The organism is Arcicella aquatica (assembly GCF_034928825.1).
Taxonomy (GTDB): domain Bacteria; phylum Bacteroidota; class Bacteroidia; order Cytophagales; family Spirosomataceae; genus Arcicella; species Arcicella aquatica.
Genome location: NZ_JAYFUL010000026.1, coordinates 1 through 57,671 on the forward strand (window position 1 = coordinate 1; position 57,671 = coordinate 57,671).

A 57,671-nucleotide genomic window follows, 5' to 3' on the forward strand; every position below is an offset into this window, starting at 1 on the left:
GAATAAATCTTTAATTTTGATACCGATGATATTTTTCATTAAAAGGCTGTATTTGTTGCTTAGGAACTACAAATTTCAGCCTTTTTTTATTAATTCTGATTTTTCATCGGGTAGAGTAAAAAGTGCTACTACTGTCTAAAAATTATATTTATAATCTTTATAAATCCTGTATCGGTTTTTCAGGACAAGACAATATCGAAAAACAATTTTCAAGGGAAGCCTAAATTATTAAAATCAGTAGATTACAAGATGTAGTTTAGATTCGATCCAAATGGCGATTACAGCCTCTTAATCCGAAAAATGATTAAAGATATTTTCTGTTGCAAGATATGTTGCAGACAATTTCTTAAAATGAAAAAGTAATTTTTTTGTCATTTTATCATTTGGATTACTTAAATCAAGACTAATATCTTCTTTAACTAATAATGCTGAGAAACTTAATGGCAAGGCCTTCTCGTCATCAATACCAGATAACACTCCTTCAAAAGACAAATTGTTTTTTATTTCATCTTCAAAAAAAACTTCATCATAACTAGGCACTGGAAAGGCAAAGTATACAACTTTTCTATCATTATCTCCATTACGATATATTTTTTTTACTAAATTATTTGGAGAATTTGTTTGCTCAAGTAAAAATTGAATAGTCCTGTTTTTTCTAAACCCTTTCCCTTTATAAATTTCTTTATTTTTATGAATAAAAGTTGCTCTCAATTCACATAGATCATCATCGTAATCAATTATAAGCTTATCCTTTCTGATTCCATCTAGATATTTCATGTCATTTGTAGGATAAGTTTTTTTGTGATAATAAAATAAATCAAAATTTCCAATAATGCCACCTAATATAGTATCATCAATAATTTTACCTTGCCTTAGTAAAAAATCATGGAGAGTTCCAGAATTATCTGTGGTCTTTTCCAAATGGCTAATTACAGAGCTTGGAATAGTTAAACGATTCATAGAACGATTTGCGAAAAATCTTCTTATTAAAATTGGAATATTCTTATAATCAGATTCAGATGAATTTATAATCCTTGGTGTAAATGGTAAAGCTTGCTCATCACTAAACTTTACAAATAAAGTTGTTTTTACTAAATATTTGTGCTTTATTAATGAGTAAAAAATATGGTATCCAATTATAATTTCCTGATTTTGTATATCAATTTTATTCATACGCAAAACATAAAGAGAGGTCAAATCTAAATTATTAATAGAGTCGTCGGTAATGTTTACATTGTTCATGTCAATAAACAAGTAATTTGAATTATGTTCAAATCTACATATACCTTTTAAGGTACTTTTTATTATAGTATTATTGATATCTAAGTTTATACAAGTTTCTATAGTAGGAAATTTTTTCTTGCCTCCAATAAATTCAATACATCCAATAGAAAACCCTCTTGTAGATTTAATACTATCAGGACCTAAATTAGCAAAATCCCTTCTTTCATATCTTAACCATTTAGTATTAAATAAGCTTTGAGGAAAATTATTAGTATTGGACCAAACTTTGTAGTGACTTTGTGCCCCACCAATATCCTGTTTAAATTCAAATAGCTGATTTTGAAATGATAACAATTTGCTTAACTCTTTCTGAAGAAAATCCATTTCAATCTCTAACTCTGACCCTTTCTTACCATAAAATATAGATATGACTTTTACATATTCGTAGAGCATTAATATTTTTTTAGGATTAAGCTCTTTTAATAGACTTTCATTAATAGTAATTTGATTACTATTTTGTTGCCAATTTGTTGCCCCGATATTAAAAACTGTTTGAGCAATTCCCCCTTTCGATAATTTTTCACTATTGTGTGTCGCTACTGAATGTTTAATCCTCCCCTTGAGAACCTTATTATTGATTATCGCACATATTTTTGCCTCATAACCATGTAGGATTTTTGCAAGAAAATCTATTCTTATGGAACCATTTTGATGCCAATTATTTTCAATGTCATCATTGAAAATAAGCTGACAATTAGAAATATCTAAAATTTCTATTCCAGATTTGAAAATTTCATCGTGATACGATATTCCTAACTCTTTGCAAGCTTCTTTATAAAAAGCAGGCTGTTCTTTTAAATGACGAAGAACAACAAACCAAGCTTTACGTATTAATCTTTCAGCAATTATAAGTTTTGTGGTCATATTTCTTTTGTAGAATTATAAGTAAAATAAAGATAAAAAAAGAAAAAGAAATTTAAAAATAATTTTGCGGAAAACTCAGTTTTAAAGCAATAATTGAGGGGAGGTTAATGCTTTTTTTAGAAAAAGGAAAAATGAGATTGTAAAGGAAAAATAATGTGTCCAATATTACATGCATTATTTTATGGACTAGTGCAATTTGAATTATCACATGGCAACTTAAATAGAAATTCTATGAAATGGTATATACTTTTTATATTTCTTTGGGTAAGTGTAGATTTATTAGCTCAAACAAAAAGAACACTAACTATCAGGGTTAAAAATGAATCTGGACAACCAGTAAAGAATTCTACTGTTGTTTCGGAGGAAGGAGAATCAAAAAATGCTGAAAAAGATGGGTCGGGAGAGGTCATTTTGTATAATCAACCACCTGTAATAAGAGAATATATCGTCAAAGCTTTTGACTATGAATCTAAAACTATTCAAGTAGATCTTAAAATAAGTAATAGGATTATAGATTTAGTGCTAAGGAAAGCAACATATAATTCTTTCGAAGGTGTGGATGTAGGAACACGGACAAAAGGAAAAGATAATTCTTCTCTACCAGTACCAGTTGATGTAATTACACAAGAGCAGTTACAGGCTTCATCATATACTGAGCTATCTCAAATTTTAAATTATCAACTGATGTATTTTAACTCAAATAGACAGGTTATTGCGGATGGTACAGATCACGTTGATCCTGTCTCGTTAAGGGGATTAGGACCTGATCAAGTATTGGTTTTAATCAATGGTAAAAGAAGACATACGTCTTCTTTGATAAATATCAATAATACTTTTGGTAGAGGAAGCGTATCCACAGATTTAAATGTTATACCGTTACATTCAATTAAAAGAATAGAAATATTACGTGACGGAGCTTCGTCACAATATGGTTCAGATGCAATTGCTGGTGTAATAAATATAGTTTTATATGATGAAAAAAATGATAATGATGGAAGTGATTGGATTTGGAAGGTTACTGGACAAGGAGGTACTTTTTTGACAAATGCCAATCTAAATTTTCAAAATAATGATAAGGAGAGTATCGTAGATGGCCAAGCAGGAGTTTTAAATTTAGGTATTAGTAAAGATTTTGGAAACAGAAACTTCCTCAATATAGCGTTAATGTTTTCTAGTAGAAATCCTACAAACCGTTCTGGAATGGATACAAGACCATTACTTTATTCAAGTGAGCCTACAAAATTGGCCAATGAAACAGATGCTAGTTTTCTCCAACGCTTTTCCTTGTTACAAAAAGAGGACTCAGCCCGTGCTATTGCCAACGGATTGGATCGCAAAAATACTCGAGTAGGTATTGCCGAAATGAGAATTGCCTCTATGATGGTGAATGGAAATATTGGTATTGGAGATATTCATAACATATATTATAGTATTCAATCCAGCCAGAAATGGGGGAATGCAACAGGCTTTTATCGTCTTCCTCGACAAACATCACAAAATAATTCAGCAGTTTTTGCCAATGGTTTTTTGCCAGAAATAAATTCCAGAATATTAGATGTATCCGCAAATGCTGGAATTAAAGGTAATTTATCCTCAACATTAACTTACGATATAAGTCAGACTTATGGTTATAATAAGTTCAATTTTTTAATAGAAAACAGCACTAACGCTTCTATAATAAATGATAATCAAAGAAGTTTCGATGCAGGGGGACTAAGTTTTAAACAATATACAACCAACTTAGATTTTTCATGGGATGTATTCAATAAAGATATGTCAGGCTTACAAATATCAGCGGGAAGCGAGTACAGATTTGAAGAGTATGGAATACAATCAGGAGAAGAAAAGTCTTGGTCTCGTCAGTTTCCTGATAACCCTTTATATCAAGGAAATAAAAATTCAGGGGTACAAGGCTTTCCAGGTTTTAAAAATACATTAAGTCGAAATAGAAACAACTGGGCTATTTATGTTGATGGTGAATTTGCATTTTCAAAAGATAAAAAAACGCTATTACAAGGTGCTTTTAGACGAGAAAATTATTCAGATTTTGGGACAAATAATTCATATAAGTTAGCACTCCGACACTTATTGATAAAACAAGATAATAAACTCTTAAATCTAAGAGGTAGTTTTTCAACAGGTTTTCGAGCACCTTCATTGCAACAAAACTGGTTTAATAACGAGAGTACTCAAAATATCGGGGGAGAACTTTCACGTGTACTAACTATCAATTATGATAAAAGTAGTATTTACAGCGGAATTATTAATGGTTTTGGATTGAACGATTTGAAACCTGAAATAGCTCAAAACTATACCTTCGGGATTGTTGGTTCTATTGACAATCTTACTTTTTCTGCTGATGGGTACTGGACTGTTGTTAATAATCGAATTATCTTCTCTGGTGTTTTCCCGACATCACAACCAGATGTAAAACGGATAGTTAATGACGCAACTATAAATAGTATCCAATTTTTTACAAATGCTGTCAATACAAATAATACTGGTTTAGATATGTCAGTAAGGTTCAATCCTAATTGGGGACAATTTATTAAAATAGGTTTTATGTCATTAGCCAACTTGAATAGAACAATAGTCGGAAACAACATTCAAGCTTCTGACGTGATTAACAAAAATTCAGATCTTAAAAGTTTATTATTTAGTAATCAAGAAAAGGTTAGGATTGAAAGTTTTGTACCAAGAAGTAAAATTATGGCAGGATTTGAATTAAAAGTGCTGGGTAGAGGAGAAGAAGAAAAGCTAAGATTTAACTGGCAAACTATAAGGTTTGGAGAGGTTGCATATGGAGAGATAGAAGCGAGTAGAGAAAGCAATCAGGTATTTACCCCCAAATTTATATCTGATGTCTCCATTTCGTACAGTTTTGATAAATATATAAAGCTTGTAGTTGGGGCAAATAACATTTTTGATATTTACCCTGACAAACAGTATATTAATTCAAAAAACAATGCGAAAAATTTTAGAGATTATACTGGTGCATTAGATAATACCAGTAATGGACGAATAATATATAGTAGATCTGCTACACAATTTGGAGCAAATGGGAGGTTTATATTCATCAAATTTAATTGTGTTTTTAACTAACTAATTTTAAAAAATGAAGACTTTTATTCAATATATTTTAATCATGTTGGCTTTGACTAATGTTGGCTTAGGTCAAAAACCCTGTGATATGAAAATTAAGTTGGTTAGGGATAACGCTCCACAATCGCCAATAGCAAATCAAGAGTTCACTTTGAAGTTTTATAAGCCCGGCACCCCTAATGTATTAGTGAAAACTATTGAGTGTGGTCCAACTGATGATTTTGGTGAAACGGTTGTTAAAATAGATATGGGTCTCTATTATCGTTGTATACTTTCTTTACCAGAAAAGAGTGGTTTTATTAATTCTGAATTTAACTACACAAAATGCGTTTCTGAGCAAAAATTTCTATTATCTCAAAGACCAACCCCACCTGTCGATCAAAAAGTATTGGCAAAACTAAGGGCAATTAAAATAGCATTAACAAATGCACGGCGTAAAATAAAACATATTGAAGGTGAAAATGAGCAAATGAAAGAAAAAATAGACTCTTTGATCAGAGTTATAGATGAAGATCTTGGGCGGGCTAAAGGAATAATATCAGACCTTGAAGAAGGAAAGAAAATTAGTGATGAAAAATTAAAAGACATACAAAAGCTTTTGGATAATGAAACTGAAAAAAATATAGTTTTGGAAAGTATATTAACTACGTATAGAAAAATGGGAATTAGGTTATTAGATTTTGCTTGTCTTAAATTTGAGGATAGGAATAGTTTTTCATTCAGCCTTCGACTTTCCAATTACGATTATACTATTGATACTGAAACAAAACCAACAGCACATACTTTTAAAGTTAACCTCTTTGCACTTACCAAAAAACCTGGTCCAGATGGTAGTAGAAGAAGACCTATCAAGTGTTCTAATAATTCTTTTGATATGCCATTGCCAATTCAATATCCAATGAAAGCATCTGATAAGGCAGCTACAGTAAATTTTGTAGTTCATAGAGACGACATAAACCTATTGAATCGTGATAATGATTTTGAAATTGAAATATTTGAATATGAAACAAATAGTTCTTTGGGAAAAGCATCTATTCCAAATACAGATTTATGTGTTTCTCCTGTCGACCCTGAGCAACCTAACATAATTGGAGTATTACAAACTGACTGTCAAAAAGTTACATTTAAAATTGAGGATGCTGGTAAGGTAGATGGAGATGTTATCAATTTAAATTGGGTGGGGAATCCTAACATCTTAGAAAACTTTACTTTAACAGATACACCTCATTACCAAGAGGTTATATTGAGTGAGGGGCCTAATCATTTTGAATTGGAAGGGGTATCTCCAGGTACTTTTCCAAGTGAAGTATCTGCAAAAGTTCAATGCTATTGTGGAAATAAAAATGGTAAATTATTATCTTTTCAAATCGGAAAAATGAAAAAGATGGAAAATTTTATTGCACTTTTTAATCAAATAGTTAGCTATCAAGGTAAGATTAAAAATACTTCAAAAAAAGGTTTTATAATAAACTATGTCCCAAGATGATGGTCAATAAAATGAAACTAATCATATTGATAGCCCTTGGGCTATGTATAATTGTACCTATAAAAGTACAAGCACAACAAACTAAGCATAGTGTTATTATTAGCCGTGAGACAAAGAAACCTATTTCTTCGGTTCGTATTAGAATCACTCAAAATGAAAAGGTAATTGCATTAGAAACAAATCAGGACGGTGTTTTTTGGTACCCTTTACTTGAAAATGGTAGATTTAGGGTTGATTTAGAAAAAAAATCTTACCAAATAAATTCTATTGAGTTAAGAGCGGGTTCTTTCATCCCAGATACTATTCGATTGAATAGTGCAATATCGTTTAACCCAAGATACGCAAGTCGCTATAAGCTTTTAGAAGACATTCACAAAACCGTAGAATTAAAGTTTGGAGGTAGTTCTTGTTACAAATCCATAATGACTCAATTAAATAGTTTAAAAAGTGATATTAAACAGTTCCAAAATTCTATCGAAAAAGAGGAAAGGGAGTGGAAAGAGCATGAGCAATTTATTCTAAATACTGATAATAAAATCAATGACATTGAAAATAACATCAAAAATTCGTTAGGCACAACATCATACAAGCAAAAAATTGAGAAAGCCGAGGCTAAATGGATAAGCAATTGCCAGATTCAAATTAGCATAAAAAAACAATTAGATACGGGATGTTATCCACTAAACAAAAATTGGGTATTAAGAACGCAAGTATTAGCTTTTGAGAGTCAACAGCTAACATACTTTTCAGATAGTATCACTAGGAAAACGGAAGTTTCATTCTCCGTTCAACGAGGAAAACAAGACACTACATATACTTTTCGTCCAATATTTAATAGAAGGCAAAATCTGGATAATTTAAGAGAATTTACGGTGTATTTGCTTGGTAATAGTCCCATTGATACTCTAAAAATATTACCAGTCCAAAATGATCGTATTAGAAATAATCAAAGCCCTAAGGAAAATAAACAAAGCAGAGTTTTAACAAAAAATATGAGCAGTTCCCAAATATCATATAGGTTAGTCGAGAACGAACCTATTGATAGAAAGCATATTTTGGGTAAGTATGTCCATATTGTTGGTACAAAAAACTGGACTTTTAAGGAGCTGCCAAGATATTATGAAATTCAGAAAGTAACTTATATTAAGCAATTGCCAAATAACTACAAGCCAGCGATTCAAATTCTTATTGACGACAATTTATATAAAAAAATATTAATTGATGAAGAAACGCTGAAAAGTCCGACACATCATTTGTTTGAACTACCACCATTAAACAGTTTTTTAATCTCATATAAACCAGATTCTTTAAATATAGTACAAAAGATTGATATTGTAATTTTGGATAAAAACAGAGAAAAACAAATATCACAAACCCTTGAGGGGAATAATATTAAAGGGCTTAATACTCCACCAGATAGTACAGTGGGAGGCTTTTTATTGAAAATAAAGACAAAGCATAAAAATAGAATTTATAATCCATAATCAATATCATTATGAGAAATTTAGAATATTACTTGAGTGGATTCAACTTCTACACTCGCAACTTTCCAAGTGGAATAGAAACTATCATCTGGGTATTCGGTAGCTTAGTACTTAGTTATTTCGTAGGGATTGTACTGAATAAGCAGTTGGTGAAAAGAAAAGATGGAGATACCGAAAGTCGTATCTTAAAAGAAGAATTTTATGTTCATCGATCCCACATATACGCTGGATATAGCACAATGTTATTATCAATTGGAATTATTGGTTATTATTGGTCAAGTGGTAAATACGGATATAAGCATCTCGAATCAACCCATCTCCTAATGTTAATTGCATGTGCTTGTTATAGTATATTTTGGTTTTTAAAGCTAAAGGAATACTATACAGCATCTTCATTGCGAAAGATTGTTGAACAACCAACCTCAGAAGAAGAGCATAATGATTTTTCAATAAAAGCTAAAAAAGCATTTGATAAATCAAAGCGTTGGGTACTTATCCTATTTTTAGGTGCCGTTGCCTTTTTGTATTCGTTCAGCCGTCCTTTGACGCTAATTTCTATTGTCATAGATGACTCTGGAAGTATGGGTAATGCACTAGCAATAGGTAAAGATGCAATAACCGAAACCATGAACAGGTTAAGTGGTAGATATACTGATATTTTTATTACAAGCTTTGGCATAGGGAATCCAACCCCCGAAGGTCCTCATACATCATTTTCTGAATTAGCACGTATAAAAAGGATTACCAATAGGAATATTGATGCAAAAACTCAATTCTGTGATGATCCGAATGAGGCAAGTGAATTTGTAGCATCTTTAATTCCCGATAAAGGTTTTGGATTGAATCAAGCGATATGGCATAATTATATAAAAACCAAAGAATATTTGACATCTGTTGACTCTTCCAATTACCAAGATAGAATTATGCTAATTATTACTGACGGAGAAGAATTTAGCAGAGCTTGGTACGATACTACTTTTTGCTCTCCACAATATGATTTCAATCGTATCTATGGTAAAAATGTCTATATGATTGATTTACACCAATCTCCAAATTCTGTTGATGTTAACGCCACTGGTGGATTTAGGACCGTTATGAGAGAATGCTATGGGAATGAACATATTTATAATGGTTTTGAACAATCAGATTATATTGATGCTCTGAATTATGTACTCAAACCTTATGAATTAGATGATAGATTAGTGTTTTGGGTAGTCATTATATGTGCGTTTCATATTTTTATAGTTTTCGTAGGAATTAGAGTGAATTTATCCAAACTCAAGGTTTCTGCTAACTAAAATTAAATTTATCTTATGAAAAATACTCTAAAAAAGCTAAAAATAATGTTGATATGGGCATTGTTTTCAGCACAATCAATAGCACAAACGAAACCAGATAACGTAATCATTTTAGTGAATGTCTCAAAATCTGTACTTTTAAAAGTCAAAAATCCACATGAAATAGCTCCTTCAGCTTTATATCCACTTATTTCAAGTGGGCAGCTTAGTTCTGCATTTTTTTTTATTAAAAAACCCAAGCAAAGCTTACTTAAAACAAACTGGATGGATGAAAAGAAAAAAATTATGTTAATCCCATTTGGAGATTTGAGTACTGATGTGGCTGTCAGAAGAGGAGTGTCAGCCGACGAATATTCTGATACAAATAAAGATTTTTTCAAAAATGCTCTTTTTAAGAAGTGGCCAGATTTAACAAAATATAAAGATAGTTCTAGCTATCGTAGGTTAGCAATTGCGAGAGCCGCTGACTTAGCACAAAAAAATGGTTTCAGTAGTTATTGGCTTTTAATTGTTGGGGATAATATTGACAGTGAAAAAAGAGGTATTATGTCATTTGAAACTGAGGTACAAAATGTATTAAATAAGTACAAGCCTTCTGAAGATATGTTAATTGGTACTATTAAACTTACTAGACTCAAAAATGATTTTGGGGCTGAGGTGCGGCATATTGTCTTGGATACTGTAAACATTAGCCCTTTTGGTAAAAAGCACTCTATTATTGTTGACACAGTACATTGTGTCAATACTGAAATAACTTTCATCAAGAAAAGTAGCAAAGACAATCGCATTGTATTCGATGAATCCAAAGCTAAACTAAGTTGGGAATGTACTTGTGATACTGTATCGGAATATACTGTTAGTGTAATAGGAACAGATGGAGCAGAAGTAAGTCCAAATCTTAGGACATTAAAAACAAATGATACTTTTGTATCACTTAAAAGCCTTAATTCAGGTAATTATAATGTTACAGTAGTTGCGGGCGGTATTTCCTCTACTTCCTACATAACTGTCAAAGGCTCGAATTTAGTTATTTGGCTTATTGTTATCGCATTAATTATATTAGTTGGCTATTTTGGGAAAAACAATATAAAGCATTTATTGGCTGTATTTGATAGGAAAAGAAAAAAGTCAAATAATCCATCTAACAATACTGGTGATTCAGACACCAACAGTAATCAAAACTACGACAGTAGTGGTTATTGAAACAAGAATATTTAAAAATAAAATCGTATAAAGTAAAAAAATAATACAAATGGCAAGACCTATCATTTTTATTGGAATTGGGACAAGTGGACTCAGGGCTGTAGAAGAAGCTCAACGCTTTTACTACTACAACACTATAGAAGGAGAACGTCCAAGTATTTCTGAGGTTAAAAACATATTTATTGAGACTAATCTTGGACAAAACTATGAATCTTTTGGAAATGAGAGCAATACATTGCCCATTAAAATTGGGCTGCCTTACCCTTCTAATACTGCAAAGGAATTCCTTGATCAAGGTATTGGAAAAAGCTGGATACCAAATGAGCTTACGAAAATGTCCCATCATGAAGTAGTTTCAGGAGCTGGTGGGAAACCTGCAATGGGTAGGCTTATTTTATGGGGAAATTTTAAAAGTGTCTATAACAATATTAAAAATACTATTAAAGATGCTGAAACAAATGCTCATGATATTAATAAAAGAATTGCAAATGAAGGAGGAAATATTGATGACATTCAAAATGGGATTGAACCGATTATCTATATCGTTGGGTCACTAACAGGTGGAACGGGTTCAGGGATGTTTATTGATATAGCAATGATGGTTCTTCAAATGGGTTATTCAAATATTTTTGGGCTACTATTGTTGCCACCCAAAATAGATGGACATACTATTTATAATATGTCGTATGGTAATGCTTATGGAGCACTGAAAGCATTAAGCAAGTTTGACCATAATGATAAAAAAGATATTATTTATAATGAAAAATGGCCCAATGGGTTAACCAGTCCTATTGCTACACAATCTCCTTTCAAATTTATTCAATTTATATCACAATCTTATAAGCAAAGAAACTATTCAATATCAACATTAGATGGTCTCTATAAAACTGCTGGTTTATACTTGTATTTAAAGAGAATAGGTTTTATGACAAAATGGATGGAAAAATATGTAGATGCAGAGAATGATGATTTGGGGTCTTATGGTACATTCAGTTTGGCAGGTGCCCATTTTCCAAAAGATGATATAGAGTCTTATACAGCTATTGAGTTAGGTATAAATCTTATTAATCGTTGGAGTCATCCCACTCATTTTTTTAGTAAGTCAAGTCAAAAGTTTGAACCAATTAATGAAGTCATTATCAATGATCTTGAAACAAAAAGAATTAAAAACATAGTTGCAAAAGCTCTGACAACTTTTGATGCGAATGCAACTCAAAACTTAATTGAAGATCTTGAAAAATACTTAAAAAAAATGGAGGAAGAAAAATTAGATAAAAAATTTCTTACTGATATTTTTGCTCCAAATATTGACAATAACTTCTACAAAAAAGCAATAATTGGGATTAACTACGCAGAAAACACGCTTAAACAAGAATTTTATGATGCCAATTCAAATATTTTTAGTGATACAGAAAGCATTAGCCTCGTGAAAATTGCTCTTGAAAAATCGGCTAAAGCGATTGAGAATATTCATAAATTTTGGAAAAATCAATATGGCGTTGGATCAGAAGTATCTGAGTGGGCAAAAGTGTTAAAAATAGAGATAGATAAATTTGATATTAATACTACTCATGATAGAAAATTTGAGCAGTTAAAAGATATTTTTGAATTAATGAAAAAGCATTTTTTAACTGCAAGTTTAGTAAAAATTGGAAATTACCTTAAGTCGGAAAAAGTAGAACAGATAATAAATGTTGAAGGAAAGGGGGGACTTCCATATATTGGACTTTATTCTCAAATTGAAGCGAAATTGGTCCTATTAGTAAGTGAATCATTTGAAAATAATCGAGAAGGTAATTTTGTATTTTCAAAGTTACAAATAGAGAATAGTGTTACTGATTCAACTATTCCTTATGAGAAAGTTTATAAAGATAAGGTACCATCAAATACATCTTTGAGTTTACAGGAGCAAAAAAGTTTTCCGTTTAAAAAAGCAGTTAAAGACGCAATTAATAATTATGAAAGCCAGCCAAATCAAAAATATTCATTTATTGATTTAGGGAATAAGGTATCTGAAGCTAATATATTAGCATATTTAAGCAGTGAAAATCAGGGATCTGTTACAATTTATAATCATATTATAGCAGCATACCGTTCTAAATTAAAAAATTCCAGAGCTATTAAGAATTATACGGTAACCGATGATCTGGCAGACAATAAAGGGACTTTATCAACAATTTTAACAAAAGTAGAGGGTCCAATATTACATATCAATGAATTAATTGATAATCAAAAATTAATCAATACGGGGCCTCTTGCAAAACTGGCTTTCGTATTAGGCATTAATAATTTAGAAACAGGTAAAGTTTTAAAAAGACTGCACGATATAGATAAAAATAATCCATTCCCAGACACTATTGAGCATAAATATGAAATAAATAGTCTGCAAAACTCTTTGTTTTTCTTTAGACAATTTGCAAATTTCGAACCTGTGAATGATTTAGCAAATATTGAATTATGGAAGAAAATTTATGAAGTAGGTGATAAAACAAAAATAGAAGAGCAAGAAAAATTCATGAAGGACAGAACAGCTTATTTTTGAGCTTGTTACTGTTATTCCTTCAATTTCAATTAGAAGTATCTGGAAAACTATTCTTTCCTGATGTCAAATAAGAAGATGTTTAAATTTTAGTTTTTAATCAAAAAGGGAATCGGTTTGTTATCTTTTAAACGACGAAATTTATCAGATATGCAAACTTGTTACCAAGTTTTAACCGATTCCCAATGGGAAATTATTAAAGAAATTGTCTCTGACCAAAGAAAGCGAAAATATAATTTACGGGACGTGCTAGATTCCCTATTTTATATCTTACGGACAGGCACACAATGGCGAAACATTCCTGATAATTACCCTCCTTGGGAGGCAGTTTATTACTATTTTAGAAAGTGGAAAAAGGATGGAACATTAGAACGTCTCAATTCCACCTTGAATAAATTTGAACGTAAAAGGCAAGGCAAGAAAGAAACGCCAAGTTTATTATGCATTGACAGTCAATCTGTTAAATTGTCTGCCTTTATCAGTGAAGATAAAGGCATTGATGGCAATAAACTCATTAATGGATTAGGCATCCCCGCCGTAAAAGACATATCATTGTTGATACACTTGGGTTAGTTTGGGGTGTCATTGTCCATGCCGCTGATATTCACGATGGAACAAAAGCTCATTTGTTGGTAGAACATTGTTTAGGTTACTTGGATAGAATGCAAAAAATACTCGTAGATGATGCTTATAAAAAAGTATTTTACGATTGGGTTTATGATAATATATTGGGATTAGAAATTGAATTTGCATCAAGACCACCATCGGACAAAGGTTTCATTCCAGTCAAATGGAGATGGGTCAATGAAAGGACTTTTGCATGGTTTGGATTCTTCAGAAGACATGCAAAAGACTATGCTGGGGTCGCACTCGACAAAGACAACAAATTCTGCTGAAGTATGGATTCTACTAACCAATTGCCAAATAATACTGAACAGAAATTAAAATTGACCAAATATAATTTTTAAACATCTTCTAAATCTTACTATCATGAACTTTACAATACGTTTTAGTATTTTTCTTTTCTTAATGATTCAGGTAAATGATGCGATAGCCCTGAATCAATTTGAATTCCTCTTTGATGGAAAGGGTTATATAAGTAGAGAGTCTTGGAAAGTAAACAAAGGAGATATTATAAATGTAAGGGCTTCAGGAGAAATCATAGTTGGTATGTTTGCAGGAAAAAGAACACCTGATGGGATAAATGAATATAGTAACAACCGTTATAATATTGTAAAAAACAAACCACATTGTGGTCTAATGGTAACTATTATAAATCTAAAGTCATCTCAAATCGAAAAAAAATACTGGAATTGGGAGTTTGTAGGCTCGTGTAGTAGTTTTACTGCAATTCAATCAGGTGTTTTAGCTTTTGATTTGAATGAGTCAGATTCTTGGCGTTGGGATAATGAGCCTGTAAATGGGGGTTGGAAAGTTGATTTTTCTATAATTCCTGCTAATTCATCCTCGCTAAATAACTCTACTGGAGTATTATTCGGAAAGTTAAAAGATTATCCTGTGATAAAAATTAGAGAAAATGAGGTATTATACCAGTGCCAAACTATCATAAAAGATCAAAAAAACACATGGGTACTTAAAAATACGAATGGTAAAGAAGTTGGTATTTGTACAGATAATCCCCCTTATGTTTACGAATTAGTTGGAGAAAATTCACATAGTAATACACAAGATAAAAGTATTTATTTAGATACAAAACAACGAAAAAACATCTTCTATAAAGGTAGAAATCATAAGCTTTCCCAAAATGATAAAATATGGTATTTATTGAATGATGATGGTATCTGCGAAGGTGTTGTACGGTATAGGGAAGATGAAGTTTTTATTAACAGAGAGCTGGATTTTTTCAATCAATTAGATCTAAATCAAAATAGTTCCATTACTTCAACTTCAATGGGGGACTTATTAAAGCACATAAACCGAAACTTTGAAAATAGAGAGGCAAAGGGAACGTTGACTTATTTGTGTTCTAAAACATACAAATTAGTATTTAACTATCGGTATTATTTTGATGAAATTGGTAATATATGGTTGTTAAATACAGAGTCAGAAAGTCATTACCATAAAAATCCAAATAATGAAAATCAGACTGCATTAAAATTTACGAGAAGAGACCCCAAAAATTTAGAATCGACTTTTGAGTCGATTAGAATTCCATTACCAACAGAAGATAGACTCTCTCAAACTATAATTGGAAAGCTAAATACATACAATGTTTCAGTTGATGGCAAGTCGTACCAATCTACAAATTTAATGAGTACTAAATATAGAGGCAGCTATAATTTTCAAAGTTCTACTTACAGTAATACAGGAATAATTGACCTTTCTTTTCATGCACTTGATGACATAGCTTTACATGATACTTACTCTGATTATATAATATTCAAGGAGAGATTTGGAAAACCATCTAAAGCTGAGACTGATAATTTCAATTCAGTATTTAAAATTTCAATAAAAAATAATGAAAGAACCTGTCCATGGGATGATCCATGGCATAAATAAGGCTTTATTATATGCTGTAACTACCTTTTTGGGCATCTTGCCAACGTTCAAAACGAGCACAAAATTGGCGTTAGCCCAGTCCAAGAGGATATGTATTATGGTACTCTGTCCAAAGCATAACACGACTTACCCCAACACGAGTAAGTTCCTTGACGTAGTTTGGAAATAGAGCATATAGTTCAGGATAAGGTGAGCTGATACTGACCGCAGGAGTATTAAGTAACTGGACCAATTGTGTTTCTGTCCACGAAGAAAAATAGGAAATATCTGAGTTATGAGCCAGCAACTGGTCAAGATAACCATCAAGGGTATTACAAGGGTATTACGAGAAATACCCAATATTATAGCAATCAAACGTTTACTTTTGTTTGAGAGCCAAGTTCGATAATGCGTTTAATTAGAAACATTTGGATTCGCTGATTAGCCATAAGTTTGCATGGCTACGACCTCTGTGTTTAAGTCGAACGTCAACAACAAACTTCGGTAATTAAAACGACCAAATTACACCCTTAAAAGTGGCTCAATTTACTCCACATTTCTCAGTCATATTCAAACCGCAGCGACGGTCGCCAAATATTTTCGCCTGACTTGATGTACTTTCCATAGATTGTCTTTTTAGTTTGAAAAGCAGCTATAATTCCTGCCATCTTCTGAGAGGGAATTTTACAAAAATCAAGAGGTATGTATTTCGGACAGACAATAAATCTTGATACTGAATGAAATCTTCGTTCAAAAATTCAGAAATTTTCATATCGTTTAAACGGTCGTATTGTAAGGTTTGATTATTCGATGTATATTGCTATAATTGCAGAATGAATACGTCCATTATAATACAATTTAATGCCTTTTTGTAGAATCACAAGATTATGACCAGAAATATTGCTTATTTAAGAGTTTCAACCATCGACCAAGACCTTGAAAAGAACAAAGCTCAGATTTTACATTTAGCCAATGATAAAAATTTGGGGAAAGTGGAATTTGTGGAAGAAAAAGTGTCGGGAAGGGTAAATTGGCGAGAAAGAAAAATCGGAGAAATTATTAACCAACTTTCGGCAGGGGATGTGGTCTTGTTGAGTGAGTTTTCTCGTTTGGGCAGAAGTATGCTCGAATGTATGGAAATTATTGCCATCGCTACTCAAAAGGGAATTAAAATGTACACCGTTAAAGGAGGCTGGCAATTAGACGATACAATTCAGAGCAAAGTGATGGCAATGGTTTTCTCGATGGTTGCAGAAATTGAAAGAGATTTAATTTCTAAAAGAACCAAGGAGGCTTTACAAACTAAAAAAGCCAGCGGGGTAAAACTTGGCAGACCCAAAGGTGCTGGAAAAAGTAAACTGGATAAGTATAAAGTTGAGATTGAAGCTTTGATGAAAAATGGTTCAACTAAAAAATTCATTGCCAATCGCTACGGTACATCAGAATCAAACTTGTTTAATTGGTTAAATAAAAATGATTTATGAGAATTCTAATTCCCCGTAAAAGAATGATTTAAAAAGTATATGTCATGTCAAAAATTGGGTACGCACTTACTTGGAGACTAGAGGAGAATATAGATTTGCAAATCGACACTCTTCGCTTGGAAGGCTGTGGACAAATCTTCACAGAGAAAGTTTCGGGCGTAAAATTTATTCAAATTGAGTTTGAGCAATTATTAAAAATAGCCAAAGAAGGAGATACCATTGTGGTATGCCGATTCTTGAATTTAGGAAAAGATGTGGTTTAGCTGATTCAGCTTGTTAAGCAATTAAAGTTGCGAGGAATCCACCTAAAATCTTTGAAAGAATCTTTTGATTCCACCACTCCAATGGGAGACTTATTTTATCAAATGATGTGTGTTTTGGCTGATACCCCAAAGTGTTTAAGAAGAGACAACACCTTGGAAGGGTTAAGGATTACCAAAGAGAAAAGCAGAATAGGAGGAAGAAAATTCAAGGAATTAAACTAGCAATACCAACTTATTGCTCCCGAAGTTAAGAAAGTACATGATTCAATGATGTACTCAAATAAAACTATCCAAGAAATATTTTCGATAAAAAACAAGGCAATATTTTACCAGATATTAGCTTTCGCTAATCAGAAATAAAGGGAGGAATGAATTGTAAAATTGCGTTGATGCGTGACAAAAGTACGCAAAATAGTACTAAAAATTTACGGCAAAATTGGAGTAAAAGGGACAATCTTAGTAGAAATAATCAGAAAAACATCATTTTGGGTACTTCCCCAAGAATTCCAGAAAAATTCAAGCCACATTATAAAATCAGACTTTGTGTGTATATCAAGGCATTTCATCAGTAAAAGCAATAATCTGAATTTGAAAATTTACCGTATAATAAAAATATTAAATGGCATTTGTATAATTGTATTATGATTCTTAAATTAATGTAAAAAATAGATTCATCAATCAATAGAAAAGTATATCCAATATCTCATAGCAAGAATAATACAATTAAAAACATCAAAAGTTAAAAAAATAAAGTAAAATAAACCTTTGTATCTTTAAAAATTAGGCTTGACCACACTCATCATCTTATATTTATAAGTACAAGCTATTGTGGATTCGTACGACCGAAATTGTACTTTACTAGACACGCAAGACTTACAAAATCTTGATACGAGAAAGTTTATACAAATAAAATATATATGGACTTAACAGATTGTTAAATAAATAACGAATTAAAGAGCTATAATTAAGAGTTAGTGAAAAGATTACACTCTGAATCGATACAATACTTAAACATAAATCATTTCTCATGGCGGCACCTTATGCACAATTTCCTAAAAGAAACGACGAACAAATTTTAAACTACTGTACAAAACACCTTGCTAGAGGAGTTAAGTTATTTCCTGACAGTGTTTCAAATGAGTCTTTCAATCTTTCAATTATTTCTGAAAATTGGCGTTTCCCTATAATAGAGCCTGCATTAGATATTAATGGTGTAACGGGTGCTGTTAATTATGTTACCTTAGTTTGGATAGTAAAACCTGGTGATGGTACAACCAGTGTAAAAGCTATTGGCAGTTTTCTCCCTTGGTATGAAACTGTTGAACTTACTTCAGTAAAATTTGAAAACCATGATACCAATTTCTTTGCCTGTCAATTGCTTCTTCCTATTGGCAAAAGCTATTACTATAAATTTATTGTTGACGAAACAACGGTTATAGATCCTATAAACCCTCAAACTAAAATACTTGCTAATGGCAAGCAATGGTCTTTTTTCTTCACGGATTTTTATAATTCATCTGAAGAATTTGAAGCATGGGAAATAAGCCTGTTATATCGCCTAGTAAATCAAATTGTGCCTTTCAGAACAAAAGATGCGCAAAATTTCATTAATCGATTTTATTTGTCTCTTGCTAAACCGGATAGGCACGATATGCCAATTTATAAACTTGATGAATCGCTTGGTGAAGTGAATTTTATAACCAATCTTTTAGTAAAGGAAGAAAGACATCATTTAAATGATTACAAAATATGCTTGAGCATTATTGATCAGATCTTAAGAAAAAGAAATCCAACCGTAGATTCTTGGACTGTATCGGAACAATTACTTAATGATTTGTATGATGAAATGGCTTCAGGCAATGTGCCAGGCTGGGACTATAATGCTTATAATAATCCCATTTATTTTCTTGGCTTAGTCAGAAGACATACTCTTACTGGAGCCTTTAGCCATCCAAGGTATGGAGGAAACATAGGAGGTGCTGGTTGGAATTATCTACGGGAGAAATATGATATAAAAAACAATTCCGCGCAGGTTACGGGCAACAACTTCAATTGGCAAATGGCTATAGAAAAGCAAATAGGAACTAATGCTGATTACAAGGGATAAATTAAGAAATCAGCATTCATTTAATTTACTTAAATCAACATAGTTATGTACGATGCAATCATCATAGGAAGTGGTGCTGGTGGAGCACCTATTGCTCATGTTTTGGTCAAGCAAAATAAAGTTGTTTTGGTCATAGAAAAAGGTCCCCTAATTAGGGCACAATCTGACACAGAATTAAGCCAATTTAAGAGAGATGAACTGATTTCCGATGGTGTAGAAAAGGTAGTCAATATTAACGTGTCAAACAGGGGGCAACCATTTTATAATAGCCATGTCGAACCAGATATAAATGATGAGCCACATATCTATAAAGATGGGAATGGACAGGATGTAGCTACTATTGAAGGCTATACAGCCCAATGTGTGGGAGGCGGAACAAATTTGTATGGTGGTGTTTCGTTAAGGTTTACACCAACGGACTTTGCGCTTCAATCATTCAACGCAGGAAGGTCATTAAAAAATGATCCGAATGGCGATGTTGAAAGAGAATGTAGGAACTGGCCATATGATTACAATACCTTACTTCCTTTCTATGAAAGAACAGAAGAAGTGATTGGAATAAATGGCACTTCAGCTAATCAATTAAAACCATGGAATGAAGATAAATATTTAAGGTCACTACAGCCTAACCCAATCAGTATTTATGCCTTTGATGGGATGACAAAATTAGGTAATCAATTAAATTCTTCAAACCCAGCCAAACCATACAGAACTCCGCTTGCCGTAATCACGGAAGACCATTTACCAAGTGGAAGGAAAGTGCCTACAGACGCTGAGAGTATAAAAACAAGTTACGTAAATAGGTATGGAGACCCCTTAGGGTTCAAATCAAGTACATGGGTATCATTGCTTTCCCCTATTGAAAAGCTACCCAACCTTACGATAAAACCAAATTGTGTAGTTACACATATTTCATCACAAAATGGCAAGGTCAATAAAGTTTTTTACCTCAATCCTGATGGCACACCGCAGGAGGCTGAAGGAAAAATTGTAGTGGTAGCCTGCAGTGCAATCGAATCTGTAAGGCTTTTAAAAGTATCTGCTTTATTAAATCAGGATTTTGACCAACGCATCAATCAAAATAATCTATTGGGTAAATATTTTCTAACACATGCCTTTGGAGGTGCTAGTGGTTTAATTCCCAACAGGGTTGACAAATCTGTTGCTCTTGATTCTGATTGGGCAACAGACTGCTGCAATAATGATAAGTTTTTAAAAGATGCAGGGTTATGGGCAGGGGCAACTATTTACAACAATACGTCTGATTCTGCTTTACCGCTTTCCTTGTTTCGTACAAAAGATGCGATGGACTTAGATATGCTTTGGAAAGGGTTACAGTATGATATGAACCTAAGAGGTGATAAAATCACTGATTTTTTAGATAAGAATTTTGGTAGGCGTTTATCTATTTCATACATGGCCAATCAGGTTCCTCAATTTAATAATCGCATTGATCTGCATTCATCAATAAAAGACAAATGGAACAGGCCAGTTGCATACATTAACAAGAGCTGGCATAGCCATGACATTGCATTAATGGATACCATTGCAAAAAACTGCGGCGAAGTACTCAGGCTTGCAGGCATGACGGAAATAGGGTTTGGCAGTAGCTATGGTGCTGTAAACGGTTTAATCAGGATTGCCAATCATGTATTAGGTGGTGCAAGATTTGGAACAGCAGAAAATGATTCAGTGCTGGATATGAACTGCAGAGCCTGGCATTTTGATAACCTGTATGTAACAGATGGTTCGTTTATGCCAACATCTGGAAGCGGCAATCCAACGCATACTATTGAGGCCAACTCTTTCAGGGTGGCAGACTATTTACTAACTATACTTTAAAATAGCTGAATATGGATCCACTATTTTCGGAGATATTCTCCAAACCAGATAATGAAATTTTTAAAGTTGTATTTTTTCCTGACAGGATTTATCATGCTGCATATCTTAATGCAACCGTGAGTGAACGGTACAGGTACAATGTAACAGAAGTAAGAAATAAAAGCGACATAACTTTTATAAAAGCTCAGGTATTTCAGGATGGAAGATTTTTGGCTAATGTTTTCCGTATAGAATACCATGCCATTCGTTTGGGAGAAGTTACAAGGGAAAACAACCGTTTTTTGCAAATGGGTATAAAATGCACTCTTAATATTGAACTGCCAGGTGGGTCAAAAGTGAATGCACAGGTTACATTAGGCTATTGTAGTTGGGTACGGGCATATCAATGCGAAATTTGGGACACCCTTGAACCAATTCCAGGTGCTGTACATCACTTTAAAGTGTTAAGTCAGATGGGAAAAAACGGAGCTATAACACATGTTCCAAAACTTGCAGATGCTTTCAAAAACATTAAAGATATTAAGAAAATTGAAATTACTTTCCGGGAAAATGAAACAGACGAACCATTTGGATATAAAATAAATAACCCGGTATGGGATAATGATTATACCCGTTCTTACCAGGTACCAAATACAAACGAGCCAAGCTCTCCACAAAATACGGTGGAAGTAAAAAATTACCTGATAGATTTCCAGCGGGGCTGGTTTATGGATTCGGCTAACGTAAAACCCGTAAGATATTCCAATGCTATGATGGAAAATCACAATCCTAATTTCAGACCAGATGGAACTAACATAGTTGAGATGAAATGGATCCTGCAAAGGGAATTAGGCGGCAATCTTGTTTATTTTCATGAAGTAAATGTCACTCCTGGGAGTTTTGAAGGTGTGCATCAGCATATTGGTTCGGAAGAACTCTATTATATAGTTTCTGGAGAAGGAATTGCATACATGGGGCATGATGATGACCCTGCATTTGATGATGCCACACAACCTATTGTAAAACAGGAAATTTATTGCATCGGGGAAAAACCTGTCAGGGAGTTACCTGTTAAGCCTGGAAAAATTATTTATACAAAAAGTGGCGGTATTCACGGAATAAAAAATACATCCCCTACCACGCCATTGATATTTGTAGCTTTTGGATACCATTGTTCATAAAAATATTTACCAATTAAACTCAACGATTTTTTATGGCTCAAATAGTAAAGAACGATAGCACAATTGATGTAACGTCGACAATAAATTACAATGTCCGTAATCCTGTAATTAAGTTGATGACCATCATGCAGGAATCAAGTTTTATGGCCGAAGATATGTCTGCATACACTACAGATTCATTGCAATATCTTTTCCCATTTTCACATCTTGAACTGTATGGCCCTGCTGGAAGCGACCATTCTATATTAAACCCCGAAATACAGGACCACAAAACCGATTTTCAAAAACAGAATATCAAAGATTTTTTGCTTACTGATGCTTATTTGGTAAGAGGATGGGTAAGTGTAGCCCAATGGACTGGTCCGTTTATAAAGTTTTCTTACAGGGGCGATACAGATTCAGTACTTAGTAAAGCGTCAGGCAATAATCTTAGTTCGTTTATTTTTTTGTGGGCATCTATTCAGGGAAAAGCAATGAGAGAGCCAATACAAGTTCCATATAACACTGATACTAACTGTTACGAAATTGAGCTATGGGGCTATCCAGGTGATGATTTATTTAACCAGCTTGGCGCCAAGGGTAAAAGCTCGATGACAAAAGGTTTATTAATAAACCGTCCAGATTTAATTAAAGGTTCTTTTACTGATTTTGCCAGAGAAGGTTTGGATGACAGGAATATGTATGAAGTATCACCAGAAAACATAATGCACCCTATACTGCCCTTAAATGTAGAATTGGCATGGTGCGACCATACTAAAACATTTTGGGATTCAAATAACAGCACAAACTATCACTATTCATTTAATATGATTCTAAGAGGATGGAATAATTATATGCAGGTTGGAGTTAGCGGTAGTCCGCATGGTGGTGTTGGTTTTTTGCATTACCGAAACTTATTGTCTAATTATAAACCCTACACAAAATTTACAGAGCTTGCTAGGGAAGTTGAGCCATGGATGTTTGATGCAAATCATGAAAAAGGCAATAAAAAAGAAGAGGGTTTTTTAGCCGTTGAATATGTTGACTTACATATATTAAAAGGTGAATGTGCCATAGGTATTCATCGCCATAGAGACAATCAGGAAATTTTCTTTTTATTAAATGGCAAAACTATAATGATAACCGGAGATTGGTACCAATTTCCAGGAAGAGAGAGAGCATTTGAGATAAGGACTTTATTGCCCGGTTCATTTACACTTTTAAAATCTGGTCAATTGCACGCCCTTGTAAATGCATTAGATATTGATGCTACATTGTTAATGTTTGGCGGATACGATTAAATATACATATTTTATAAATAAAATATGATTTTGAAAGATTTAAATTGACTAATCCACAAATGTTTAATCAGACTTGTAAATTATCATTTAAACGATTTCGGTAAGTTCCATTAACTATTCAAAAACATTTAATATGTTGGGGTAATTATTACAAATTAAGTCTGTTCATCAAAGTGTGCCTGTTTAAATTTAAATTTAAGTTTAATTTATTTACTTTTACCAGACACAATTTATTATTGAGACTCCTTACAATTCTTATTTTGAGGTCTGTAAGAAGAGTTTAGAGAACTCAAATGGCATAAATCTATTAATATAGATTTCACAGTTTTTTTTAAATATATAATATCAACCTTTCCTGAAAAGACTAATTATATACTGATGCCTCTGTTAGAAAGAAAGTGATGGTCTTGTTCATCCAATATTATTACGATCTTGCAGTAGTACAAAGGTGGTTTCATGAAATTCAAAATTCGTCCCAAACAAGAAAGGCATTTGAAGGTCTGATGTTTTCCTTATAATAAACAACCTGTTATTACCAAAAAAAATGTAAAATTCTTAACTAGAAAACAAGTCTAATAGCCAAAATATGAATCACTGGATACCAACAGAAGGATTGTCTTATCCACTCGGTGCAACCTGGAATAATGAATTGCAGGGTTTCAATTTTTCATTGTATTCTAAGGCTGCTACTACACTGGAATTATATTTCTTTAAAAAAGATAATCCATCCCAGCCAGTATACTCATTTTCGTTTGATCCAATAAAAAACAAAACATCTACTATCTGGCATTGCTTTATTCAAGAGTCTGCTCTAAATGCTGCTGACAGCTATGCTTATCGTGTGGATGGACCTTCTGAAATAGGCAATAATTTCAATTACCACAAACTACTCACCGACCCTTGGGCTAAAGCTATTTTTTTTCCAACAACATTTTCAAGAAGTGCAGCGACGCTTAATGATGATAATATAGGCAGAGCAGCACTTGGATTATTGATTAAAAGAGACTCAAATCTTGTAAATTTTGATTCAGATAAATCTAAGATACATTATCATGATTTAATCATTTATGAAATGCATATCCGGGGTTTTACAAAGCATGACAGTTCTGGTGTATCTAATAAATTCAAAGGAACATTTTCAGGAGTAGTGGAAAAAATACCTTATCTTCAGGAATTAGGTATTACTGCTGTTGAGCTAATGCCCATTTACCAATTTGACCCTCAGGAAGGGAATTATTGGGGTTATATGACTATGAATTTCTTTACCCCCCATCATATATATGGCTCTTCGAATGATTCATGGGAACTTGTAAAAGAATTTAAAAAAATGGTAATGGCACTGCACACTGCAGGTATAGAAGTAATCCTTGATGTAATTTATAATCATACAGTGGAAGGAGGTAAACAAGGTCCTGTTTATTCCTTTAAAGGAATCGACAATTCTTCCTACTACTTACTTACACCAGATATGAAACATTATGCGAATGATGCAGGTACCGGCAACGTGATGCGTACCTCACACAGGATAGTTCGTAAACTTATTTTAGACTCTCTTCGATATTGGGTAACCGAAATGCATATTGATGGTTTTCGGTTTGACCTTGCAACAATCTTTACACGTAATGATGATACAACTGTTAACTTAATCAATCCATCAATACTAGAAGAAATTTCAATGGACTCCATATTATCAAAAGTAAGATTGATAGCGGAGCCATGGGATATTTCATCTTATCAATTAGGAAGAACATTTCCTGGTTCAAGTTGGGCACAATGGAATGGAGTCTATAGAGATGATATACGTAAGTTAATAAAGAGCGAAGATAACATGGTTGCCACTGCTATGACAAGAATTTACGGTAGCCCCGACCTTTTCCCTGAAATGCCCCCCTTTAATTGTAAGCCGTGGCAGTCTATAAATTTTATTACAAGCCATGATGGATTTTCTTTGTATGACCTTGTTGCATATAATCAAAAACATAATTTACAAAACGGTCTTAATAATTCTGATGGCTCTTACGATAATCATAGCTGGAATTGCGGATGGGAAGGTGATGAAAATGTACCCCTAGATATAATTTTACTCAGAAAAAAACAAGCAAAAAATTTGATGACAGTCATGATGTTCTCAAATGGCATTCCTATGTTTCGAATGGGAGATGAATTTTTAAATACACAAAAAGGAAATAATAATCCGTTCAATCAGGATAACGAAACGTCATGGATTAACTGGAATCGAAAAAATGAGTTTGATGATTTTTTCAGGTTTACAAAGATGCTAATAGAACTTAGGAAAAAACATCCTTCCATATGCAGAGGTCATTTCTGGGGAACTGATGTCCAATGGTTTGGTGTGGATGGCGGACAGACTGATATTTCATATTCATCCAAAACACTAGCCTTTCTACTAAAGGGTACTTCAATGAATGATGATGATTTTTATGTAATTATTAATTGCTATTGGGAGTCTCTAACGTTTCACCTTCCTTTTAATATTTTTGGCTGGAAAATGGTGATTGATACTTCATTTACAAGCCCTAAAGATATAAATACTTTTGAAAAAAGTGTACCTATTCTTAACCCATATTACTTTGTTCAAAGCAGATCCATAGCTGTATTACAAAAAAGATTTGATTGATTTTTCCTAATGTGAAAATCATCTTATTGAATAATATAATTAATTTAGGCTTCCCTTTAGGAGTGTAATCGTTTAATTATCAATATTTTACCAATAAAATAGCCCCGAAAGAGTGTCAATACTGGCAATTTTCGGGGCTTTTCTGTATTTTGTATCTGCTAAGAAAATAAAACACAGATGGTTACAATTAAACATTTATGGGTAAAGTTACATAATAGCAACATAACTAATTGATAATAAATAGATTATCTTTCAAAAGTCAAATTTCAATCTTTCCAATCAAAATTTATTAATTCTTCTATATTAAAATCTAAGGCGTTATGCAGAGCTTCCTTTGAGAAATCGAAAGTACCATGAAGATTGATGTGCTTCCATCTAATAGGTGAACTTTCTTCGATGGCTTTGATTAGTGTTTTTCTTTCCTTTGAGTTTGCTTTGAGAACCTCATTACTCATATACAAATAATTCCAAGCGATGATAGTGTTTTGAATTAATCGCCTGCAAACATCGGCAAGCAATTGTTCAGTTTTTGTGGCAAACTTTATTTCGCCACTATCGCCCCAACTGACAGCACGAGCAAATTTAGGGGTCAGCGACACATTCTGGGTGAACGCACCAAGACATTCTTATAACTTTCTGTAATACAGTAAGTTATACCAGAGCATTTTGTGTTTTATTAGGTTTCATTTATCAATAGCATTTCGGTTGAAATTATCGCTTCAAATACTTATACAAAGTAGGCTTTGTTATTTTCAAGGTTTCGCAAATTTCTTTGATAGTATGATTTCTTGAATCGTACATGGTTTGTGCCGTTTTTTGTTTGGCTGCATCCAATTTTGGTTTTCGCCCTCCTTTAATTCCTCTTGCTCTGGCAGCTTTTAAGCCCGCATTGGTTCTTTCTACGATTAAATTTCTCTCAAATTCTGATAATGCTCCGAAAATATGGAAAATTAGTTTTCCTGTTGGATTCCCCGTATCAATACTTTCTTGCAAAGATTTCAACATTACTTTTTCCTTTTCAAGGTAATTCATCCAATCAATCAAATCTCTTAGGCTACGACCTAAACGGTCAAGCCGCCAGACCACCAGTGTGTCCCCTTCTCTGAGTTGCTCTTTTAATTTGTTGAGTTCGGGGCGGTCAGACTTTACCCCACTGATTTTATCAATAAATATTTTCTGACAGCCCGCAATTTTCAGTGCATCGGTCTGAAGGTCGGTGTTTTGGTCAATGGTAGAAACTCTGGCATATCCTATTAGCATAAAATTGAGGTCAAAAGATTTTTAATGATTAAAAGTGTAAAAATAATCATTTAGGATTGAACTTGTTTAACTTTGATTTATTAACATAATTATTTTACTCAAAATGCCCCTTTTCCAATTACTTTTTCGGCAAATCAAAAGAGTAAAGAATATGAGCGTTTGATTGGACTGAAAGTTTTATAACTATGGATACTCTTGCAAAAGTGATACAACAAATTTTTCCATTATAAACATTTTACTCTTTCCCACATATTAAAATATTCAATCGTTACTTTTTAAGTTCTGAATATATATTCTAACTTTACAGCGAAGAAAAACTTTAATTTTTTTTTAAGTATTTATGCTAAAAGATTTATTACAGTCGAAAGGAATTAAACAAAAATGGCTTGCGGCTAAACTTGGAGTAAGCGAAGTTACTCTTAGTAGTTGGGTAAAAGGGAAAAGCATCCCACATAAAAAGCACTTAGAAAAGTTAAGTGATCTTTTGAATATCCCTTTGCAGAGCTTAATTAAATAATGATGATTGAAATGAAAGTAAAGTACGATTTCACTTTTACTGCTGCTTCTCTGAGATTACAAGAGATGATATTGGTTGCCAAAGCATTCAATGATAAAAGGGAGATAGACTATACCAATGAGTTGGGCTCAGGTAAAGCATCAACAGGGAAAAGAATATTTTCAGAACTCAGAAAAAGAGTATCACAATTAACAAAAGAAGAGATTGAAATCTTGATTAATGGTAGTTTAACAGCACAAAAACAGGTTTCACTTATTGCTGTTTGTAAGAGCCATCCCTTTATCGGAGATTTTGTGATAGAAGTACTGAGGGATAAACTTTTGATTTTTGACTACCAAGTTTCAGAAGGTGAATTCTTATCCTATTATAGAAGAAAGAATGAAATGCATCCTGAAATGGATTCACTCACAGAAATTACACAAAAGAAAATCAAGCAAGTAACTTTTAAGATATTAGAACAAGTTGGCTTAATAGATTCTATAAAAAATAGATGTATTCAGCCTCAAATTATAGATTCATCTCTGTTAAATGCTGTAATTAATGATAATCCTAATTGGCTTAAATTTTTACTTATAAGTGATACAGATATAAAAAATAGCATTTATTAGTATGAAAGATATAAGTACCCAGTTTACCCATTTATATAAAGTAATCTCTTCACAAACCTTCCTCAATAGAGAGTCTTTAGGTGGAGAAATCCCCTTTTTTATTTCAGCCTACAATGCTAAACAAGAGTTAGAAATAAAAGAATCAATCAAGCAATTAATTAATAAATTAGAGACCTCTGGCATATCAATACTTGAATTAGACTTATACGAATTGACTTGTGAAATTTTAACAAGAAAAGGTGGTGTCGAGAGAATGTTACACATAGAAAAAACAAAACCTAAGGATAAATTTTTGAGAGCCCTACAATCCACCTTAAATATGCAACAGGTACTAATGCCCTTAATAAAAACGAAGATTGAGGAGTCAAATGCAAAAGTATATTTTATGACAGGTATTGGGCTTGTATTTCCATTTATTCGATCTCATAATATTCTCAATAATCTCCAGAATATTGCTAAACAAGCACCAACAATAGCATTTTTCCCAGGGGAATACAATGGTCACTCATTAAATCCTTTTGGGCTATTAAAAGACGATAATTACTACAGAGCGTTTAACATTGAAAACATAGAAGTAAAAGGATGATTATTAAAGACTATTTTCAAAATGATATTAACAGAAATATCGAAACTGTTATTAAGGCTGATGACAGAGAGAATGTTTCTACCGAAGTTTCTGAATATGTCATAACCAAAGAGATTGCAACCAAAATCAAGGCTTTTTTCGAGGCTTATAATAACTATGCAGGAGCGAATGGTGTTTGGATTTCTGGCTTTTTTGGAAGTGGTAAATCCCATTTATTAAAAATTCTTTCGTATGTATTGGAAAACAAAGATTTTAATGGTCTGAAGAGTGGAGAGGTATTTGCTTCAAAAATTGAAGACGATGAAATTCTTAAAGGTGATATTCATTCTGCTACAAGAATTCCATCTGAATCTATTCTTTTCAATATTGATCAGCAAGCTCAAATTACCAGTAAAGCCGATGAAAATGCTATTCTTTCTGTATTCTATAAAGTATTTTATGATCATATTGGCTATTATGGATTTCAACCACATGTTGCTGAGTTTGAAATGTGGCTTGATAAACAAGGGAAATATCAAACTTTTAAAGCAAAATTCAATGATGCTTACCAAACTTCGTGGGAAGAAGCCAGAATGGATTATTTTGACCCTTTAGTCACAGAGACTATTGCTGAAGTATTAGCAGAAATCAATAATACTGATGTTGCTAAATATGAAAATATTTTAGATACGCTGGAAGATGGTCATAAACAGTCTATTGAAAATTTTTGTCAGAGAGTTTTAGACTATATCAAACTCAAACCCAAAGGTTTTTGCTTAAATTTCTTTGTAGATGAAGTCGGACAATATATCAGCGACAATACGAAATTGATGCTGAACCTACAAACCATTGCCGAAACTTTGGCGACTAAAACCAATGGACGTTCTTGGATTTTAGTTACTTCTCAAGAAGATATGGAAAAAGTGGTTGGTGATATGAATAAAAGCCAACAGAATGACTTTTCAAAAATTCAAGCTCGTTTCTCTATTAAAATCCCTTTGACTTCGGCTAATGTTGATGAAGTAATTGAAAAACGTTTGTTAAAAAAAAATAACTTAGCACAGCAACATCATATAAATATTTATCAAAAAGACCATGCTCATTTTGATACCTTATTAAGTTTTTCTGATGTCGGAATACAATTGAAAGGCTATAAAAATGCACTTGATTTTGCCAATAAAATTCCATTTGTACCTTATCAATTTGATTTATTCCAACAATGCCGTAGAGCACTTTCTACCCATAATGCTTTTCAAGGAAAACACGCTTCTGTGGGTGAAAGATCTATGTTGGGGGTTTTTCAACAGGTAATTAGAAAAATTGAAAATCAAGATGATACTTCATTGGTCAGTTTCGATATGATGTTCGATGGGATTCGTAATGAGCTCAGAGGTGAAATACAAAGTTCAATTGTACTTGCTGAACGCAATTTGAATAATGCTTTGGCCATTCAAGTATTGAAAACTCTTTTTTTAGTTAAATACTTTAGCAATTTTAAAACAACAAGACGTAATATCTCGGTATTGCTTATTAATCGCATTAATATTGATTTAAAATTACATGAGAAAAACATTGACGAAGCGCTAAATCTTTTAGAACAACAAAGTTATGTACAACGCAATGGTGATTTATATGAGTTTTTGACCGACGATGAAAAAGACATTGAAGAGGAAATTAAAAATACAGATATTGATGACCAAGCCGTTACAGACCTTTTAAAAGAAATCTTTTTTGATGAGATTATAAGTGATAATAAACTAAAATACCTTGATAACAAACAAGACTATGAGTTTACAAGCAAAATAGATGGTATTACTTTAGGAAGAGAAAAAGAGTTAGAGATTGAGATAATCTCAGAAAATTTCTATTATTATGGTAACGAATCTCTAATTTTAGCACAGACAATGGGTAGAGCTGGCATGAAAGTCATTCTCCCTTCTAATCCGCTGTTTATCAAGGATATTAAAATGTATATCCGAACAAATAAATACATCAAACAAACTCAATCTACTACTAATAAAGACACTATTAAGCGTATTCTTAACGAAAAGGGCACACAAAATGCCATACGTAAGCGTACCTTGAAGCTAGTGGCAAACAAAGATTTAGCTGCAAGTACGGTGATGATGAATGGGCGAAAACTGGAAATGTCACCTACAACAGAAGGAAAGACTCTTATCGTCAATGCGTTCCAAGATTTGATAAAAATTGTTTATCCAAATCTTCGTATGTTAGGAGCTACGCTTTACAGTGAAGAATCTTTTAAAACAGCTCTTAAAGCTAATCAACTAAAGGTTTCAGGCATTGAAAACGATACAATCTCTGAAGCAGAGGGAGAAATACTTACGGCTATCAATAGACGTAAAAACCAATCTGAAAGAACTTCCTTAAATGATTTAAAAACTATCTTCTCCAAAAAACCTTATGGATGGTACCAAAATGCCATTTGGACAATGGTAGCCAGACTCTATAAAAGGGGGAAAATTGAAATCAGAAAAGATGCCAATATCCTTGACGATGATCAGGTAGCACTAGCCTTGCTCAATACGTCTCATTATCTTTCTACTTTAATTGAAACTCAGGTTGAGGTTGATGCCAAATTAGTAAAGGCACTCAAACAGACTCATGCTGATTTTTTTGACGAAAATAACCCTGCCCACGATGCTAAAGAGGTCGCTAACGCTTTTAAATTAAAACTCAAAGAGACGCTTACACAGCTGAATGAACTTCTTGCTAAAAAAGCTATATTCCCTTTTTTGAGTAGCTTAGAAAGCTTTAGAAACACATTAGATACTTTAAGCAAAAAGGAATATATTTTCTATTTATCTAACCTCAAAGAGTTTTCAGATGACATATTAGATGCAAAAGAAGACTTGTTTGACCCTATCAAAAAATTCATCAATGGCGAGCATGCTACTATCTATCAGTCTATCCGTACTATGCTGGATAGCGATACTTCCAATTTTGAATATATTGAAGGAACAGAACTGGCTACACTCCGTGACCTACTCAATCATCCTAAACCCTATTCAGGAAATTTGATTCGGGAGGCTAAAACTGCGAAAGATGATTTAAGCAGAAAAGTATTAGAAAGAATTAATGAGGAAAAAACAAAAGCAATCACTGCTATTCATGCTAAGATTGAAGACTTACGTCATAAAGACGAGTATATTTCTTTGGATTCGGTAAAACAAAACCAAATTATTCGTCCTTTAGAAGAGGAAATAGACAAATTAAGAAAACAGCGTTTTATCGCTAATATTCGTGATGCAAAAAGTAGAACGTTAGAGGTTATTTTCCCTCGCCAGCTCAATGAGATGATACGTTTATCTACGCCCGTTGTTCCTTCGGATTCAGGGGTACAAGAGCCGAAACCTCATTATGTGAGAACTTCAGCCATCAAGGTTCATTATGCTAAATCTGAACTAAAAACTGCTGAAGATGTAAATGATTACATTGAAGTACTCCGAGAAGCATATCTCCAACAAATTAAAGAGACTAAACGCATTACTTTATAGTGACAAAAGAAACATTAATAGCAAAACTCAAAGACCTTGAATGGGAAGATTTTGAGGTAAAAGAAGCAAAAGCTGACCTGCCAAAATCATCATGGGAAACCGTAAGTGCTTTTGCCAACACAGCTGGTGGTTGGTTGGTTTTTGGAGTAAAAGAGCTAGGAAAGACTTTTGAAATCCAAGGGGTTACGAACGCCGAAAAAATAGAACAAGATTTCCTTAATACTTTACGTGGCGAAAAGTTTAATTTGCCCATCGCTCACAATCAAGCTAAATATGATATTGATGGCAAAACAGTTTTGGCATTTTACATTCCTGTATCCAATAAAAAACCTGTTTATTTCAATACCCCTGCCAATACCTATATTCGCAGGGGAAGTTCTGATCAAAAAGCGACTAAAGAAGAGATAGATACTATGTTCAGAGACCAGACTTTTGGCTGGAAATCCTCTGAAATTGCACCTAATACAGATCGTTCAAGCCTTAACGAAAGCTCTTTAAAGCGTTATAGAGACTATATGTCTCGTTTTAATCCTGATGTAAGCTATGTTCAATATGAAGAAGAGCTTTTTTTACAAAAACTAAGAATCATTGAAAATGGAACTTGCACTTACGGAGGTTTACTATTTTTAGGAAAACGGGAAGTAATAGAAAAGCACTTTCCTGATTTCAGGATAGATTTACTGGAAATTCCGGGTATTAGTTACAATGATGCAAAATTCAGTTATACCTTTCGTATCGACGAACAAGAGAATCTTTGGGAGTATTACTTTGCTTGCTTTGCCAGATTAAAACAAAGAATTGACGTGAAATTTAGGGTTAATTCAGAAGGTTTTGGACAAGAATTTTCTACGGGTTTAGATGCTATTCGTGAGGCACTTGTCAATTTATTGATGCACGCTGACTATTTTTCGCCTGCTCATTCTCGTATTCGCATTTTTTCCGACAGAATAGAGTTTTTTAATCCTGGTGGTTTTCCCAAACCTTTGGCAGAACTGAAAGGGAAAGACATTTCATTACCTAGAAATCCTATTATTTCTAAACTCTTCCGTATGGCAAAATTATCCGAAAATGCTGGAATTGGCTTAGAAAAAATGGAAAGTAACTGGAGGGCTTATAACCAAACTGCTCCTGAATACGATCTTAGTTTTGATTTCTCTATCACCAGTTTTCTGACAGCCATACCTTCTACTGTTGCCGAAGAAAAAACGTTAGAAGTAACCAGTGATTACGATAAGGTTTTATCCGAAATTAGAAAAAGTTTTGGTACTGTCAGCAACCGAATGAATACGGATTCTACTGAAAATACTGCTTATTTCCAAGATAATTACGGGTTAATTACGGGTTATTTACGGGATAAATACGGGATAAATATAAATGCAATACTGGATAAGTACACAGATAGACTAATATGGCTTTTGATACTGACAGCTATAGAACCCAGCATCAATAAACAAAGTATCGCTAAAATCTTGAATAAATCGTTGAGTAGCATCGAGAAAGACTTTAAAATACTCAGGGATATAAATATACTTATGCGTGAAGGTTCTAATAAGGTAGGCTTTTGGCAAATTATACATCAGCCCAATCAATAACCACTAACAAGAATCCATCACTCAAAACACCAAAGATGAATACCAACGCTTTAAAAAAATTCGCTCAAGAAACTCGAAAAAAATTGATGCAGCAAATCAAAGCTCGCCTCGATTTTGTACTCCATACTGATTCCCCTATTCTACGAGAAAAGGCTACACAAATACAAAAACTTAGAGAGGCTATCGCCCAAACAAGCGAAGAACAAATCATCGAAAAAGTTACTTATACTTGGTTTAACCGTTTGATGGCTTTACGCTTTATGGATGTAAACGAATATCAACCTTTGAATATTCGTATCATCACGCCCAAGGATACTTATACACTTCCTGAGTTATTGGATGAAGCCAAACAAGGACATATTCCTGAAGAATTATTGGAGGGAAACAGACCTTTGGTGAATAGCCAGAAAATCTATGACTTGCTCGATGGTAAAATTCCAAGTAATGACCCTCAGAACGAGGCCTATCAATTATTACTCATTGGGGCTTGTAATCATTTGCATAAATCCTTCCCGTTCTTGTTTGAACGTATCGAAGATTATACCGAATTGCTTTTACCCGAAGACTTAACTTCTGCTCTTTCAGTAGTGCATGATATTCGTACTGGCATGAGTCACGAGGATTGTCAAGAAGTAGAAATCATCGGCTGGCTCTATCAGTTTTATATTTCAGAGAAAAAAGATGAAGTTTTTGCAGCTAAATCTGCTGTAAAAAAAGAAGATATTCCTGCCGCTACACAGCTTTTCACGCCTCGCTGGATTGTGGAGTATATGGTACAAAATACCTTGGGGAAATTGTGGCTACAAAACCGCCCAAACTCTCGCTTGCGTGAAGTGATGCCCTATTTTATAGATTCTCCTTCGGTACAAGCTGAGGAGTTTTTGAAGGTAAATTCTGTGGAAGAAATCACTTTGCTTGATCAAGCCTGTGGCTCGGGACACATTTTGGTGTATGCCTTCGATTTGCTTAGTAAAATCTATGAAGAAGAAGGCTACAACCAAAGCGAAATACCGACGCTCATCTTAGAAAAAAATCTCTTTGGCTTTGAAATAGACGAACGTGCCGCCCAATTGGCAGGCTTGGCTTTGATGATGAAAGCCCGTAGCTATCACCGCCGTTTCTTTAGAAAAGAATGCAAACCGACTATTCTTTGCTATCAAGATTTGGGCTTCAATGTTTATGGAATTAATGGCTATCAAGAAACTTTTAGTGTTCAAAGGGATAATGCGAATTTAAAATATATCCTTGAGACGGGTTATTTTGTCGCTGAAAACGTCCTGAAAGAATGGGAAGAAAGCTTTACTGATAAAGATACTGGCGAAGCAGTTACAATCAATAGAACAGAAGTATTGCTTAACAAAGGTTTTAAAACATCAAAAAATGATTTGGAACTCCTCAAACAAGCTAAATCAGACCTAATCCATTTGTATGTGGATGAAATAAAAGACCTTTTTAGAGAAAATACGATTCCTCTTTCTGAGGCATTGTATCGAGACCTAAGGCTTATGATACAAGCGACTAACCTTGGCTCTTTAATCTCTCCAAAAACTTCCGCTGAAGAACTAAAAGAAACGATAAAGCTTATTGATGAGGAATTATTGACGGCTTTCTTCTTTGAAGAAAATAAACTCAACCAAGTAAAAAAAGCCCTTGAACAATTATTACTCCTGAGCCAACGCTATCATTGTATTGTAGATAACCCGCCGTATATGGGTGGCGGAAACATGAACAAAGCTTTGGGCGATTTTGTAAAAATACAATATCCCGATAGCAAAGCCGATTTGATGGCTTGTTTTATGGAAGCGGGTTTACGAATGCTATATCCTATGGGCTTTTTAGGCATGATTAACCAACACTCTTGGATGTTTTTGAGTAGCTATGAAAAACTAAGAGAAAAACTCATACAAAGCACTTTTTTTGATACTTTACTCCATTTAGGCCCCCGTACTTTCCCTGAAATTGGTGGTGAAGTAGTACAAAATACCGCTTTTAGTTGTTGGAATACTACCCACGATGCCAAAGGCTCTTATTTGCGTTTGGTGGATTTTAACAGTACAGAACAAAAAAGGGATAAAACAATTGAAGCCATACAAAACCCTGATAGTGGATGGATTTATAGAGCTGATCAAAAAGATTTTGAGAAAATACCAAGTAGTCCAATTGGTTATTGGCTAAGTAACACTTATCTGGAATCATTTAAACTGAAAAAAATAAATGACATATTCACTCCTAAACAAGGGTTAGCTACAGGTAAAAATGAGAAATTCATGAGGTATTGGTTTGAAGTTCCTACTATAGCATTTCATAAAAATTACATTTCATTTAGTGATTGTTTTTCTGAAGGGGCGAACTGGGTTCCTTATAGCAAGGGAGGTGCGTTTAGAAAATGGTATGGTAACAATGATTATGTTGTATATTGGAAAAATAGCGGACAAATTATTAGAAATTTTAAGGATGATAATGGAAAAGAGTTATCCAGATTTCGTGCGGCTAATTATTACTTTAAAGAAGCTATAACTTGGAGTTTGACATCTTCTGCAAATGGTGGGTTTGCTTGCAGAATGAGACCTAAAGGGTTTGTTTTTGATATAAATGGAATGTCATTATTCGATGATAAAAAAGTAAGTGAATTACAAAGTGTTGCTTGTTTATTAAATTCAGTAGTTGGAACCTCTTTTTTAAAAGTTATAAATCCTACTATGGCTTATCAAATAGGAGATATTGCTTCTGTACCATATCATGATGATATTGATTGTAATCATTTTAGTTTTGAAACTAATGTAAATATTTCCAAACTAGAATGGGATTCCCGAGAAACTTCATGGGATTTTCAGCAAAATGAATTAATCAGACTACAAGGGCAAGATTTGGAGGAAAGTGTAGATTTGTTTAAAGCCTATTGGGGCAATAAGTTTTATGAATTGCACCGCAACGAAGAAGAACTTAACCGCCAATTTATAGACATTTACGGTCTGCAAGATGAACTCACACCCGATGTACCCTTAGAAGACATTACAATTTTAAAAGACGAAAGTAGTATTCAAAATGGGCAATTAGTCTTTAATGCTTCCGAAATCATGGTACAGTTTGTTAGTTATGCTGTGGGCTGTATGTTTGGGCGTTATTCACTTGATAAACAAGGGCTTATTTTAGCTAACCAAGGCGAAAGCCTTGAAACGTATTTAGGCAAAGTAGGTAAAACCCTAAACGAATTACGTTTTGTGCCTGATGAAGATAATATCATTCCGATACTGGATGACGAATGGTTTGAAGACGATATTGTAGGGCGATTCAAGGTATTTTTAAAAGCCTGTTTTGGCACACAAAATTTTGATAGAAACTTGGCTTATGTAGAAGAATGTTTGGGCAAAGACATTAGGAAATATTTCACCAAAGATTTTTACAATGACCATATCAAACGCTACAAAAAGCGTCCTATTTATTGGTTGTTTTCATCGCCAAAAGGCTCGTTCAATGTGCTAATCTATATGCACCGCTATACGCCAGATACACTCAACAGTATTTTAAATGACTATTTGGTAGAATACCGAGAAAAACTTAAAAACCGTGTAGAATATTTTGAACACATAGAAATCTCAGGCAGCGGAGCAGAACAGACCAAAGCAGCCAAAGAAAAAGATAAAATCAAATTGATATTATTAGAATTACAAGAATACGAAAGAGAGATACTCTATCCATTAGCGATTGAGCGAATAGCCATCAATCTCGACGATGGCGTGTTGGTAAACTATAATAGAATGGGAAAAGCCATCAAAGAAGTATCAGGACTAAACGATAAAGCAACCCAAAAGAAAGTAAAAGCCTTTGATTGGGTAAAGTGGTGATTTAGAAGACAATGAACAACATAGCAGAAGTATTACAAAAGCGATTTGAGGATCATAGAATTATTTTTTGGTACGATACCAAATCTGAATTATTAGAGCAATACCAAGAAATATCCTTAATTGGGGTAGAGAAAATACATGTACAAAGCAATGAGTTTGAAGTAAAATATATTACCCACAAACAAAGACCAAAAGATAAATTTTTACTCTATTTCAGTGGGCCAAAGCCAGCACACGAAGACAATTGGCTATTGGATATGGAACTAGCACACCATGTATTCCAAACCGACCCAGAAGCCATGCTTATACAAGAAATGGGACTGGATAGCCATTTCAAAGACTTAGTTGCTGAACACATTGAGTTTTTTAAAGCTAAAGACCGTAAAACAAAACTAAAAGAGCTGCTTGTAGAAGGAGATAGCCATAAGCAAATTCGTCATAAAATGCTTTCGGTGCTATTTGGAACAGAAAATATCAGTTTTACCACTTACATTCATGCCCATACTGCTGCGTATTTAGATGGAAATGAAAAGCACAACAGAGATTTAAAACACTATAATCTCAAGGATTTTTATTGGGGAGAAATCAAACAGCAATATCACTATCAAAGCGATAATCCATCACTTTATGATTTTCTGTTAGAGGTATTTAATACACATTTTGTATTAGGCAAAAAAACAAATCTAAGAAGAGATTCTAAACTAATTTTATCCCTTTGGAAAGATACTATTCTATACAGGGAATACTTTGCCAAAGTATCAGACAAAATAGCGGTGGATATTAGTGTAGAAGACAAGCTATATCAAGCGTCGATAGATGACATTATTCAAGATGATTTATTTCGTTTAACAGATTTAAAAATCATTCATGAATTGTCAGAATCCATTAGTAATGAACATATTACTAATGAAAAGGTCTTGTACTATGTAAAACAGCGAGAAAACAAATTTTGGTATAACGAAGTAGCCAATCTGTATCAGAGCTTAATCTTTGCCTCTGAATTGATTAGTTTAATCCGTAAATATTCGCAAGTAAATCATAACAGTTTTGAAGCAAGTACACAGCAATATGCTGATACACTTTTTGAAATAGATCAATGCTATCGAAAATTTGTTTGGTATTATCGTAGAACTAATCAAAATAGAATTTTAACTACCATTGCCGAAAAAGTAGAAAAAGTATATACAAACGATTGGCTTTTGACTTACAATAATAATTGGCAAGCTATTATTGATAAATTGTCAGCTTGGCCCAATGAGCCAAAAAGCGGACAAAAACGTTTTTTTGCAAACTACGTAAAACCCATCATTGATAAAAAGCAACGGCTTTTTGTTATTATTTCAGATGCTTTCCGTTACGAATGTGGAGCAGAGCTTACCAAAAGATTACAATCTGAGAATCGTTATCATGCTACAATTAGTCATGCTATCAGTAGCCTTCCCTCCTACACGCAACTTGGTATGGCTTCTTTGCTACCTCATTCAATCCTAAGTATTCAAGATAATAGTGATATTGTTTTGGCTGATGGTATTGTAAGTAGTGGTATTCAAGGCAGAACAAAAATTCTTGAAAAAAATGTAGGGATACGAGCCACAGCCATCAAAGCAGAAGAGTTTATGAAACTCAATACTGTTAAAGAAGGACGAGATTTTGTAAAACAGTACGATCTGATTTATATCTACCACAACAGAATAGACAAAGTTGGAGATGATAAAATTAGCGAAGATAAAGTTTTTGAAGCCGTTGACGATGAGATACATTTCTTGATTGAGATGCTTAAAAAAATTACAAACATGAACGGCAACAACATGATTGTAACTGCAGACCACGGTTTTATGTATCAGCATAGCGATTTAGACGAAAGTGACTATAACGAATCGACACACTCAGGAGAAATCTGGAAAGAAAACAGAAGGTTTGTGATTGGTAAAAATTTAAAAAATGATGCTTCTACCAAACAGTTTAAGGGAGCAGATTTGGGGATTGCCTCAGATATTGATGTATTGATACCAAAATCCATCAATCGCTTACGCATTAAGGGAGCAGGTGCAAGGTTTATTCATGGAGGAGCAAGTATGCAAGAAATAATAATCCCCGTGATTAAAATTACAAAAATTCGACAAAACACTACAACGCAGGTAGAAGTAGATATTATAAAATCAACAGATAGAATTACGACGAATATTTTATCAGTATCATTTATTCAAACAGAATTAGTAAGCGAACAAGTATTACCAAGGGCTATACGAGCCAGTATTTATGCAGAAGATGGAGAATTGCTGAGTGATCAGTTTAGATACAATTTTGATATACAAGAAGGTACTGAACGCCTAAGAGAAGTAAAACACAGTTTTCAGCTAAGTGCTAAAGCAAGCAATAAATATAAAAACCAACGAGTGAAATTAGTATTAGAAGAACCTTTAGAGGAAACTTCAAAATGGAAACATTATAAAGATTTTTACTACACATTAAACATATCGTTTACAAACGATTTTGATGATTTTTAAGGATGAAAGCACTTGACTCTAAATTGAATGAACACTTTGGCGGAAAGGTTGTTCGTAAAGACCTAACCAAGTTGGTAAAAGGCAATGCCATTGTTCCTATTTATGTCTTAGAATATCTTCTGGGACAATACTGTGCTACAGACGATGAAGAAACCATTTCTCGTGGCATAGAAACGGTAAAAAATATCCTTGCCAAACATTTTGTTCATCGAGATGAAGCTCAGATAATTAAATCAACCATTCGAGAAAAAGGTTCTCATAGGATTATTGATAAAGTATCTGTAAAACTCAATGACAAACAAGACCAGTATGAAGCCTATTTCGCTAATTTAGGACTCAACAGAGTACCCATTGCAGATGATATTATCAAGACCCATCAAAAGCTATTATCAAGTGGCGTTTGGTGTATTCTTACTTTAGCTTACATTTCTTCAGACGAAAAAGATAGAACGCCTTGGGTTATAGAATCTCTAAAACCAATACAAATTGCAGGGGGCGATATAGAAGAATACAAAGAGGGGCGTAAAGCATTTTCAAAAGACGAATGGATAGACATACTGCTACAAACGATGGGCTTGAATCCTGAAGAGTTTAGTTTCCGTTCAAAACTACTACAACTCACTCGATTAGTCCCATTTGTCGAAAACAACTATAACTTGATGGAACTTGGGCCAAAAGGCACAGGTAAATCACATATTTTCTCTGAACTATCTCCACATGGAATGTTAATTTCTGGGGGCGAAGTATCAAAAGCGAAACTATTCGTCAATAATAGTTCTGGGGAAATCGGTTTAGTAGGCTATTGGGATGTAGTCGCTTACGATGAATTTGCAGGCAAAAGCAAGAATACAGACAGAGGTTTGGTGGACATCATGAAGAACTATATGGCTAATAAGTCTTTTTCAAGAGGAACACAAGTATATGGGGCGTCTGCCTCAATGGTATTTGTTGGCAACACAGACCATACGGTTGAGTATATGCTTAATCATAGTAATTTATTTGATGCCCTTCCAAAAGACTATTATGATACTGCATTCCTTGATAGAATTCATGCCTATTTACCAGGATGGGAGGTACAAAAACTTAGAAATGATATGTTCACTTCTGACTATGGATTTATTGTAGATTACCTTGCTGAAATACTCAAAGAACTTAGAAAAGAAGACAGAACCCATGAATATGCCCAATATTTTGAGCTTTCGGATAGTATTACCACTCGTGATAAAACAGGGATTGTTAAAACGTTTGCTGGCTTAGCTAAAGTTATTTACCCTGCTGGAGGAATGAACCAAGCAGAGAGTCAAGAGTTATTAGACTTCGCCATTGAATGTAGAAAGCGAGTAAAACTACAGCTGCAAAAGATGGACGATACTTTTGAAGCAGTTGATTTTAGTTATCAAAATAAACAAACTAAGCAAAAAGTAAATGTAGAAACACTGGAGGTTATTGAATACGGTTTACCCAAAGAAGTAACGACACAGGTTGTATCAGAATCAAATTCAACATTATCAAGTGTACAAAATTCGCAGAAAGAGTTATTAGCAGGGCAAAAAATCATAAGAGATAATCAGCTTGGGATTTCATACAATAATCTTTTTGGCGACTACTTAATAGATGCAACAGAAATTACCATTATAGATCCTTATATCCGTCTGCCTTATCAATTACGTAATTTAATGGAATTGATAAGTTTGATTTATGCTAAAAAACAAATAGGATCAACCATAAAGCTACATTTGGTAACCAGCAACAATGAGGATTTTATACAAGGAGTTAAAGGAGCTTTTAATCAAATAACAGACTCATTAGCGTCAATGGATATTATATTTTCCTATGAATTTGATGAAAATATACACGACCGTTCCATACAATTAAACAATGGTTGGAAAATAGTTTTAGGCAGAGGCTTAGATATTTGGCAAAAAACGGGAGGTTGGTATGACATCAGCGAATATATTCAAGAAAGGCGTCTTTGTAAAGCTTGTGAAATTACATTTCTAAAATCAGAAAATTAAAATTATAAAAAATTACTAAAACTGAGAATACTATCTTTAATCTGTTGATTATACTAACCCCCAACCAGTCTTATGATTTCCTAAGACCTAAAACAAAGAAGAGCCTCACGCTCGAAAAGGCTTATTGAAAATATTAAAATGTTTCAAGGCAAAAGGAATATTTATCCCCAAATACATTCTAAGAGCTTTACGCTCTTTAACATTTTGGGGCGTTGGGAACAACCTACGACTAGTTTGAGTCATTTTCAAGTAACATTAAATACTCCAAAAATTATACATAGTATTTTAAAACATAATCAATAAACCAACGAGGTAATAAATCCGAATCAACCTCTAGTTTTAACTTACCCTCTATTTTTGTTGCGATAAGTCTGAATTCCTCTTCTGAATTGTCAAACAAATAACATTTATCTGTGTTCTCAATAGCATTGATGAGGTTATTCAATGTATTGTAATACCTACTCTGTATTTTGTCAGAATCAACTCCATGTCCTCCTTTTACCACCCTATTCTCAACCCTTGAGATATTAACCTCTGGATCATCAATACATATAAAGTACAAGTAAGTTTTGTATCCGTTTTGTTTTGCTTCAACTATTTCCTGAATTTTTGACGGGTGACTCATCACTGTTTCAAAACAAAAATCAATCTTTTGTTTTTGTACATGGTGTCTTAAAAACGCACTTATCAAAGCACCCTCGTAGCTGTGCGTTTCTTTTTGAATATCAACAATAACATTCTCTTTTATTGTAATATCTATAGGTCGTTTATCTTTGCTCGACTTCTCTATCAGTGATTTAGCACGCTCAGTTTTAAAAAAATCATCTAAATCCGCTTGCGTCAAGCTTAAATCGTAATCATGCAAGTCAACATATCCCTTTGTTGCGAGCTCCTTTTCTATCAGGTCTGCATTTAAGAAAGGTCCAGTAGTATATTTTTTTGAAAAAGAATCGAACAATGTACTTTTACCTGAACCATTTGGGCCTGCAAAAACCCTTAACCTTGGCTTTGACATTGCGCTATTTTCGTTCTAAAATCATCCCTTTTTTAAATCTTGAAGTATCCACTTCATGTTTATCTAGAGTTCTTAATACCACCTCACTTTTGTCAGGGTTTATAGAAATAATCTTGCCATCTCTTATGATTTTTACTGTCAAACCCAAAGCTTTAGAAGTTCTGATTGCTTTGGAAGATGCTATTTTTGCAGATTGAAGAAGTATTTGCTCTTCTTTTGTAGAATCACTGCCTTTCCCACGTTTTGTTGCTCTGCTTCTCATTATCTTATATTTTATTATTCAAATCAGCTTTCGTGTTGATTTTTATTTCAGTACTGCCCATAACATTCATTACCTAATTATTCAGTGTGTGTGTTATGCTAGAACAGATAGCTTTTTGCTTATTCTCATCGGTAGTCATCTTTTCTACAATAACGCACTCCTACCTAATCCTCACAAATTGTGTTTCTACAAATATAAAAAAATATTCGATAACCTTAAACTCCACACTGCCTCTCAAACATTCTCAATATCACTTGGTAAACTATCATGCCATCTTTACAAGGTAATGATAAATGTTTAACATTATCCTTCTTGAGATATGTTTTTTATTGCTAATATCCTTTGTCGGGGATAATGACCTAAAAATGCAGGTCTATATTTCTATTCTACTAACTTAGTCAATTTAAACATAATGGTAGAGACTATCCAAAGACTTATCTTACCACAAATTTTACCAATTCCTGTTTAACGTTCTTTCGCTATAACTTAATTATGGAAGCTTATTGAATGTATTAAAATGTTTCAAGCCAAAAGGAATATTTATCCCTGATACATTGTACGAAGTGACGCTATTTAGCATTTTGGGGCGTAGGAAACAACCTATGATTAGTTTGAGTTATTATCTGCAGGACTTCTAAAGGAGATGTGTTTCTAATGTACTAAATGTTCTAATAGATTTTTTAAATATTTCTTTTTGTATATCTATTAGATTTCGTTCATTAAAATTAAAATATTCAAGTGCTTTTTTACACTCTTTGTTTGAATTGCTAAATGTATGTGCTATTAATCCAGATCGTAAACTTTGTAAGTGCCTTAAAAACTCAAATAAATCTGGAATATCCATATTTTTGCTTTCTAAAAATTTTTGAAATTTAGAAATTCCTTTAGTATTTGGCTCTAATTCAATTCCTTTTACAATTTCTTTTTCGTTGATTCTATCAATTGTTAATTTTACTATTGTCAAAGTTTGCTCACAAAAGCTTTTAATATTATTTTCAGTTATAAGATGTAAGGCTTTAAAATTGAACTCGTCTTCTTTTGCCAAAGGTTTATAAAGATTCCAACCGAATTTTTGATACCATTTTTTGTTGAAATCATTGTATAAATGTTTAAAATATAAATCTATTGATTCTGGACTTTCATACCAATTTCCTAAAATCATTGTCTTGTAATATGTTGAACTGAGTTTTAAATCTTCTGTAATTGGAATATTGTATTGTTTCCAATGTAATTGCTCGTTTTCTGGTAATATCAATAAATCTGTTAAGAGAACAGGAATAATATTTTCTAAATTATTATCAATTTTTAACCTAAAATACTTATTAGAAACAGAAAAGCTATCAATTTCATATTCTATTGGATTATTATAGTATTTATTTAAAACTTCCTTTTTAAAGTATGTAAACGTGAAATTGCCTTTTGACTCATATTTCGGATTTTTCAGTATAATTTCTCCATTTTCATCAATTCCAATAATAAACTCTTCACAATGAAAATTGTCAAAATCTAAATAACTTCTTTTTGAAACATTAGGCTTTATAAAATAATTACCTAAAATCCAACTTTGATAAGTTCCCATATCGTTTCTTATCAAATGATTATAAAAGTAATTTTCGTTTGAAAAGTCTTTGTCGATGAATTCTAAATTCCAATCTTTATCAATAGTTTTTCGTAAAATCATATATTCAAAACTTATAAAAAAATGCATATCTCTCATTGTAATATACTCTTTGAGATATTTTAATTTTATTTTGACTTTATTAGGTTCTACTACTATTACTTCATCTAATTCTCCATAATCGTTTACAAAATAATAGACACGATTTTGTTTATCAGCCACTTCTTCAAATAATCGATAGAAAAGAATAAATTCTTCCCCAACATCAATATATTTTTTTATGCCATCTTTAATATTAAATGATTTTCGAAATAAGAAAGGTTCTACTTCTTCGTTGTCATAAGTTTGATAGGAATTATCTCCATAAACATTTGATTTCCCTTCATAACCATAATTAATAGGCCAACTATGAGATGAAGAATATTTTTCTAAGTATTTATTTTTGATTAAAGCACAATAAATTCCTTTAGATTCAATTTCGTCATATGTTGATTCACAAATTAATAACCATCCATTTTTAATTTTAAATCCATTTTCTATTTCTTGAATTTTATCTTTTAGGAGAAAAGTTTCTAAATTCATTTGTGACGTGCGGTTTTAAAGTCTTGCAGAAAACTCGCTAATATGCGAAAGTTTTGTAGTACTTTTTGTATTTTTTTGTGTTATTCCTATTTTTCGTTGTACTATTGATGTCGTACTTCTTGTATTCTTGGTGATAGTTTTTGTAATTCCTAAAATAGTTGTTTTCTTAATAATTTCAATAATTCTTTTAAATTTAATTGGTCAAACGGACTAACAATTTTCAAAAGACTTACTTTAAAACATGGGTATAACTATAAATGAGAAACAAGCCCTAAAAACAAAAAGCAGGTAAAAACCTGCTCTTCCAAAATCATCAAGTCGAACTACAACGCCATAAATGCAACTAAGCCGACCTCTAGACTAGCCATCCGCCTAGGTTAAGTTCAAAACTAAGCGTCACTCATTCCTTCATGGCTTGGCTTGCAGCTACGACGAAGGCTTAGTTATTAACAGCTGTATTTATAATCTGTCTATTGAATTTTTAATCATTGTATTTAGTTCGTTTAAAGCATACTTTCTGATTACTTTGTCTCTATTCTTTTTTGCATTAACCTCTTGTGAAATTTTTGTATGCAACTTCTGTAGTAATTCTTTCTCTTGTCGTTGATGTTCTTGTATTGTTACATTTAAGTATGTTTTTTCTGGGAAATATCTATACTCAAAGAAATGCTTTAATCTGAAAATACTGTCGTTGCTAAGATTAAGAATTGTTTCAGCAAACTTTTTAGAGTTTAGTCTTGCTAACATTGGTGTGTGTTCAATTATATTACCTAAATCATCATTGTATTCTCGTGTTTTTTGATAAAGTTCATCAACATTGCCATTGGTTATGTTGTAGAATATATCATCTACAACAACATTTGATTTATCGTGCTTAATTTTTTCTAAAATTTCTCGTGTATATTTTACGAGAAACTTAAACTCTTCAGTTTTGTCAGATGCATACTCTTTCTGCCACGAACCCCAAGTAAGCATTGAAAATCCTCTACTGTCTTTAAATTCAGCAAGGTTTGTTTTCTTTATTAGTTGTTTTGCTCTATTGATAACCTGCAATTTGCTTTTTTTCTTGTATAGTTTTGTGTCTATAAGAGAAAATAGAATACCTGAAATATGCAGTATTTCTGTTATGTGAAAATCTTCTGTCGTGAAAAAACTCGTGCTTACACTATCTAATAAAATTAAAAAATTATCATCATCTAATAGCTGCCAATACCAAAGTTTTTCCCAGTCTTTTTCTACTTTATCTTTTGCATAAATTGTAGAGTTGTTAATTTCAGAAGCTATATCTGTATAGTCTCCATTTTTTATAAAATCAATTAGTGCGAATGGCGTAAATAATTTAGTTGAATGCAAAAGGGAATATGTAGCAACAACTTCTTCGTATTGTGTGTATTTTCTTTCACGCTTGTCATCAGAGGAAAATTGAGTTTGCTGAAACGAAGTTATGTCTTCGTTTCCAGTCTTAAATTCAAGGAAGTAAATTAAGAAATAGCTTAAATAATTTTTGATTAACTCTTTATATTTTTCCTCTTCTTTTGATAGCTCTTTGTCGGTAAAACTGAGTAATCTTTCAAAATCGTAAATAGCTCTTTGTAACACTCGAAGATTTTCTTTTCTAGAAATATCAAAAGTTTTTATTATTAAGTCCTTTGATGCAAGTAAAAAAGGTTTTATTTCGCTTGTAACAGAGTCTAAAAAGAAATCAATAGCTTGTCCTGTGTCTGGTTTGATTTCAAATGTTTGTCCAATTATTTTTTCTTTAAAAACGGGATATCTGAATTTACTATTATTTGTGTTTTCTTCGTCTATTTTATCTTCGTCGGAAATCAAGATTACTTTGCATTGTGAGTGTTCTACAAAGTCATTAATAAAACCATATAGTTCGTCAAGTGGGATTTTACAACGTTCAACATCATCAAATATTAGGATACGATTTCCTTTGATTTTATCATTTGAAGATTTGAAAATAGAAATCGGGTCAAAATTTATATTGATACTACCGTCAGCTTTGTTGTCCTTGTCATAGTCAAAATCTATTTTTAAAGTTGATTTGATAAAACCTTTGAAAATGTCGGTTGCGAATTTTGCACCTTTAGAATATAGAAATGGTGATATTTTAGCCTTTAGTGATTCGGTTATTTCGCTTTTCTTAGCAACACCATTAAGTGAAACATAAATGGGTTTTAAATTTACATCGCCTTCTTCAATTTCTTGTGCATTTTCCCATTCTTCAATTATTCTTCTAATGAAATATGTTTTCCCTGCCCCCCATTTCCCTTTTAACATTACTGCAAAATTGGGATTTTGAGAAGTCACGAAGTAATTAAGATATTCCTTTGCTGTCTGATTTGTCATTGTCTAAGTTGGGGGTCTTTAATATAGCTGCTAACTCCCTAATATGCGAAAGTTTTCTAGTACTTTTTGTATTATTATGCCAGTTTTTGTAATTCCTAATGTAGTTGATTTCTTAGTAATTCTAAACAATTCACTTACTTTAAATTTAATTGACCAAACAAACTAACAATTTTCGAAAGACTTACTTTAATCATGGGTATAACTATAAATGAGAAACAAGCCCTAAAAACAAAAAGAGCAGGCAAAAACCTACTTTTCCAAAATCTTCAAGTCGAACGATAACTCCATAAAAGAAACCACCGAAGCCGCCCGCTAGACTAGCCGTCCGCACAGATTATTTCAACATCACCTTCATTGCATTGCTTGCAGCCATGACGAAGGTGATGTTATTAATTGCTGCCATCTTTTATTCATGTATTAAAATTCGGGTTAATGCGTCACGAAGTTTCTGCTGTAAATCATCTATACTTTTGAATAAAAGAATTTGTCTTGATTGTAAGTCAAAGGTTAAATTTTCAACTGAACTTGCTACCATCAAAACAGGTTTGTCCATGCCGTGTGCTAATCCTAATTCATAATATACATTTGGATTTCTTCCATCAATGTTTGCTATGACGAGTCTTGCTTGTGCCATTTGTTTGATAATGCTAGGTAAAATCTCTCCTCTAATAAATTCTTCATCGCCTCTAACACATTTCAGTCCCATTCTTTCACAAGTTTTCTTAATGGCGAAAAATTGTTTCTCAAAAGCTGGGTTAAATGGTGTCAGAACAAAAACTAAATCTTTCTGAATTGATAAGTCATTTTCTTTTACTCCTGAATATTTAAGAAAATTCGTATAAAATACTTTTTGAGCATTAGAAGATAAAGGTGTAACGTTTGGTGAGGATAAAAAGAGATGATTGATGTCTTCCCATCTTGCACCATTTGCCAAGAGTTTGTCAGTAAGTTGATAAATTTTATCTTCATAAGACTTACGCATATATTCTATCTCTACTATTTGTTTTTCCTCTTTACGTTTCTTTTGCAAATTCCTTATTTTTTCAAAATATAAGAGAGCCGTTGTTAAAATTCCAATAAATGAAAATGTCATTATTAGAATTTGTGTCAATGTATTATTGTCAATTAGTTTATCCATTTTTATTACTAATTTAATAAGTTAAGTGAAATAAGCATTAAAGAAACGGAAACTAAGAAGTTTAAAATTCCTAAAAAAATTGTATAACTTATCTTTATCTGAACAAAGCAGTCGGTAGAACGTTTCCAAATAAAAACAGTAAGAATAGAAATTAATAGGTAGCACACAAAATACATTAGTCCATCTGTAGAATTTTTCGTGTCCTTAATGATAAATGCAATAATGAATGACAATCCTAAAAAATTTAAGTCAACAGGTAATTCTAAAAGAGCTTTAATAAATATAGGAATATTGGGTCTTTGGTCAATGAATAGTTTTAGTAAAAATGATAAAACTACCAAAATAATTGAAAGTAAATATCCTGTCATCTTTTAATATTGTTTTTTAATGAGTGTTTTTCATATGTTGCAGCTAACTCGTAAATACAAGTATGTTTTTTGCTATTTTTTCCCTAAAACTAAGTAATAGATATAAACAAAGCTATTGTTAGCTTTTAATAATTTCGTATCCCAATAATACAAAGTGCGAATTGTGTACTCTACTTATTGATGTGTGTAAGGGCTAGATTGCTTTGAGTGTTTTTCTCAAGATGTACCCAAGTTAAAATCACATTAATAACATTATCTAAAATACACATCCACCATTCTACTCCCTAAACTTCCATCATTTAATACAATAGGTCTTTTCATTGATTTTAGGACACCTTTAGAAACAGCATATCTGAGTCCTTTTGAGAGTTCGTCTTGCTGAAACTCCCTATTCAATTCTTCTCTACAATAATTCGTAATCTCTTTTAAGTATTTGTAGCCGTCATTAAAAAGACCTGAATTCAGTAAAACTTCATTAATAAATGAATCAATGCTTCGTTTAGATTTAGCACTTAAAAAATATTCAACGTTCTTTTTGTTGTCATTTTTGAATCTTACAAGAGCTTCCGCTTTATTAACATAATTGGGAATATTAGAATTTAGGTTGAAAATTTTCATCCCCTCAAACCCTAATTTATCACCTATTTCTCTGGCAAAAGACTCACTTAGAAATCTAGACCCATTCAAAATACCATATAAATGTGAGGGAGATTTATCTAAAAATTCTGCAAAACCCGGAACTTCCAAATCTATGATTTCCATAAGCCTTCGTAATTTATTGGATATTTTTTCGGAATATTCAACATTTTCTTCTTTCATCCTGTAAAAGGATGAAAACATTTACGCTAAATATTATCATATATTTACTTTTTTTTGAAAAATATATTTTATATTTGAATAAGTTATAGCTAATAGCTATTTCATTATTTTTTTGGCATTAAACTAAAAAGTCTCGACTGCAAATTCCGACAATTTGAACAAGGCGAGGCGGTAGATTTAATGCCTGTGTGACTACTTTTGCGTAATTTTGGCAATGTAGCACACGGGCTCTACCGTTTTACCGTCCTTGTCGCCGTCGGAAGCGTGCAGTGCGGTCGGTAGTAGCCCTGTGCTATATTGCTTTCAAAGCCTTCTGCAAGAGACTCGTAAAATAGGTGCGAGTTATGAAACATTTCTTTTTTTATCCCAATCATGCTAAGGCTGTGTTCAGCCTTAATGTCAGTGCCTGCCCTAAACAGCGCTACAAGAACATCATCAAAGCGCCTGTATAAGGTCGCTTACCATCTTTTGTTTTAATGTTTTAATACATTCATCTAAAAACTAAACCCATGAACGCAAAAATCTGCGTAAGGGCATTGCTATGCCTTTACTTTTTCATATCTGTCCATTATCTAACCGCCCAGTCGCTTAAGGTGGGAGACAATATCCCACCTGAGCTTTGGAACTTGTCTCTAAAAGTGGCCAACCACCCACAAGGCAAACAAAGCCTGACACTCAGTGAGTATAAGGATAAACTAATCATCCTAGACTTCTGGGCTACTTGGTGTGCTCCCTGTATTAAATCACTCAGTAAGCTGGATAGCCTTCAGCGGAAGTTTGGCTCGGAAATAGTCGTTATCCCTATCACCAATGAAACCGCTGGCAAAGTGCTACCTTTATTCAACAAGCGAGGCTGGCGGCTACCCAGTGTGCTGGAAGACACCATCGTGAGGCAATACTTTCCTTACTACGGTCTCCCCCACCAAGTATGGATTAGGAATGGCGTGTTTTTTGGTGAGTCTGCTTCCTCTGCGTATGCCAATGTCACCAACATTAACCGTGCTTTAAAAGGAGATGATTTCGTCCTTTCTCATACCACTCCTCCCGTTAGCTTTGATTTTAATCTTCCGCTGTTCTATAATGGTAACGGAGGTACTTTGGAGCATCCCCGCATGAGGTCGGTCTTCTCTAAACGCATTAATGTTGATGTGGGAGGAATCCGCCTAGGCAAAAACAGCATCATGCTATACAATGCTTATTTTATCACCCTCATCTATGAGATGTACAGTGCCTACATCCCCTTTGTCGGTAGAACCAACCGCATTGTCTGGGAAGTAAGTGACTCGCTTAAACATGAGTTGCTGGGTACCTACAGAAAGGAAACGGGTATTTACGAGCAAGACAAAGACTACCAGCAATGGCAGAACCAATATATGTATTGTTATGAGTTAAGCTTGGATACCTCGCTAAACATCTCCCGCAAAGCACTTCGGGAATTTATGAGTGATGATATTAACCGCTATCTAACACTGGAAAAAGGCGTGAAAGCCGTCGTAGAAAAAAGGACAATACCCTGTTATGCTATTGTTCGGCTGGAACATACCTCTACCCTGCCTTCCTTGAAGGTTGATGCTGGGAATGTTGAATCTGCTGAATCTAGTAATGCTGATTTCTTCACATTGAATAATCAATCCATCAAACGTTTAACCAGCTACGTTAGTGCGGTATTATCAAGCCAGCCTTACCCTGTCATGGATAGGATTCTTTCGGACACTAATGTCTCCATTCAGCTGGATAAAAAGCATCTTACCATTCCGACGATTAAAAGAGCCCTCAATACAATCGGTTTTGATTTGGCACTGACAACACAGGAAATGGATGTAATCGTCGTAAAATATGCTAATTCTTCAAACCCCTAAGCAGCATGAGAAAAGTCTATTTTGTAAATTTTGTAAGTATACTATTCTTGATCAATATCTTAATAGCATACTCTTCACCCTTGTATGCCCAGCTGTTAAAAAGCAGGGTGATTACTGCCTCAGATGGAATCGAGCTTCCCGGTGCATCCGTAAGACTCATTAAACAAGGGACTGGGACGCTTACAGATAAGAATGGTTTCTTTGAAATCAGTGCTACTCTTCCCAGTGATACACTGGTAATCAGCAGTATTGGCTTTAAGTCCCTCAAAATACCTGTTGCTGTTTCCTCTTCTAAGCAAATCTTACCTGCCTCTCTCAGCATGGAGATACAAAACAGTGAACTTCAGGAGGTAATCGTTTCTACGGGATACACTAAAATCAGCAGTGAAAGAGCCACAGGGTCTTTTACCCATCTTAATAATGAACTCATCAACCGAAGCGTCAGTACCGATATTTTGAGCCGTTTAGAGGGAGTAAGTGCTGGGCTGCAATTTTACAAAACCAGCATATCTCCTCACGGAAATACCTCAGACTTAAGAGTCAGGGGGCTTAGCACCATTCATGCCTCAAGTGCTCCTTTAATCGTAATCGATAACTTTCCTTATGAGGGGGATCTTAATACCATCAATCCCAATGATGTGGAAGACATCACCATCCTCAAAGATGCAGCCGCTACTTCTATCTGGGGTGTTCGGGCTGGCAATGGCGTAATCGTCATTACCACCAAGCAAGGGAAGTACAATAAAAAAACAGCAATCAGTTTCCAGTCTAACTTTACTTCGGCTGATAAACCTGACCTATTCTACAATCCTGCCTTTTTGAATGCCCAAGACTTGATTGACTTTCAACGCTTACGTTTTATCAATGGTGGCTTCCAACAAAATAACTGGACTCTCCTCCCTCCTGCTGTTGAACTCCAAATTGCTGCTCAGCAAGGAAAGATTAGTAATGTGGAGATGGAACGGCAACTAAAACTTTTGGCCACCAAAGATATCAGAAAAGACATGCTCAAATACTTGTATCAGACTCCTCTGAATCAACAATATTCTCTGAATATTTCAGGGGGTAATAATGACCTGAAATATGTCACATCCCTTGGATTTGATAAAAACCTTTCCGCAAACGTCGGGTTTAGTTCCTCAAGGGTAACACTCAATAATCAACTAAATTATAGACTGGGTAGAAAACTGGAGGTATTTAGTAGCTTGTACTATGTCCTTCAGGCTTACAAAAACAATGGGCTACAGCCATCAGCCCTTATTCCTAGAGAAGGCGGGGCATTACAATCTTATACTGCTCTGATAGAGGATAATGGATTGCCAGCAGCCATCCCCTACAAATACCGTCAAACCTACATTGATGCTGCTGATGCTGCCACATCTACTGGCTTATTAAACTGGCAGTATAGACCCTTGGAGGAACTTAACTTTTCTGATAATACCTCCAACAATAACGAGATAAGAATGAACACTGGCTTGCGATACTCCTTGTTTTCTGATTTAGCCCTTGACCTTAAATACCAATTCAGAAGTGCTACTGGGGAAGTCCGTAATTACTATGCACCTGAAACGTACTATGTCAGAGACCTCATTAATCGCTTTACTCAGTCTAATGGTACTAGTGTCATCCCTCTGGGGGGAATCTTATCGGGTTCAAGATCTGCTGGCAAGAGTCATTATGGCCGTTTGCAACTTAACTATCATAAATCACTCCAGCAACACCAACTAGATGCACTGGCTGGGGCTGAAATCAGGGAGGATCAATCAACAGCGGAACCTGGTTACTTATTATACGGTTATGACAATCAGACATTGACGAGTTCCCCTTATCTCAATTATGAAACTAGCTATCCCCTACGACCTAGGTCTGCCAGCAGAATCCCTAATACCATTGCTGATGTCCAGCATTTCACTGACCGATTTATCTCTTATTTTGCCAATGCTGCCTACACGTTTGATCAAAAATATACCCTGACACTCAGTAGCAGGTGGGATGCTTCCAATATATTTGGGGTAGCCACGAATCAAAAAGGGGTTCCACTCTGGTCTGTGGGTGGATTATGGAACCTCAAGCAGGAGTACTTTGCCTCAGCCTCAAGTAATACGATTGATGTGCTAAAGCTTAGAGCGACTTACGGGGTTAACGGTAATATTAATAAGCAGGTAAGTACCATGCCAAGTATTACTAACAGTATCGGTACGGTGACCAACTTACCTGCTGCACAGCTCTTAAGCATCGGGAATCCCTCTTTAAGGTGGGAGAAGGTGAGCGTCTGGAATACTGCCCTTGACTTTTCTTTCCTGAATGGCAGCATTCGGGGCAGTTTGGAATACTATCAAAAAGCGGGTAGTGACCTGATTGGCTATGATTATCTAGATCCAACCACTGGAATCTTTTCAATAGGACTGGGTGGAATCACCAATATTGATAGTCGGATTAATGCTGCAAACATGCTTACCAAGGGAATGGATGTGGAAATCAGTGGGCTCATTACTAAGGGTAAGTTCAAATGGTCTGCTGTGCTACTGGCGAGCTGGACAAAAAACAGGATTACCAAGTACAGTGGCACAGAATCACCTGCTATCCAGTCTTTTTTCCCCGTGTCTAACGCTGCAAGGGCTCCAGCCAGAGAAGGTAAGTCGGCGGATGTCCTTTATGCCTTGCCTTGGTATGGCTTAAATCCTGCCACAGGGGCAATGCTAGTGTATTCCAATAACGAATTGAATGAGAACTATGCTGCCTACTGGTCGTCATTGCAAACGGCTAGTCTTCAAGAAATGGGCGTAACAGTACCTCAACATTTTGGAAGCTTTAGGAACACGCTGACTTGGAAGGGGCTAAGCCTTAGCGTCAATGTTGTTTATAAGGCTGGATACAATTTTAGAAGAAGCAGTATCAATTATACTAACCTAATCAACTATGGGAATGGGCACAAGGATTACTTGTTAAGGTGGAAGGTTCCTGGAGACGAATTACATACAATTGTCCCAGCCCTCAGCATGCGAGCTAATACCACCAGAGAGAATATCTATCTCAATAATGAAATGCTTATTGAAAACGGAGCACATCTTAGGTTGAAAGACATCAATCTTAGTTATAAGTTTTCTGCTCCTACACTGGGACTAAGCAATGTATCGGTTTTCATGTATGTCAATAATGTAGGAATATTATGGCGTGCCAATAAAGCAGGTTTAGACCCTGATTTCCCAACCTCAGACTACCCTCCTATCAGAACTTACTCTTTGGGCTTTAAAATTGACCTTTAACTTTACAATAGTTTGCAAAGGTTTTGATAAATAAAAAAAAGCGTTACATTGGGTTTACCAAGACACCAACAAACGCTTTAATGGAGAGCATAACCCTCGTGAGTGCGATATTAGGCAAAATGTCTAATATTGGCAAATGGCAACGCCAATTTATTATCCATCTAATTCCCTTGATTATGAGTATTAGAGGACGGATTAATTTTATGCAAATGTCAAGATACGGTACATATAGCATGACGAGCTATCGAAATAACTTCGATAAAACCTTTGATTTTGGGGCGTTCAACACAGAACACATCAAAATCAAAGGGACAGCTTACCATGTCATTATCTTTGACCCAAGTCATATTCGCAAAAGTGGAAAATCAACTTTTGGTAAAGGTCGTTTTTGGTCTGGGTGTGATAATCAAAGCAAATTAGGTCTTGAAATTGGAGGTATTGCTATTGGTGATATTGAACATCATACAGCCTTTCATTATGAGGCGATTCAGACTCCCAATGCTGAAAATCTAAAATTATCGGGTAAAAATTTGATAGACCACTACGCAGATTTAATCATCAAAAGGAAAGCAGCATTGATGAAATTCTCTACCTATTTAGCGGTTGATGCTTATTTTTCAAAGAAAACCTACGTTGATAAGATACTTGATAATACTGATTTTAACATAATTTCTCGACTAAGGGACGATGCTGTGATGTACTATGTTTTTAATGGTCATCCAACAGGGAAACGTGGAAGACCACAATGTTACGATGGAAAAGTAGATGTCAAGAACCCCGCAATGAACTATTTTAAAATTGTTCATCAAGATTTAGAAATACGAATATTCTCAGCAATTATCTATGTTAAGTCCCTTCAACAAAAAGTAAAAATCGCTTTGGTTCAGTATTTAGATGAGAATAGTCCAAAAATAAAATCAACAAAAATTTATTTCTCTACCGATACAAATTTATCTGCTTGGCACATCGTCAAATATTATAGAATCCGTTTTCAGATAGAGTTTATTTATCGTGATGCAAACCAATTTACAGGCTTAGAACATTGTCAAGCTCGTTGTGAGGAAAAACTATATTTTCACTTTAACTCTTCGCTCACAACGGTTTCTATTGCAAAATCTGCTCATTATTTAACGATTCCAAAAGAACAGAGAGAATCGTTTTCAATGGCAGACATTAAAACTATTTATCATAATCAGTTATTGCTCGAAAGATTTTTTGACGTGTTTGCTATTGACCCTGACACGCATAAAAATAACCCAAAAGTCAAAGAACTATATTATTTCGGCTCTATTGCCGCTTAAATCTTTACAAAGTATTGACTTTAATAAAACGCATACAAATATGAAAAGACTTTATAACATCATCGCTGGCTCGCTTTGCTTGGTATTGGTTTCCTGTCATACTGATTTTTTGGAGGTGAAACCCGATA

General features: G+C 33.7%; 37 protein-coding genes and 1 pseudogene (1 of these 38 running past the window's edge). 29 read left to right on the plus strand and 9 right to left on the minus strand.

What is annotated here, in order from left to right; all coding sequences use genetic code 11:
• Positions 1 to 288 precede the first annotated feature (288 nt).
• A complete protein-coding gene (locus VB264_RS15215) occupies positions 289 to 2,148 on the minus strand; it encodes a hypothetical protein (RefSeq protein ID WP_323250653.1) in 1,860 nt (619 codons plus the stop codon).
• 231 nt (positions 2,149 to 2,379) lie between these two features.
• Between VB264_RS15215 and VB264_RS15220 the strand changes: the two genes are divergently transcribed.
• The 17 genes and pseudogenes from VB264_RS15220 (at position 2,380) to VB264_RS15300 (ending at position 26,533) form a co-directional block, all read left to right on the plus strand.
• On the plus strand, positions 2,380 to 5,250 hold the full coding sequence (locus VB264_RS15220) for a TonB-dependent receptor plug domain-containing protein (RefSeq protein WP_323250654.1): 2,871 nt from the start codon (positions 2,380 to 2,382) through the stop codon (positions 5,248 to 5,250).
• A 13-nt stretch (positions 5,251 to 5,263) separates the two neighbouring features.
• A complete protein-coding gene (locus VB264_RS15225) occupies positions 5,264 to 6,736 on the plus strand; it encodes a hypothetical protein (RefSeq protein WP_323250656.1) in 1,473 nt (490 codons plus the stop codon).
• Positions 6,737 to 6,747: 11 nt separating this feature from the next.
• Complete coding sequence (locus VB264_RS15230) at positions 6,748 to 8,220, plus strand: hypothetical protein (protein ID WP_323250657.1); 1,473 nt, start codon at positions 6,748 to 6,750, stop codon at positions 8,218 to 8,220.
• 11 nt (positions 8,221 to 8,231) lie between these two features.
• Entirely contained in the window at positions 8,232 to 9,518 is a 1,287-nt protein-coding gene (locus VB264_RS15235; protein ID WP_323250658.1) for a hypothetical protein, read from the plus strand.
• A 15-nt stretch (positions 9,519 to 9,533) separates the two neighbouring features.
• Positions 9,534 to 10,721, plus strand: coding sequence for a hypothetical protein (locus VB264_RS15240; RefSeq protein ID WP_323250659.1), 1,188 nt, complete (start codon positions 9,534 to 9,536; stop codon positions 10,719 to 10,721).
• A 49-nt stretch (positions 10,722 to 10,770) separates the two neighbouring features.
• The gene (locus VB264_RS15245; protein ID WP_323250660.1) at positions 10,771 to 13,263 is read left to right on the plus strand and encodes a tubulin-like doman-containing protein; all 2,493 of its coding nucleotides are present in this window, start codon (positions 10,771 to 10,773) and stop codon (positions 13,261 to 13,263) included.
• 147 nt (positions 13,264 to 13,410) lie between these two features.
• Complete coding sequence (locus VB264_RS15250; protein ID WP_323250661.1) at positions 13,411 to 13,833, plus strand: transposase; 423 nt, start codon at positions 13,411 to 13,413, stop codon at positions 13,831 to 13,833.
• Positions 13,834 to 13,844: 11 nt separating this feature from the next.
• Positions 13,845 to 14,156 carry a hypothetical protein gene (locus VB264_RS15255; RefSeq protein ID WP_323250702.1) on the plus strand — a complete coding sequence of 104 codons (312 nt, stop codon included), beginning with the start codon at positions 13,845 to 13,847 and terminating at the stop codon, positions 14,154 to 14,156.
• 94 nt (positions 14,157 to 14,250) lie between these two features.
• Positions 14,251 to 15,780: a hypothetical protein gene (locus VB264_RS15260; protein WP_323250662.1), complete on the plus strand. Its 1,530-nt coding sequence runs from the start codon at positions 14,251 to 14,253 to the stop codon at positions 15,778 to 15,780.
• Between the two features lie 866 nt (positions 15,781 to 16,646).
• On the plus strand, positions 16,647 to 17,243 hold the full coding sequence (locus VB264_RS15265) for a recombinase family protein (protein ID WP_323250663.1): 597 nt from the start codon (positions 16,647 to 16,649) through the stop codon (positions 17,241 to 17,243).
• 44 nt (positions 17,244 to 17,287) lie between these two features.
• Positions 17,288 to 17,728 (plus strand): annotated as a pseudogene (locus tag VB264_RS15270) (recombinase family protein).
• 146 nt (positions 17,729 to 17,874) lie between these two features.
• Positions 17,875 to 18,078, plus strand: coding sequence for a hypothetical protein (locus tag VB264_RS15275; RefSeq protein ID WP_323250664.1), 204 nt, complete (start codon positions 17,875 to 17,877; stop codon positions 18,076 to 18,078).
• A 455-nt stretch (positions 18,079 to 18,533) separates the two neighbouring features.
• A complete protein-coding gene (locus VB264_RS15280; protein ID WP_323250665.1) occupies positions 18,534 to 19,613 on the plus strand; it encodes a hypothetical protein in 1,080 nt (359 codons plus the stop codon).
• 45 nt (positions 19,614 to 19,658) lie between these two features.
• Positions 19,659 to 21,455, plus strand: coding sequence for a GMC family oxidoreductase (locus tag VB264_RS15285; protein ID WP_323250666.1), 1,797 nt, complete (start codon positions 19,659 to 19,661; stop codon positions 21,453 to 21,455).
• Positions 21,456 to 21,466: 11 nt separating this feature from the next.
• A complete protein-coding gene (locus VB264_RS15290; RefSeq protein ID WP_323250667.1) occupies positions 21,467 to 22,615 on the plus strand; it encodes a cupin domain-containing protein in 1,149 nt (382 codons plus the stop codon).
• Between the two features lie 32 nt (positions 22,616 to 22,647).
• Entirely contained in the window at positions 22,648 to 23,895 is a 1,248-nt protein-coding gene (locus VB264_RS15295) for a cupin domain-containing protein (RefSeq protein ID WP_323250668.1), read from the plus strand.
• 586 nt (positions 23,896 to 24,481) lie between these two features.
• Complete coding sequence (locus tag VB264_RS15300; protein WP_323250669.1) at positions 24,482 to 26,533, plus strand: glycogen debranching protein; 2,052 nt, start codon at positions 24,482 to 24,484, stop codon at positions 26,531 to 26,533.
• Between the two features lie 266 nt (positions 26,534 to 26,799).
• Here VB264_RS15300 and VB264_RS15305 read toward each other — a convergent pair whose 3' ends face one another.
• Complete coding sequence (locus VB264_RS15305) at positions 26,800 to 27,132, minus strand: Tn3 family transposase (RefSeq protein ID WP_323250670.1); 333 nt, start codon at positions 27,130 to 27,132, stop codon at positions 26,800 to 26,802.
• Between the two features lie 112 nt (positions 27,133 to 27,244).
• Positions 27,245 to 27,793: a recombinase family protein gene (locus VB264_RS15310; protein ID WP_323250671.1), complete on the minus strand. Its 549-nt coding sequence runs from the start codon at positions 27,791 to 27,793 to the stop codon at positions 27,245 to 27,247.
• A 340-nt stretch (positions 27,794 to 28,133) separates the two neighbouring features.
• On the opposite strand from VB264_RS15310, the gene VB264_RS15315 reads away from it, so the two are divergent.
• Genes VB264_RS15315 through brxL form a run of 8 tightly spaced genes read left to right on the plus strand, consistent with a single transcriptional unit; the run spans position 28,134 to position 42,960 of the window.
• Positions 28,134 to 28,310 (plus strand): helix-turn-helix domain-containing protein, encoded by a 177-nt coding sequence (locus tag VB264_RS15315; protein ID WP_323250672.1) that lies wholly within the window; start codon positions 28,134 to 28,136, stop codon positions 28,308 to 28,310.
• Entirely contained in the window at positions 28,310 to 28,918 is a 609-nt protein-coding gene (locus VB264_RS15320) for a DUF1819 family protein (protein WP_323250673.1), read from the plus strand. The genes VB264_RS15315 and VB264_RS15320 overlap by 1 nt, the downstream gene beginning before the upstream one ends.
• A gap of 1 nt (position 28,919) precedes the next feature.
• Positions 28,920 to 29,504, plus strand: coding sequence for a DUF1788 domain-containing protein (locus VB264_RS15325; protein ID WP_323250674.1), 585 nt, complete (start codon positions 28,920 to 28,922; stop codon positions 29,502 to 29,504).
• A complete protein-coding gene (gene brxC / locus VB264_RS15330) occupies positions 29,501 to 33,001 on the plus strand; it encodes a BREX system P-loop protein BrxC (RefSeq protein ID WP_323250675.1) in 3,501 nt (1,166 codons plus the stop codon). The genes VB264_RS15325 and brxC overlap by 4 nt, the downstream gene beginning before the upstream one ends.
• Positions 33,001 to 34,593, plus strand: coding sequence for an RNA-binding domain-containing protein (locus tag VB264_RS15335; RefSeq protein WP_323250676.1), 1,593 nt, complete (start codon positions 33,001 to 33,003; stop codon positions 34,591 to 34,593). Before brxC ends, VB264_RS15335 begins: the two co-directional genes overlap by 1 nt.
• 35 nt (positions 34,594 to 34,628) lie before the next feature.
• Entirely contained in the window at positions 34,629 to 38,438 is a 3,810-nt protein-coding gene (pglX, locus tag VB264_RS15340) for a BREX-1 system adenine-specific DNA-methyltransferase PglX (RefSeq protein ID WP_323250677.1), read from the plus strand.
• A gap of 11 nt (positions 38,439 to 38,449) precedes the next feature.
• Positions 38,450 to 40,945: a BREX-1 system phosphatase PglZ type A gene (gene pglZ / locus VB264_RS15345; RefSeq protein ID WP_323250678.1), complete on the plus strand. Its 2,496-nt coding sequence runs from the start codon at positions 38,450 to 38,452 to the stop codon at positions 40,943 to 40,945.
• Between the two features lie 2 nt (positions 40,946 to 40,947).
• A complete protein-coding gene (gene brxL / locus VB264_RS15350; protein WP_323250679.1) occupies positions 40,948 to 42,960 on the plus strand; it encodes a BREX system Lon protease-like protein BrxL in 2,013 nt (670 codons plus the stop codon).
• Between the two features lie 271 nt (positions 42,961 to 43,231).
• Here the strand turns inward: brxL and VB264_RS15355 are convergent, their stop codons facing one another.
• From VB264_RS15355 to VB264_RS15380, 6 genes are all read right to left on the minus strand, one after another.
• Positions 43,232 to 43,975 carry a zeta toxin family protein gene (locus VB264_RS15355; RefSeq protein WP_323250680.1) on the minus strand — a complete coding sequence of 248 codons (744 nt, stop codon included), beginning with the start codon at positions 43,973 to 43,975 and terminating at the stop codon, positions 43,232 to 43,234.
• A 4-nt stretch (positions 43,976 to 43,979) separates the two neighbouring features.
• Complete coding sequence (locus VB264_RS15360; protein ID WP_323250681.1) at positions 43,980 to 44,237, minus strand: hypothetical protein; 258 nt, start codon at positions 44,235 to 44,237, stop codon at positions 43,980 to 43,982.
• 634 nt (positions 44,238 to 44,871) lie between these two features.
• The gene (locus VB264_RS15365) at positions 44,872 to 46,437 is read right to left on the minus strand and encodes a hypothetical protein (protein WP_323250682.1); all 1,566 of its coding nucleotides are present in this window, start codon (positions 46,435 to 46,437) and stop codon (positions 44,872 to 44,874) included.
• A 459-nt stretch (positions 46,438 to 46,896) separates the two neighbouring features.
• Positions 46,897 to 48,792, minus strand: a complete 1,896-nt coding sequence (locus VB264_RS15370) for a P-loop NTPase fold protein (RefSeq protein ID WP_323250683.1) — start codon at positions 48,790 to 48,792, stop codon at positions 46,897 to 46,899.
• Between the two features lie 406 nt (positions 48,793 to 49,198).
• Positions 49,199 to 49,930: a hypothetical protein gene (locus VB264_RS15375; protein ID WP_323250684.1), complete on the minus strand. Its 732-nt coding sequence runs from the start codon at positions 49,928 to 49,930 to the stop codon at positions 49,199 to 49,201.
• 620 nt (positions 49,931 to 50,550) lie between these two features.
• On the minus strand, positions 50,551 to 51,117 hold the full coding sequence (locus VB264_RS15380; protein WP_323250685.1) for a hypothetical protein: 567 nt from the start codon (positions 51,115 to 51,117) through the stop codon (positions 50,551 to 50,553).
• 509 nt (positions 51,118 to 51,626) lie between these two features.
• Here VB264_RS15380 and VB264_RS15385 point away from each other — a divergent pair.
• From VB264_RS15385 to VB264_RS15400, 4 genes are all read left to right on the plus strand, one after another.
• A complete protein-coding gene (locus VB264_RS15385; RefSeq protein ID WP_323250686.1) occupies positions 51,627 to 52,976 on the plus strand; it encodes a TlpA family protein disulfide reductase in 1,350 nt (449 codons plus the stop codon).
• 5 nt (positions 52,977 to 52,981) lie between these two features.
• The gene (locus VB264_RS15390; RefSeq protein ID WP_323250687.1) at positions 52,982 to 56,242 is read left to right on the plus strand and encodes a SusC/RagA family TonB-linked outer membrane protein; all 3,261 of its coding nucleotides are present in this window, start codon (positions 52,982 to 52,984) and stop codon (positions 56,240 to 56,242) included.
• 80 nt (positions 56,243 to 56,322) lie between these two features.
• A complete protein-coding gene (locus VB264_RS15395) occupies positions 56,323 to 57,543 on the plus strand; it encodes a transposase (RefSeq protein ID WP_323250688.1) in 1,221 nt (406 codons plus the stop codon).
• A gap of 40 nt (positions 57,544 to 57,583) precedes the next feature.
• Positions 57,584 to 57,671 carry the start of a RagB/SusD family nutrient uptake outer membrane protein gene (locus tag VB264_RS15400; RefSeq protein WP_323250689.1) on the plus strand. 1,277 nt of this gene lie beyond the right edge of the window, so 88 of the gene's 1,365 nt are visible here — the first part of the coding sequence; its start codon is at positions 57,584 to 57,586; the stop codon falls past the right edge of the window.

What these genes read in the sequence shown, in the direction of transcription:
- VB264_RS15240 (WP_323250659.1), top strand. Translation starts at nt 9,534, where the DNA reads ATGAAAAATACTCTAAAAAAGCTAAAAATAATGTTGATATGGGCATTG.
- VB264_RS15315 (WP_323250672.1), top strand. Translation starts at nt 28,134, where the DNA reads ATGCTAAAAGATTTATTACAGTCGAAAGGAATTAAACAAAAATGGCTT.
- VB264_RS15290 (WP_323250667.1), top strand. Translation starts at nt 21,467, where the DNA reads ATGGATCCACTATTTTCGGAGATATTCTCCAAACCAGATAATGAAATT.
- VB264_RS15300 (WP_323250669.1), top strand. Translation starts at nt 24,482, where the DNA reads ATGAATCACTGGATACCAACAGAAGGATTGTCTTATCCACTCGGTGCA.
- VB264_RS15285 (WP_323250666.1), top strand. Translation starts at nt 19,659, where the DNA reads ATGTACGATGCAATCATCATAGGAAGTGGTGCTGGTGGAGCACCTATT.
- VB264_RS15370 (WP_323250683.1), bottom strand. Translation starts at nt 48,792, where the DNA reads ATGACAAATCAGACAGCAAAGGAATATCTTAATTACTTCGTGACTTCT.
- VB264_RS15230 (WP_323250657.1), top strand. Translation starts at nt 6,748, where the DNA reads ATGAAACTAATCATATTGATAGCCCTTGGGCTATGTATAATTGTACCT.
- VB264_RS15260 (WP_323250662.1), top strand. Translation starts at nt 14,251, where the DNA reads ATGAACTTTACAATACGTTTTAGTATTTTTCTTTTCTTAATGATTCAG.
- VB264_RS15365 (WP_323250682.1), bottom strand. Translation starts at nt 46,437, where the DNA reads ATGAATTTAGAAACTTTTCTCCTAAAAGATAAAATTCAAGAAATAGAA.
- VB264_RS15250 (WP_323250661.1), top strand. Translation starts at nt 13,411, where the DNA reads ATGCAAACTTGTTACCAAGTTTTAACCGATTCCCAATGGGAAATTATT.
- pglZ (WP_323250678.1), top strand. Translation starts at nt 38,450, where the DNA reads ATGAACAACATAGCAGAAGTATTACAAAAGCGATTTGAGGATCATAGA.
- VB264_RS15310 (WP_323250671.1), bottom strand. Translation starts at nt 27,793, where the DNA reads ATGCTAATAGGATATGCCAGAGTTTCTACCATTGACCAAAACACCGAC.
- VB264_RS15380 (WP_323250685.1), bottom strand. Translation starts at nt 51,117, where the DNA reads ATGAAAGAAGAAAATGTTGAATATTCCGAAAAAATATCCAATAAATTA.
- brxL (WP_323250679.1), top strand. Translation starts at nt 40,948, where the DNA reads ATGAAAGCACTTGACTCTAAATTGAATGAACACTTTGGCGGAAAGGTT.
- VB264_RS15385 (WP_323250686.1), top strand. Translation starts at nt 51,627, where the DNA reads ATGAACGCAAAAATCTGCGTAAGGGCATTGCTATGCCTTTACTTTTTC.
- VB264_RS15320 (WP_323250673.1), top strand. Translation starts at nt 28,310, where the DNA reads ATGATGATTGAAATGAAAGTAAAGTACGATTTCACTTTTACTGCTGCT.
- VB264_RS15325 (WP_323250674.1), top strand. Translation starts at nt 28,920, where the DNA reads ATGAAAGATATAAGTACCCAGTTTACCCATTTATATAAAGTAATCTCT.
- VB264_RS15245 (WP_323250660.1), top strand. Translation starts at nt 10,771, where the DNA reads ATGGCAAGACCTATCATTTTTATTGGAATTGGGACAAGTGGACTCAGG.
- VB264_RS15295 (WP_323250668.1), top strand. Translation starts at nt 22,648, where the DNA reads ATGGCTCAAATAGTAAAGAACGATAGCACAATTGATGTAACGTCGACA.
- VB264_RS15280 (WP_323250665.1), top strand. Translation starts at nt 18,534, where the DNA reads ATGGCGGCACCTTATGCACAATTTCCTAAAAGAAACGACGAACAAATT.
- VB264_RS15235 (WP_323250658.1), top strand. Translation starts at nt 8,232, where the DNA reads ATGAGAAATTTAGAATATTACTTGAGTGGATTCAACTTCTACACTCGC.
- brxC (WP_323250675.1), top strand. Translation starts at nt 29,501, where the DNA reads ATGATTATTAAAGACTATTTTCAAAATGATATTAACAGAAATATCGAA.
- VB264_RS15225 (WP_323250656.1), top strand. Translation starts at nt 5,264, where the DNA reads ATGAAGACTTTTATTCAATATATTTTAATCATGTTGGCTTTGACTAAT.
- VB264_RS15395 (WP_323250688.1), top strand. Translation starts at nt 56,323, where the DNA reads ATGGAGAGCATAACCCTCGTGAGTGCGATATTAGGCAAAATGTCTAAT.
- VB264_RS15355 (WP_323250680.1), bottom strand. Translation starts at nt 43,975, where the DNA reads ATGTCAAAGCCAAGGTTAAGGGTTTTTGCAGGCCCAAATGGTTCAGGT.
- VB264_RS15265 (WP_323250663.1), top strand. Translation starts at nt 16,647, where the DNA reads ATGACCAGAAATATTGCTTATTTAAGAGTTTCAACCATCGACCAAGAC.
- VB264_RS15375 (WP_323250684.1), bottom strand. Translation starts at nt 49,930, where the DNA reads ATGGATAAACTAATTGACAATAATACATTGACACAAATTCTAATAATG.
- VB264_RS15390 (WP_323250687.1), top strand. Translation starts at nt 52,982, where the DNA reads ATGAGAAAAGTCTATTTTGTAAATTTTGTAAGTATACTATTCTTGATC.
- VB264_RS15275 (WP_323250664.1), top strand. Translation starts at nt 17,875, where the DNA reads ATGAATTGTAAAATTGCGTTGATGCGTGACAAAAGTACGCAAAATAGT.
- pglX (WP_323250677.1), top strand. Translation starts at nt 34,629, where the DNA reads ATGAATACCAACGCTTTAAAAAAATTCGCTCAAGAAACTCGAAAAAAA.
- VB264_RS15220 (WP_323250654.1), top strand. Translation starts at nt 2,380, where the DNA reads ATGAAATGGTATATACTTTTTATATTTCTTTGGGTAAGTGTAGATTTA.
- VB264_RS15360 (WP_323250681.1), bottom strand. Translation starts at nt 44,237, where the DNA reads ATGAGAAGCAGAGCAACAAAACGTGGGAAAGGCAGTGATTCTACAAAA.
- VB264_RS15215 (WP_323250653.1), bottom strand. Translation starts at nt 2,148, where the DNA reads ATGACCACAAAACTTATAATTGCTGAAAGATTAATACGTAAAGCTTGG.